This is a genomic window from Mesorhizobium sp. M0938, assembly GCF_040319125.1.
Classification (GTDB): domain Bacteria; phylum Pseudomonadota; class Alphaproteobacteria; order Rhizobiales; family Rhizobiaceae; genus Mesorhizobium; species Mesorhizobium robiniae.
This window is the reverse complement of the sequence record NZ_JAMYNS010000015.1, coordinates 1-57,267: the sequence shown is the minus strand read 5'-3', so window position 1 is coordinate 57,267 and position 57,267 is coordinate 1. Positions and strand designations below refer to the sequence as shown.

Genomic DNA, 57,267 nt, shown 5'->3' with positions numbered 1-57,267 from the left:
TTGCTGCCGGCGTAATGACTTTTGCCATCGGTGCGGCCAATGGCGCGCCACTGAGCCAGCGGGCCGACCAGGGTTTCATTACCCCATCCGGCAAAACCACGCCGAAAGCCGGCCAAGATGCAAAGGAAAAAAAGGTAAAAAGGACAGCCTCGGCAAAGGCGGAAAAAACGGCTGCGGTAAAGGTGAAAAAGCCAGCATCCGCAAAGGCGGAAAAAGCTGGGGTAAAAGTGAAAAAGGCAGCCTCTGCAAAAAATGCAGTCTCCAAGCGACGTGTGAAGCGCAACAGGACCCGCATCGACCAGGCGACGACGGCGTCGATCAGCCGGAAAAGCCGGGCGGCGGCGCCGAAGGCGGCGGCCGCTGGCGGCAGTGGCCAGTATTCGACGATCATCGAGCGCCATGCCGCCAGCAATGGTGTGCCGGTCTCGCTCGCCAAGGCCGTCATCATGATCGAAAGCAGCTTCCGGCCGAACCAGGTTGGCAGCGCCGGCGAGATCGGCTTGATGCAGATCAAGCCGTCGACGGCGCGGATGATGGGTTACAGCGGCTCGATCAAGGGTCTCTACGATCCCGAGACCAACATCAAATACGGCATGAAATACCTCGCCATGGCGCGGAACCTCGGCGGCGGCACCACCTGCGGCACGATCCTCAAATACAATGCCGGCCATGGCGCCAAGCGGATGAACCCGATATCCGCGGCCTATTGCGGCAAGGTCAAGGTTCAGTTGGCCGCGCTTGGAGCGCCGGCGTAATAAGCCGGAACCTGCTTTTTTGTTTGCGTTTTCGGGCGTGAACCCCTTTATACGCCTTGCCAGCTGGCCGGGCGGCCGCACCCGCGAAGCCGAAAGGCTGCGGGTGAGGAAAGTCCGGGCTCCATGGAGACACGGTGCCGGTTAATGGCCGGCGGGGGCGACCCTAGGGAAAGTGCCACAGAAAGCAAACCGCCACGATCCGTCGTGGTAAGGGTGAAAGGGTGGGGTAAGAGCCCACCGCGCGACTGGCAACAGGAGCGGCACGGTAAACCCCACCGGGAGCAAGACCGAATAGGGGCGGTGCGAGGGGAAACCCTCGAGGGCTGTTTCCGGCTCACCGTCCGGGTAGGTTGCGTGAGGCGCATGGCAACATGCGCCCAAGATGAATGGCCGCCACGTTCTCGCGCTGCAAGGGGCGAGGGCCATACAGAACCCGGCTTACAGGCCAGCTGGTAATTCCTTCCAGATTCTACTGGGAATTCCCTGATATCAGCAGGTTGCGTCTTCGGGCGCGCCCGCTGGTTCAGGCCCTTCATTGACAGAATCAGCATTGCTGAGCCTCCGAGGAGCAAGCGTTTCTTGAAGTTGGTGCGATTAAATCGTACCATATACGGGCAATATCAGGAGCGCGTCATGGGTCAGGTCGACAAACGCAGCATCACGCTTTCGCCGGAATTGGCGGCGGCGGTCGACGATGTGGTCGCCGCCGGCGAGTACGCTTCGGCGAGCGAGGTGATCCGCGACGCGCTCAGGCAATGGAAGGACCGGCGCGACCTGCACGGTTATACGGTCGAGGAGTTGCGCAAGCTGGTGCAGGAGGGGATCGACAGCGGACCGGGACGATTTGCGTCGATCGACGAAATCAAAGCCGAAGCGCGCAGACGATTGAAATCCGATAACGCGGCATGAATTTGCTGCCCAGCATCCGAACTGCAAATGCAGAAGAGGATTTGATCGCGATCTGGCTTCATATCGCGCGAGACGACGAGGCTGCAGCAGACCGACTGCTCGACCGGATCGAAGCCCGCTGGCAGCAACTGGCGACTTATCCTTTCTCAGGCGCGCCGCGCGAAGACATTGCACCTGGCATTCGCCATCTGGTCGTCGGCGAATATCTTACCTTGTACCGTGTCGGCGAAGATTCGATCGAAATCTTGCGGGTGCTGCATGGCGACGCAATATCGAAGCCGACGATCTGGCTTCGTGATCGATCCGTTCAGCCGCTGACGCCGTCCAGTGACGCCTCGATCGCTTGCCAAAGCTCTTCCACCGGCTCGCACCCGACCGACAGGCGAACGAAACCAGGCGGAACAGCGTCTCCTCTTTTTGCTCGCCGTTCCGCCGAAGTGTGCACGCCTCCGAACGACGTTGCTGCCTGCATCAAGGCGCAGTTGTTGATGAAATCCTCGGCCTTGTCCTCCGAGGCGAGCACGAACGAGATGAGAAAGCCGAAGCGCTCCATCTGGGCGCGGGCAAGATTGTGCGATGGATCGCTTTCCAGCCCCGGAAAGCGCAAGCCGCTGATCGCACGATGGTTCTCCAGCCGCCGCGCTATCACTTCGGCGGAGGCGCACATCCGGTCGAAACGAACCTCCAGCGTTTCGAGGCCGCGATGCACCAGCCATGCTTCGAACGGGCCGGGAATAGAGCCCGAGGTTTCACGCCAGCCGGACACGGCGGTGATGATGTCGGCATTGCGGCTGGCGACATGGCCGAATAGCACGTCGGAATGGCCATTGGGTGCCTTGGTATCGGCGGCAACCACGATGTCGGCGCCGAGATCGAGCGGGCGCTGGCCGAACGGCGTCATCGTTGTGTTGTCGACCACCAGGATCGCCCCCGCTTTGTGCACCGCTTCGGCGACAGCCGTGATGTCGCAGATATCCAGTCCCGGATTGGCGGGCGTTTCGACGAAGGCCAGCCGGTATCCATCGAAGCCGCCGTCGAGGAAGCTCGATGTTGGCCTGACATCATAGGCGACGCCGAAAGATTTCAGGAAGCGGTCTGCCAGCGCCGGCGTGGTGTGATAGCCGTCCGACGGAAGCAGGATACGGTCGCCGGATTTGAGCAACCCAAAAAACACCGCCGAGATTGCAGCCATTCCCGAGGGGAAGGCGACGCATGGTGCGTCTTCCAGATGCGCCAGCATGTGTTCGACCGCGTCCCAGGTCGGATTGCTGAAGCGGCCATATTGATCGAAGCCGGTGGCGTCGCCGGGTGCGTGGAAAATGGCGGCCATGGTTAGGGGCAGGGGAATTGGGTCGCCCTTGGCAAGCCTGCCGCGACGCAGATGGGAAAGTGCCGCCGCGCGGGACTTGGCTGTTTCGGACATAGTTTCAACCTTGTTTCTGACCGGAAAGGACAGGCCGACGCTATGCGTGGTGGCGATCCGCGGCAAGCCGCCTCCGGTTAGGCCAAGCAGCTCTAAACGCTTCGTTAGGCTTAATGGAGCATAAAGACGGGAGTGCCGTCAAAGCTGCTCTCATCGGTTGTGATCCGCGCGTTTGTGAAGCCTATTCCCGTTGACGCCCATAACGCCCCATGATATCCCATTTCAATATTCAAGCTTTCGTTCCGCGTCAGGGTGAAGCGTACGCCAATCGGGCAGCCGCGGCGGCTGTGCGTTTGCCTGTTTTCGCCCGGAACGAGGTGAGTTTTGGACGGGGACCGCGCCGCGGCGGTGCGGGCGGGAAGATGCAGAGGGGTGCGGCGGCGCAAGCGGCCGTAACGCGTAATGGACCGGTTTCTGTCAAGCGCGGTGAACAGGATCGATGCGAAGGGGCGAGTGTCCGTTCCGGCGCATTTCCGCGCGGTTGTGCAGAAACGCGGCTATTCGGAACTCTATGCGTTGCGCTGCCTGGACCGTCCGGCGATGGATGTCGGCGGGCTCGACCTGCTCGACCGCTACGAGCAGCGCATCGCGCAGGAAGACCCCTTTTTGCAGACGGCGGACGACATGTCGTTCTTCTGCCATGGCGATGGAACATTTCTCAAGCTCGATCAGGACGGTCGCATCTCGATGACCGACTTCATCCGCGAGCACACCGGCATTTCCGCGGAAGCGGCATTTGTCGGTCGCGGCAATTTCTTTCAGATCTGGGAACCTGGACGGCTCACCGCCTATGGGGCGGAAGCACGCGCCCGGCTTTTGCAGCTTCGGCAGGGGACGAAGCCTGGGGAGCGGCCGGAATGATGGCGGGCTACGGCGATGACCCTCACGCCGCTGGCGGACCGGCTCGTCACATTCCGGTCCTCCTTGCCGAAGTGCTGGAGGCGCTTTCGCCTGGAGCGGGCGAGGTGATCGTCGACGGCACCTTCGGCGCCGGCGGCTACACCAAAGCCATTCTGGCAAGCGGCGCCTCGGTTGTCGCCATCGACCGCGATCCGGATGCGATCGCTGCGGGTCGTGTCCTCGAGCAACAATCGGGCGGCAAGCTCAGGCTCGTTCAGGCGCCGTTCTCGACATTGGACGAGCATGTCGAAAGCGCCGATGGCGTCGTGCTCGACATCGGCATCTCCTCAATGCAGATCGACCAGGCTGAGCGCGGTTTTTCGTTCCGCGCCGATGGGCCACTCGACATGCGCATGGCGCAAGCGGGCCTGAGCGCCGCCGACGTCGTCAACAGCTTCAAGGTGGGCGATCTTGCCCGCATCTTCGGCTTCCTTGGCGAAGAGCGCCATGCCGGCCGCATCGCCCGGATGATCGAAAGCCGTCGCGAAAAACATCCGTTCGAGCGCACGCTCGACCTTGCCGATGCGATCGAGACGCATATCGGCCGCGCGCCGAAGGACAAGATCCATCCGGCGACCCGCGCTTTCCAGGCGTTACGGATTTTCGTCAATGACGAACTCGGCGAACTGGCCAAAGCGCTGTTTGCGGCTGAACGCGTGCTGAAACCGGGCGGACGGCTGGCCGTGGTGACGTTCCACTCGCTGGAAGACCGCATCGTTAAACGCTTCATCGCCGATCGGGCCGATGCGGCGACCGGATCGCGGCACCTGCCCGAGGCACAAGCGCGCAGCGCCACCTTCAAAAAGGTGGGTAGCGGCGTGACGCCCGACAAGGCCGAGATATCAGCCAATCCGCGCGCGCGGTCGGCAAGGTTGCGCGCTGCGGCGCGCACCGACGCACCGGCGCGCGCCGGCGATTTTTCGATTTTCGGGCTTCCAAAACTTCCTGACCCAAAACTTCCCGGCGTCGACCGGCCGGGAGAGAGGTGAGCACGTGTTTCGTACCAGCGACATAGTCCTGATCGCCGTCATGGTTTCGGCTGCGGCCCTGACCTACAAGACCAAGCGCGAGGCCGAGGAACAATTGGCGGCGGTGCACAAGATCCAGGCGCAGATCCGCTACGAGGAGGATACGATCGATCTCCTTAAGGCGGACTGGAGCCTGCTTACCCAGCCGTCGCGCCTGCAAAAGCTGGCCGAGATCTATAAATCGCAACTCGAGCTCGAGCCGGTCAGTGCCCGCCAGATCATCGGGCTGGACGAGCTGCCGGCAAAACCCGTCACCATCGAGGACCTGTCGTCGCAGCGGCTGGGGGGAATGGCCGACAGCGGCGACAAGGATCCTGTGGTGACCGGAGGCATCGTCCAATGATCGTCAGGCTTCCATCGATCGCCAAGGTTCCCTTGGTTGCCAGACTGCTGAACGGCCGCGCCAAGTCGGAAGACGGATCGATCGTGGTCGAAGGCGCCCGCAAGGCGACCGGCGGCAAGGGCAGGACGCGCATCGTGATGACGATGGCGGTGTTCTTCGGCATCTATTCGACCATCACCGGGCGGTTGGTCTATCTGGGTTTCCAGAATCCCGACCTGTCCGGCGGCCCGCAGAGCCGGGTGACGGCGTCTCGGCCCGACATCGTCGACCGCAACGGGGAAGTGCTGGCGACGGACATCAAGACCGCATCGCTGTTTGCCGAACCGCGCCGCATCGTCGACGCCGACGAGGCGATCGAAAGGCTGGCGACGGTGCTTCCCGAAATCGACTACGAGCAGACCTATCACAAGCTGAAGAGCGGCGCCGGCTTCGTCTGGCTGCAGCGGCAACTGACGCCCAAGCAACAATCTGACATCATGCAGCTCGGCATTCCCGGCTTCGGCTTCCGCACCGAAAAGCGCCGCTTCTATCCGGCTGGCGAAACCTCGTCCTACATTGTCGGCCTTACCAACATCGACAATCAGGGCATCTCCGGCATGGAGAAATACATCGACGAACAGGGGCTGAGCGACCTTCAGGCGTCGGGCCTTGCCGTGGCCAAGGATCTGAAGCCGGTGCGGCTCTCGATCGACCTGCGCGTCCAGCATATCGTGCGTGACGAGGTCGCCGCCGGCATGGAGAAATACCGCGCCATTGCGGCCGGCGCCGTCGTTCTCAACGTCAAGACCGGCGAAGTGATGGCGATGGCCTCGGTTCCGGATTTCGATCCCAACAATCCCTATAACGCGCAGGACAAGGACCGTTTGAACCGCATGTCGGCCGGCCTTTACGAAATGGGCTCTACCCTGAAGAGCTTTACCACCGCGATGGCACTCGATTCCGGCAAAGTGACGCTGGAAAGCCGTTTCGACGCTTCGCGCCCGATCAGGATCGGCCGCCAGACCATTCATGATTTTCACGGCAAGGCTCGGGTGCTGTCGGTGCCGGAAGTGTTCATCTACTCGTCCAACATCGGTTCGGCCAAGGAAGCCGAAGCGGTTGGCATCGAGGGCCACCGCGAGTTCCTGCATCGCCTGGGGATCCTCGAGAAGATGCAGACCGAACTGCCTGAGGTCGCCCGCCCGACCGAGCCCAAAATCTGGAAACAGGTCCATTCGATCACCATCGCCTTCGGTCACGGCGTGTCGACGACGCCGCTGCAGACGGCGGTTGGCTGTGCTGCGCTGGTGAACGGCGGCTATCTGATCCAGCCGACATTCCTGAGGCGCGCGCAGGAACAGGCGATGTCGGTGGCCAAGAAAGTGGTCAGCGACAAGACCTCCGAGAGCATGCGCTATCTCTACGCGCTCAATGCCGAGAAAGGCTCAGGCAGGAACGCCAGGGTTCCCGGTTTTCGTGTCGGCGGCAAGACAGGAACGGCCGAGAAGGTTGTCAACGGCCGCTACTCAAAGGACAAGAACTTCAACGCCTTCGTCGCGGCTTTTCCGATGGACGATCCGCAATACATCGTGCTTACGATCGCCGACGAACCGAAGCCGGAAAAGCCCGGCATGGGTGCGACCGCCGCCTCGAATGCCGGCGCCATGGCTGCAAACATCATCCGACGTTCGGCTTCCATGCTTGGCGTGAAGCCAGATTTCAGCCATGAAAATGGCGCAACGCTGGTTTCCTATCAGTGATTCTTAGGGCGCGCCGGCAACTGCGCGCTATTTTGTTGCGATGAACGGGGTTCGATGAAGCTGAAAGATCTAGCCGGTATCCTGCCTGTCGAGGGGACAGCTTCCTTCGATACGGAGGTTACCGGGATTTCGTCGGATTCCCGCCAGGTGAGCCCCGGCGTGGTTTTCTTCGCGCTCGCCGGTACCAAGGCGGATGGCGCGGCCTACGCCGCCGATGCCGCCAAACGCGGCGCAGCGGCAATCGTGACCGGCAAGGGCAGCGCCGTCGCCGCACTGCCGGTGGCGGTTCTGGCCGTCGACGATCCGCGCCTTGCGTTGGCGCTGAGTGCCGCCCGCTACTTCGGCAGGCAGCCGCAAACCATGGTCGCAGTGACCGGCACCAGCGGCAAGACATCGGTTGCGGCTTTCACCAGGCAGATCTGGGAGCAGTCGGGCTTCGCCGCCGCTTCGATCGGCACAACCGGCGTGGTGGCGCCGGGCCGCAACGAATATGGCTCGCTGACCACCCCCGACCCGGTAGATCTGCACAGGCTGCTGAGGGAACTGGCGGATGCCGGCGTTACCCACGCGTCGATGGAAGCCTCCAGTCACGGGCTCGACCAGCGCCGGCTCGACGGCGTGAAGCTTGCCGCCGGCGGGTTCACCAATCTCGGCCGCGACCATATGGACTATCATCCAACGGTCGAGGACTATCATCGCGCCAAGCTGCGCCTGTTCGACGCACTGCTGCCGAAGGGCGCGCCAGCCGTGATCTTTGCCGACGATCCATGGTCGCAGCCGACGATCCAGGCGGCGAGGGCGGCGGGGCTGAATGTGCTGACGGTCGGCCGTCATGGCGAGTTCCTGAGACTGAAGCGGGTCGAGCACGAGCGCCACCGTCAGCGTGCCGAGGTGGAAGTCCATGGCGTTCTTCACGAGGTCGACCTGCCGCTGGCCGGCGATTTCCAGATAGCCAATGCCCTGGTTTCGGCGGGGCTTGCCATCTCCACTGGCACGCCCGCCGCCAAAGCCCTGATCGCGTTGGAGAAATTGAAGGGCGCGCCGGGCCGGCTCGACCTCGTCGGGACAACATCCAACGGCGCGCCGGTCTATGTCGATTACGCGCACAAGCCCGACGCGCTGGAAAACGTGTTGGCCTCGGTGCGGCCGTTCACCACCGGTCGCGTCATCGTCGTGTTCGGCTGTGGCGGCGACCGCGACCGGGGCAAGCGTCCGATCATGGGCGAGATCGCCACGCGGCTCGCCGACGTCGTCATCGTTACTGACGACAATCCGCGCTCGGAAGTGCCCGAAACGATCCGCTCCGCGATCCTTGCCGCCGCACCCGGCGCCGTTGAGATCGGCGACCGGCGCAAGGCGATCCACGAGGCAGTCGCCATGCTCCATGCCGGCGACACGCTGATCGTGGCCGGAAAGGGACATGAGGAAGGCCAGACCATTGGCGCCGAGACGTTGCATTTTTCCGACCATGAGGAAGTCCGCGCCGCGCTCCAGGAGCGCGCCGCATGAGCCTGCTGTGGACCTCCGAAGATCTCGTCGCCGCCATGGGCGGACGACCGCTCGGGCCGATGCCGGAAGGCATTAGCGGCATCTCGATCGACAGCCGCAGCCTTGAGCCGGGCGATGCTTTCTTCGCCATCAAGGGCGAGGCGATGGACGGCCATGACTTCGCGACCGCCGCCATCAAGGCCGGCGCCGGCGTGCTGGTCGTCGCCGAGGGCAAGCTGCCGTCGCTCGGGCGGCTGACGGCACCGATGATCGTCGTCCAGGACGTGCTAGCCGCGTTGGAAAAGCTGGGTTTGGCCGCACGCGCGCGCTCGAACGCCAAGATCATCGCGGTGACCGGTTCGGCGGGCAAGACCACCACCAAGGAAGCGCTGCGCCATGTGCTGTCCGCAGTCGGCAAGGTGCACGCATCGCCCCAGTCTTTCAACAACCACTGGGGCGTGCCGCTGACGCTGGCGCGGATGCCGGCGGATTGCGACTACGCCGTGTTCGAGATCGGCATGAATCATCCGGACGAGATCCGGCCGCTGGTCAAGATGGTCCGGCCGCATGTCGCCATCATCACGCTGATCGCCGCGGCGCATCTCGGCTTCTTCCGTACTCTGGACGAGATCGCCAGGGCCAAGGCCGAGATTTTCGAGGGCCTGGAACCGGACGGCGCCGTCCTTCTCAACCGCGACGATCCGCGCTGGAAGCTTCTGGACAAGATGGCGAGAGCCGCCGGCGTCGAGCACATTTACGGGTTTGGCGAAAATGCCCGTGCGACCTTCAAGCTGCTCAAATGCGCGCTGCATGCCGACCATTCGGTTATCACCGCCAAGATCGGCGGACAGGAAATCACCGCCAGGGTCGGCGCGCCGGGCCGCCACATGGTGCAAAATGTGCTGGCCGTGCTAGGCGCCGCGCATCTGGTCGGCGCCGACATCGCCAGGGTGGCGCTGGCGCTGGCCGATCTTTCGGCCGAACGCGGACGCGGCAAGCGCCACGTGCTGCGCCACCCCAGGGGTTCGATCACGCTGATCGACGAGAGCTATAACGCCAATCCGGCGTCGATGAGCGCTGCAATGGCGCTGCTCAACGCGACGCCGGTGTCGGGCGAAGGCAGGCGCATCGCTGTGCTCGGCGATATGCTCGAACTCGGCGACCATTCGGCGAAGCTGCATGCTGCACTTGCCGACCTGATAGTCGGCACCGAGACGCGCACGGTTTTTCTCGCCGGTCCGGAGATGCGGGCGCTGGCCGATATCCTGCCTGATGAGATCAAGACGGAGTATCGGGCCGGCGCCGAGGATCTGAAGCTGGTGCTTCTGTCGGCGCTGAAGCCTGGCGATGTGGTGATGATCAAATCGTCGAAAGGCATCGGCTTTTCCAAGCTGGTCGACGCATTGCTCGGCAAATTTCCGGCTGTAGCCGCAACCACCAAACAGACCTAGAGCCAGGTCCGGGGGCCGAATCGCATGTTCACACTGCTCGTCGAATTCGCGGACAAGATCTCGGTCTTCAACGTCTTCCGCTATATAACCTTCCGCACCGGCGGTGCGTTGATCACCGCGGCGCTGATCGTCTTCATCTTCGGACCGGCCATCATCAATTCGCTGAGGTTGCGGCAGGGCAAGGGCCAGCCGATCCGCGCCGACGGACCGCAGACGCATTTCAAGAAAGCCGGCACGCCGACCATGGGCGGGCTGATGATCCTGTGCGGCATCGTCGGCTCGTCGCTTTTGTGGGCGAACCTGTCCAGCATCTATGTCTGGGTGGTGCTGCTGGTGACGCTCGGTTTCGGCTCGATCGGCTTCTACGACGATTACCTCAAGGTGACGAAACAATCGCATCTCGGCTTTTCCGGCAAGGCGCGGCTGGCGCTTGAATTCGTCATCGCCGGCATTGCCGCCTGGGTGATCATGCATAACGGCCAGGCGCCGTTCTCGTCGTCGCTGACTTTCCCTTTCGCCAAGGAGTTTCTCGTCAATCTCGGCTGGTTCTTCATCCCGTTCTCGTGCTTCGTCATCGTCGGCGCCGGCAATGCCGTGAACCTGACGGATGGCCTCGACGGGCTGGCAATCGTGCCGATCATGATCGCGGCCGCGTCCTTCGGCGTCATCGCCTATCTCTCCGGCAATGCGGTGTTCGCCGAATATCTGCAGATCCATTTCGTGCCTGGCACCGGGGAACTCGCGGTTGTCCTCGGCGCGGTGATTGGCGCTGGCCTCGGCTTCCTGTGGTTCAACGCACCACCGGCGGCGATCTTCATGGGCGATACCGGCTCGCTGGCCTTGGGCGGCCTGATCGGCACGGTCGCGGTCGCCACCAAGCACGAAATCGTGCTGGTCATCGTCGGCGGCCTGTTCGTCGTCGAGATCCTGTCGGTCATCATCCAGGTCGGCTACTTCAAGATGACCGGCAAGCGTGTGTTCCTGATGGCGCCGATCCACCATCATTTCGAAAAGCTCGGCTGGACAGAAAGCCAGGTGGTGATCCGCTTCTGGATCATCGCCGTCATTCTGGCATTGGTCGGCCTGTCGACCCTGAAGCTGAGATAGGAGGCCGCGTGATCCCCGCCGCATCCTTCGTAGGCAAACGCGTTTCGCTCTTCGGGCTCGGCGGCTCGGGGATCGCCACGGCGCGCGCGCTGATCGAGGGCGGAGCGGATGTGCTCGCCTGGGACGACAATCCCGGCAGCGTCGCCAATGCCGCGGCCGTCGGCATCGCGACCGGCGATCTGCGCGGCGCCGATTGGACGAAGTTCGCGGCCTTCGTGCTGTCGCCCGGCGTGCCGCTGACGCATCCGAAGCCGCACTGGACAGTGGAGCTGGCGCGCGCTTCAGGCGTCGAGATCATCGGCGATATCGAGCTGTTCTGCCGCGAGCGGACCTTGCTGGCGCCGGCAGCACCGTTCATCGCCATCACCGGTACCAACGGCAAATCGACGACCACGGCGCTGACAGCGCATATCCTGAAATCTGCTGGACGCGACACGCAGATGGGCGGCAATATCGGCCGCGCGGTGATGACGCTCGATCCGCCGGAGCCCGGGCGGCACTATGTCGTGGAATGCTCGTCGTATCAGATCGACCTGGCGCCCTCGATCAATCCGACCGCCGGCATCCTGCTCAATCTGACGCCGGATCATCTCGACCGTCACGGCACCATGCAGCACTACGCCGCGATCAAGGAACGGCTGGTGGCGGGCAGCGAGGTGGCGATCGTCGGCATCGACGATTCCTGGTGCGCCCAGATCGCCGACCGGCTGGAGCGGGCGGGCCGGCACGTCATCCGCATTTCCAAGCGTCTGCCGCTGACCGACGGCTATTTCGCCAATGGCACCGATCTGATGGAGGCGGTGCACGGGCGCTTCAGCCGCGTCGCCTTTCTCGAAGGCATCGGCTCACTGCGCGGCCAGCACAATGCGCAGAACGCGCTGGCCGCCGTCGCCGCCTGCCTCAAGGTCGGGCTCTCGCTCGGCGAGATCCAGTCGGGCCTGGAAAGTTTCCCCGGACTGGCGCACCGCATGGAGCAGGTCGGCCGCAAGGGCCATGTGCTGTTCATCAACGATTCCAAGGCAACCAATGCCGATGCGGCAGCGCCAGCATTGTCGAGTTTCCCGCGCATCTACTGGATCGCCGGCGGGTTGCCGAAAGAGGGTGGCATCGAGCCGTTGCGCGGCCTCTTTCCGCGCATCGCCAAGGCCTATCTGATCGGCGAGGCGGCACCGGCGTTCTCGGCGACGCTCGGCGAGGCGGTGCCTTACGAGATCTCCGGCACGCTGGCCGCAGCGGTCGAACATGCCGCAAGCGACGCGGCCAAGGATGATCACAACGGCGAGGTGGTGGTGCTGCTTTCACCGGCCTGCGCCAGTTTCGACCAGTTCAAGAATTTCGAAGTGCGCGGCGACGCCTTCAGGCAAGCTGCGAGCACTATCGATGGCGTGAAGCCGATCGGAGGGACACGATAATGCAAAGCCGTCTCGACAAAAGCCCGGTTGCCACCTGGTGGTGGACGATCGATCGCTGGTTCCTGGCCGCGTTCCTGTCGCTGATGGGGCTTGGCATCGTGCTGTCTTTCGCAGCAAGCCCGGCGGTGGCCCAGCGCATCGGCCTCGACAGTTTCCACTTCGCCACACGGCAGATCATCTTCACCATTCCGGCACTTGGCGTGATGCTGGCCGTCTCCTTCCTGGAATCGCGGCAGATCAGGCGCATGGCCCTGGCCATGCTGTGCATCATGCTGGTGCTGATGGTGGCGGTGCTCTACATCGGCGTCGAGGTGAAAGGCGCACGGCGCTGGGTGTCGCTCGCCGGCGTGTCGATCCAGCCCTCGGAATTCCTCAAGCCAGCCTTTGTCGTCATCTGCGCTTGGCTGTTTGCCGAACACAAGCGTCAGCCCGACATTCCCGGCAATCTGTTCGCCATGCTGCTGCTGGCCCTCGTCATTTCGCTGCTGGTGGCGCAGCCCGATTTCGGTCAGACCATGCTGGTGCTCGGCACCTGGGGGGTGATGTTCTTCATGGCCGGATTGCCATGGCTGTGGATTATCGCGCTGGGCGCTGCGGGTATAGGCGGCGTGTTCGCCGCTTATACGGTGTTCCCGCATGTCGCCGGCCGTATCGACCGCTTCCTGACCGGCGAGGGTGACACGTTCCAGGTCGACATGGGCCGCGATGCGCTGATCAATGGCGGCTGGTTTGGCGTCGGGCCGGGCGAGGGCACCGTCAAGCGGGTCATACCCGACAGCCATGCCGATTTCGTCTTCTCGGTGGCCGGCGAGGAGTTCGGACTGATCATGTGCTTCTTCATCATGACCATCTTCGCCTTCATCGTGCTGCGTGGGCTCAGCACCGCGCTCAAGGAGCAGGACGATTTCTCACGCTATGCGGTTGGCGGCCTGGTTACGGTTTTCGGCCTGCAGTCGGTCATCAACATGGCCGTCAATCTGCAGCTTATGCCCGCCAAGGGCATGACCTTGCCGTTCATCTCCTATGGCGGCTCTTCGCAGATCGCCATCGCCATCTCGATGGGCATGGTGCTGGCGCTGACGCGCAAGCGGCCGGAAAAGCGCAAGCAGTTGGGCTTCGCACCGTCGCCACGCGCCATGCCGGCGGAGTGAAATGTCGAGCGGCTCGATCCTTCTGGCGGCCGGCGGTACGGGCGGGCATCTCTTCCCGGCCGAGGCGCTGGCGCATGAGCTGATCAGGCGCGGCTGGACGGTGCATCTCGCCACCGATGACCGCGCCGAGCGTTTTGCCGGCCAGTTTCCGGCCGCTGGCATCCATCCGATCCAGTCGGCGACCATTGGCTCGAAAAACCCTTTTGCCGTGCTCGCCGCCTTCTGGAAGATCTGGGGTGGCGTGCGCCAGGCATCTGCCGTGATCGGCCGGATCAAGCCCGCCGTCGTGGTCGGTTTCGGCGGCTATCCGACGCTGCCGCCGCTCTATGCAGCGACGCGGCGCAAGGTGCCGACGCTGATCCATGAGCAGAACGCGGTGATGGGGCGTGCCAACCGGGCGCTAGCCGGGCGCGTCGATGCTATCGCCGGCGGGTTTTTGCCGGAAGATTCAAGCGCTGCAGGCGCCAAGACGGTGACCACAGGCAACCCGGTCAGGCCGCAAGTGCTGGAGGCGGCAAAGACGCCTTACACGGCCTCGACCGGAAACCAGCGCTTCCGGTTTCTGGTGTTCGGCGGCAGCCAGGGCGCGCAGTTCTTTTCCGATGTAATGCCGGCGGCGGTCGGACTGCTTTCCGACGTACAACGCAGGCGGCTTGATATCACGCAGCAAGCGCGTGCCGACGATGTCGAGCGGGTGAAAGCGGCCTATGCGGCTCTCGGCGTCGAGGCTGAGGTGTCGCCCTTCTTCACCGACATGGCGGCGCGCATGGCTGCGGCGCATCTGGTGATGTCGCGGTCCGGCGCCTCGACCGTATCGGAAATTGCAGTGATCGGCCGGCCGGCGCTGCTGGTGCCCTATCCGCATGCGCTCGACCACGACCAGGCGGCCAATGCCGCGGCATTGGCCGCGGCAGGTGGCGCCGAAGTGCATCCGCAATTCACGCTTTCGCCCGAGCGTATCGCGGCACTGATTGGTGCCCTGATCGACAGTCCGGAGCGGCTGACCACAATGGCAGGGGCGGCGAAATCGGCCGGAAAACCGGACGCGGCACGGTTGCTCGCCGATCTGACAGAGGCTATTGCGTCGAAGAAAAGCATATCGGACTTCAGGAAGGAGACGCACGCATGAAGATGCCGCAGACGATCGGCCTTGTGCATTTCATCGGCATCGGCGGTATCGGTATGAGCGGCATCGCCGAGGTGCTGCACAATCTCGGCTACAAGGTGCAAGGGTCCGACCAGGCCGACAGCGCCAATGTGCAACGGCTGCGCGACAAGGGCATCGAGTGCTTTGTCGGTCATCACGCCGATAATATCGGCGAGGCCGAAGTGGTTGTCGTCTCGACGGCGATCAAGAAATCCAATCCGGAGCTGAAGGCCGCGCGCGAGAAACTGCTTCCCATCGTCCGTCGCGCCGAGATGTTGGCGGAACTGATGCGCTTCCGGCAGGCGGTGGCCATCGGCGGCACGCACGGCAAGACGACGACGACCTCAATGGTGGCGACGCTGCTCGAAGCCGGGGGGCTAGATCCGACCGTGATCAATGGCGGCATCATCAATGCCTATGGCACCAACGCCCGCATGGGCGACGGCGAATGGATGGTGGTCGAGGCCGACGAAAGCGACGGCACGTTCCTGAAGCTGCCGGCCGAGATTGCCGTCGTCACCAACATCGATCCCGAGCATCTCGACCATTACGGCTCCTTCGACAAGGTGCGCGAGGCCTTTCGCCAGTTCGTCGAGAACGTGCCGTTCTACGGCTTCGGCGTCATGTGCACCGACCATCCGGAGGTGCAGGCGCTGGTCAGCCGCATCGAGGACCGGCGCGTCATCACCTATGGCGAGAACGCGCAGGCCGACGTGCGTTTCACCAATCACCGGATGGATGGGCCGACCTCGGAATTCGACGTGGTGATCCGCGACCGCAAGACCCGCGGTCAGTCGACGATCGCGGGCCTGCGCCTCCCGATGCCCGGCCGTCACAACGTCTCCAACGCGACCGCGGCGATCGCCGTCGCGCATGAGCTCGGGCTTTCGGCCGAGGCGATCAAGAAGGGCCTATCGTCGTTTGCCGGCGTCAAGCGGCGCTTCACCCGTACCGGTTCGTGGAACGGCGTCGAAATATTCGACGATTACGGTCATCACCCGGTCGAGATCACGGCGGTTCTGAAGGCGGCGCGCGATGCCACCAAGGGCCGCGTCATCGCCATTGCCCAGCCGCACCGCTTCACCCGGCTGCATGATCTGTTCAATGAGTTTTCCGTCTGCTTTAACGATGCCGACACCGTGATGGTGGCGCCGGTCTATGCGGCAGGCGAAGAGCCGATCGACGGGGTGACGTCGGACGCGCTGGTGTCGCGCATCCGCTCCGGCGGCCATCGCGACGCGCGCTACATAGAAGGGCCGGCCGCGATTGCGCCTGTTATCCGCGACCTGGCAAAGCCAGGCGATTTCGTCGTCTTCCTCGGCGCCGGCAACATCACCCAATGGGCCTATACGCTGCCCAGGGAACTCGGCGGGACGGCCCCGTGATGCGCGGCCAGGCGTTGATCGACAAGCTTGGCGGCCGGCTTGCCGGCCTGCGCGGCCGCATCACGCCCAATGCCGAGATGGACAAGATCACCTGGTTCCGCGCCGGCGGACTTGCCGACGCGCTGTTTCAGCCGGCCGACGAGGACGATCTCGCCGCGTTCCTGAGGGCGGTGCCCGAAGAAATACCGCTGACCATCGTCGGCGTCGGTTCGAACCTGCTTGTCCGCGACGGCGGCATTGGGGGCTTCGTCGTCCGGCTTTCGGCCAAGGGCTTTGGCGAGGCCGAGGCGATCGGCCCGACGACGATCAAGGCGGGCGCCGCCACGCCCGACAAGCGCGTTGCCGCCGTCGCCTACGAGGCCGGCATTGGCGGCTTCCACTTCTACCACGGCATTCCGGGCGCCATCGGCGGCGCGCTGAGAATGAACGCCGGCGCCAACGGCGTCGAGACGCGTGAGCGCGTCGTCGCGGTGCGGGCGCTCGACCGCAAAGGCAATGTGCACACGCTTGATAACGCCGATATGGGTTATGCCTATCGCCATTCGGCAGCACCTGCCGGGTTGATCTTCACGTCGGCACTGTTCGAAGGGGTTTTGGAGGATAAGGCCGCGATCAAGGCGGCGATGGATGCCGTCCAGCACCATCGGGAGACCGTGCAGCCGATCCGTGAAAAGACCGGCGGCTCGACCTTCAAGAATCCGGAGGGCACATCGGCCTGGAAGGAGATCGACAGAGCGGGCTGTCGCGGGCTGATGATCGGTGGCGCGCAGATGTCGCCGATGCATTGCAACTTCATGATCAACACCGGAACCGCAACCGGCTACGACCTCGAGTATCTCGGCGAAACGGTGCGCACGCGCGTGCTCGAAAAGTCGGGCATCCGGCTGCATTGGGAAATCAAGCGCATCGGCAATTTCCGGCCGGGGCACGAGGTCCAGGAGTTCCTCGGACAGTTGCTTTAGCGCGATCTGATGTTCATGTAATGCTTGAACTTCAAACGATGTGAATCATCGCGCGACCGTTGCGCCAAAGACTCACAGCACAGTTTTTATGGCCGTTTTTACGGAAAGTGAATCTCTCGGAATCGTAAGCACTTGCCAGCGAATCAACTCTCTGATTCTCTGCCTGAAAGCGTTTCCTGATTTGAGTCGTTCGACGCGTTTCCCGCGTTTTCCGTCTGGGGGGGCAACCTGCCGGGAGACTCGGACTCAAAGTCGCGGAAATCGTGACAGCAAGGACTGCTCTGATCGAGAGATGCAGACCCGCCGTGAGAGGGCCCGCCGTGAGAGGGGATGACGGGAAATGAAAAGCAAGCACGTGGCCGTCCTTCTGGGTGGGTTCTCGTCCGAGCGGCCCGTGTCTCTGTCTTCGGGGAATGCCTGTGCCGATGCGCTTGAGAAGGAAGGCTATCAGGTCACTCGCGTCGACGTCTCGCGCGATATTGGATCGGTGCTGGCTGACCTCAAGCCCGATGTCGTCTTCAATGCGCTGCACGGCCCTTTCGGCGAGGATGGCACCGTCCAGGGTGTCCTCGAATATCTGGCGATTCCCTACACCCATTCCGGCGTGCTCGCCTCGGCTCTTGCCATGAACAAGGAGCAGGCCAAGAAGATCGCCAAGTCCGTCGGCATCCCGGTTGCCGAATCGAAGGTGGTCAATCGCTTCGCCATCCAAAACAAGCATCCGATGAAGGCGCCCTATGTCGTCAAGCCGGTCAACGAAGGATCGAGCTTCGGCGTCGTCATCGTGCATGAAGGCCAGTCGCATCCGCCGCAGGTCATCGGTTCGTCCGACTGGAAGTATGGCGATACCGTCATGGTGGAGCGCTACGTGCATGGACGCGAGTTGACCTGCGCCGTGATGGGCGACGTGGCTCTCGGCGTCTGCGAGATCGTCCCGACCGGCCATTCCTTCTACGACTATGATTCAAAATACGTCCCGGGCGGATCAAAACACGAATGCCCTGCAAAAATTTCACCGAATATTTACCAAAAAATACAGACACTGACGCTCAAGGCTCACCAAGCTATCGGCTGCCGGGGCGTTTCCCGGTCGGACTTCCGTTATGATGATCGACACTCCGAGAACGGCGAAATTGTCTGGCTCGAGATCAACACGCAGCCGGGCATGACGCCGACATCCTTGGTGCCTGAAATCGCCGCGCAGGCGGGGCACTCGTTCGGCGATTTGTTGAGTTGGATGGTGGAGGACGCTTCGTGTCTGCGTTGAAGTGGGGACAGGGCAAGGGAGAAGGCGCGGCCGGGCCGACGCTGTTCGGTGTGTCGTTGTCGTTCGACCATTTCGTGCTGCCGCGTCTGCTTCGCCGGCCGGTGCGCGTGCTGGCGCGTCTGGGCGAGGGCGACTTCGAGGTGCCGCCTTTTTCTGCGGCCATGCTGTCGGCGGCGCTGCTCGTATCGAGCAGTGCCTATGGAGCCTATATCGGCGGACATGTCGAAGTCATCGTTCAGGGCGTCACCGCCCGCACCGGCTTTGCCGTCGACCAGATCAAGGTCGTCGGCAACCGCGCAACCTCCGAGATCGATATTCTCGACAGGATGCAACTCGATGGCTGGACGTCGCTGATCGGCTTCGATGCCGAAGCCGCGCGTGAGCGCATCGCCACACTGCCATGGGTCGAGGTTGCGGCGGTGCGCAAGGTCTATCCGCACACGCTGGAGGTGCGCATCGAGGAGCGTGAGCCTTTTGCGCTCTGGCAGCAGGGCAGCGAGCTTTCCGTCATCGAGCGGTCCGGCGCCGTGATCGCGCCATTCTCCGGTGGCAAGCAGGCACTGCTGCCGCTGATCGTCGGCACCGGCGCCCCGGCCAAGGCGCCGGATTTCCTGGCCAGGATCAAGAAATATCCAGAGCTTGTCGCGCGGGTTAAAGGCTATATCCGCATCGGCGAACGGCGTTGGGACCTGAAGCTGGAGAACGGCATCACGGTCAAGCTCCCCGAGGACGGCGAGGATCAGGCGATCGCCGATCTGGTTAGGATGGACCGCGAGAACGGGCTGCTGACGCGCGACATCGCCGCTGTCGACATGCGCCTGTCCGATCGCCTCGTCGTCCAGTTGACGCCGGAAGCGGCGACGCAGCGCCAGGCCGCGCTCAACGAAAAGCCGAAAATGCCGAAGCGCAAGGCGGAGACGAAAATATGAGCTGGCTTGGCGGCAACAGCGACGCCTCGTCGCGCCGGTCCGGCATCATGACGGTGCTGGATGTCGGTTCGAGCAAGGTCTGCTGCGTGGTGGCCAAGCTCAAGCCGCGCGAGGACGGCATGCTGCTGCGCGGGCGCTCGCATCGCATCCAGGTGATCGGCATCGGCCACCAGAAATCGCAAGGCGTGAAATCGGGCGTCGTCATCGATCTCGACAGGGCCGAGCACGCCATCCGCCTTGCCGTCGATGCCGCCGAGCGCATGGCCGGCCTGACGGTCGATTCGTTGATCGTCAACATGACAGCCGGCCGGCTGAAGAGCGAAAGCTTCTCGGCAACCATCAACCTCGGCGGCCATGAGGCCGACGAGGCCGACATCAAGCGCGTGCTTGCCGCCGGCGCCAAGCAGGCGCTGCGGGCCGAGCGCGAGGTGATCCATTCGCTTCCCGTCGGTTTTTCGCTGGACGCCGAGCGCGGCGTGCGTGATCCGCGCGGCATGGTTGGCGACCAGCTCGGCGTCGACATGCATGTGCTGACGGGTGACGCGGCACCTTTGCGCAATCTGGAGCTTTGCATCAACCGTTCGCATCTGTCGGTCGAGCGCATGGTGGCGACGCCCTATGCCAGCGGGCTTGCCGCGCTGGTCGACGACGAACTCGAAATGGGCGCAGCCTGCATCGACATGGGTGGCGGCACCACGACGATCTCGGTCTTTTCGGAAGGCAAGTTCGTCCATGGCGACGCGATCGCCATCGGCGGCAACCATGTGACGCTGGACATGGCCAAGGGCCTGTCGACCTCGCTAGACGCCGCCGAGAGGCTGAAAGTGATGCATGGCTCGGCGCTGCCCGGAAGTGCCGACGACCGCGACCTGGTCTCGATACAGCCGATCGGCGAAGATGGCGAGGTGCCGTTGCAGATACCGCGTTCGGTAATGACGCGTATCATCCGGGCGCGCATCGACGAGACGCTCGAACTGTTGCGCGACCGGCTGAATAGGTCCGGCTACGGCAATGCCGTCGGCAAGCGTGTCGTGCTGACCGGCGGCGCCAGCCAGCTTTCCGGCCTGCCGGAGGCGGCGCGCCGCATTCTCGGACGCAATGTGCGCATCGGCCGTCCGCTCGGCGTGGCGGGGCTGCCCGAAGCGGCCAAGGGGCCGGCTTTCTCGACGCCGGTCGGGCTTTTGATCTATCCGCAGATGGCGAATTTCGAGAGCCATCCGGCGAAAGGAATTTCTGGTCTCAGGATGACCGGAACGGGCGGAAAACTGCATCGAATGAGTCAGTGGTTGAGAGACAGTTTTTAAATTGACGGGGACAGCCCCATAGGCGGCCGCAGCGGCGAAGCGGCGGGAAAGGCAAAGGACGGAGACAATGACCATCAATCTGCAGAAGCCGGACATCACCGAGCTCAAGCCGCGTATCACCGTGTTCGGTGTCGGCGGCGGCGGCGGCAATGCCGTCAACAACATGATCACAGCCGGCTTGCGCGGCGTCGAGTTCGTGGTGGCCAATACCGACGCGCAGGCATTGACCATGTCCAAGGCGGACCGCCTGATCCAGCTCGGCGCGCATGTCACCGAGGGCCTGGGTGCGGGATCGCAACCGGAAGTCGGGCGCGCGGCGGCGGAGGAATGCATCGACGAGATCATCGATCACCTCTCCAACACCCATATGTGCTTCGTCACTGCCGGCATGGGCGGCGGCACCGGGACGGGGGCCGCGCCGGTCGTTGCACGTGCTGCTCGAGAGAAGGGGATTCTCACCGTCGGCGTCGTCACCAAGCCGTTCCATTTCGAAGGCCAGCGCCGCATGAAGACGGCGGATCTTGGCATTGAGGAATTGCAGAAATGCGTCGACACCCTCATCGTCATCCCCAACCAGAACCTGTTCCGGCTGGCCAATGACAAGACGACCTTCGCCGACGCTTTCGCCATGGCCGACCAGGTGCTCTACTCCGGGGTGGCCTGCATCACCGACCTGATGGTCAAGGAAGGACTGATCAACCTCGACTTCGCCGACGTCCGCTCGGTCATGCGCGAGATGGGCAAGGCGATGATGGGGACGGGCGAAGCTTCCGGCGAGGGGCGCGCAATGGCCGCCGCCGAAGCCGCGATCGCCAACCCGCTGCTCGACGAGACCTCGATGAAGGGCGCCAAGGGCCTGTTGATCTCGATCACCGGCGGCCGCGACCTGACCCTGTTCGAAGTCGACGAGGCGGCGACCCGCATTCGCGAGGAGGTCGACCAGGAAGCCAACATCATTCTGGGTGCGACGTTCGACGAGGATCTCGAAGGCGTCATCCGCGTCTCCGTGGTTGCTACCGGCATCGACAAATCGGCGGCTGACATCGCCGCCGCGCCGATCGCCATCCGCACCGCTCCGCCAAAGCCCGTCAGCCGCCCGGCCGTTCCGGTCACGGAAAGCCGTCCTGCGCCTGTCCAGCAGGGAGGCTACGAACCACGCGCCGCCGATCCTGTAGCCGAGGCGATCCAGCTTGCCGAGGCGAATGCCGCGGCGATGACGCGTCCCGCGCCGGTTGCCCAGGCGGAAGACTTCCGCCCACAGAGCAAGATCTTCCAGGCGCCACCGGCCCAGCCGCAGCCGATGGTGCAGCCAGTGGTTCAGCAGGTGATGCAGCCTGCGCCACAGCGCGAAATGCTTCACCCGGTAGCCGCAGCACCCCAGCGCATGCCGCGCGTCGAGGACTTCCCACCGGTGGTGAAGGCCGAAGTGGAAGCCAAGGCCCGCCCGGCCGACCATGAGAACAGCGGACCGATGGGACTGCTCAAGCGCCTGACGAACGGCCTTACCCGCCGCGAAGAGGAGCCTGCACGGCTGCAGCCGGCGCAGCCGCGCGAGCCAAAACTGCGCCAGGCAGCGCCCGAAGTGCGCCGCCTTGCCAGCCAGGACCCGCAGCTTTACGCGCCGCGCCGCGGCCAGTTGGACGACCAGGGCCGGCTGACGCCGCAGAGCAGGGCCGTCCAGGAAGACGATCAGCTGGAGATTCCGGCATTCCTGCGCCGTCAGGCCAATTGACCCGTTAACGGTCTGTAACAATTGTTAACAGGCAGACAAGAAATTGTTTGCCTGTTAATGTTGAAAGCGATTAAAAAACAACCCGTTACGGGACCATGTCCACTCCAGATCGCGGTTACAGTGAGTAAGAAACCGTGATTTGGAGACTTTCTGCCGGAACACTATCTTCGCCCCGAGCAATGTCGGTTTGCTGGGATTCGGGGAAGTGCCCTGCCTGCCGATCGAAGAGCCGCGCCCCCCTTGGGCTCATGAAGCGGACTTAGGCAGTATGGGCTATGGGGTTTGTTTTGCACGACTATCAGACGACACTTAAATCGCGTGCGACGCTGACAGGCACCGGTGTTCACAGCGGCAATTCGGTGACCGTTCATTTCCTGCCGGCAGACGCTGATACGGGTGTCGTGTTCCAGCTTTCGAATGGAAGCGAGGGGCGTGAATTTCGTGCGCTCGTTTCCGAAGTCGGCGCTACCGACCTTTGCACAATGCTCGGCGATCCGGCAGGCGAGCATATCGCCACCGTCGAACATCTGATGGCCACGCTTTTCGGGCTCGGCATCGATAATGTCGTCATCGAGATCGACGGCCACGAGGTGCCGATCCTTGACGGCAGCGCCTTGGCGTTCGTGGAGGCCATCGACCAGGCGGGCATCGACACGCTGCCGGTCAAGCGCCGCTACATCAGGGTAGTCAAGCCGGTTCGCATCGAGAACGGTGCCTCCTGGGCGGAGTTCAGGCCCTATGACGGCACGCGCTTCGAGATCGAGATCGATTTCGAAAGCCCGGCGATCGGCCGTCAGCTCTTCGCATCCGACATGAACGCCGACATTTTCCGCCGCGATATCGCGCGGGCCCGTACCTTCGGTTTCATGAAGGATGTCGAGCGGCTGTGGGCGGCCGGCTATGCGCTTGGCTCATCGCTGGAAAACTCCCTGGTGATCGGCGACGACAACCGCGTGATCAATATGGGAGGCTTGCGTTATCCCAACGAGTTCGTGCGCCACAAGACGATGGACGCCATGGGCGATCTGGCTCTGGCCGGCTCCCGGTTCATCGGCTGCTTCCGTTCCTATCGCGGCGGCCACAGGCTGAACGCGGCGGCGCTGCGCCGCCTTTTGTCGGACCGTTCGGCGTTCGAGATCGTCGAGACGACACGCCGCGAGCGCGGTCGTACCGCCGAGATGAACGCCGTCTACGCGCCCGTTTACGCGCCCTGGATGGTCTGATTCTTAACGTTTTTCGGCTTTTATAACCGTCGGCCTGTGTTGCAGGAATGCATCATTGGCCGGCGAAATCATGTAAGTGCGCAGGCCGCGTCTAGCCGCCACAAAAATGTGCGATTGGCCGGGGATAGCGTTGCCGGGCACGGCGATTATGTTTATGGCTGCTGCCCCAGAGCGAATGACGACTGCAATGACGCCGAAAGGGCGGAATCCAATCATGTTCTTCAAGCGAATTGGTCAATCGAAAGCGCCGCAGCGGGCTGTTTTCCTGGCGCTTTCGGTGGTTGTTCCATCGCTGATCCTGTCGGCCTGCATGTCGTCCGAGAAGGATGTCGACCTATCGACCTATGTCGAGCAAACCGAACCGGCCGACGTTCTCTACAATCAGGGCCTCGCCAACCTGAATGCCGGCCGCCTGAAAGAGGCGAGCCGCAAGTTCAGTGCGGTCGACCGTCAGCATCCCTATTCGGAATACGCTCGCAAATCGATGGTGATGGGCGCCTTTGCCGACTATCGCCAGGGAAACTATACCGAGGCGATCGGTTCGGCCAAGCGCTATCTTACGCTCTATCCGTCGACCGATGACGCGGCTTACGCCCAGTACATCATCGGGCTGAGCTATTACCGGCAAATCAAGGACGTCACCCAGGACCAGAAGGAAGCGCGCCAGACCGTGCAGACGATGCAGGATCTGGTGACGCGCTGGCCTGATTCTGAATATGTCGACGACGCCAAGGAAAAGATCCGCTTCGCCAACGACCAGCTCGCCGGCAAGGAGATGCAGATCGGCCGTTATTATCTTGAGCGCCGTGAATATATCGCCGCCGTCAAGCGGTTCCGCAATGTGGTGGAGACCTATTCCAATACGCGCCATGTCGAGGAGGCGCTCGCGCGCCTTACCGAAAGCTACTATGCGATGGGGCTGACATCGGAGGCGCAGACCGCCGCGGCTGTGCTCGGCACCAACTATCCCGACAGCGTGTGGTACAAGGATTCCTACAAGCTCCTGCAGACTGGTGGGCTCGAGCCGCGCGAGAACGCCGGGTCGTGGATCGCCAAGGCCGGGAAGCTGATCACCGGCGCCTGAGCGGCGCATCACCATGCTTTCCAGACTGTCGATCCGCGATATCGTTCTGATCGAAAAGCTGGACATCGACTTTTCGTCAGGCCTTTCGGTGCTGACCGGCGAAACCGGCGCTGGAAAATCCATCCTGCTCGACGCGCTGTCGCTGGCGCTCGGCGCCCGCGGCGACGCCTCGCTGGTGCGGCATGGCGCGGCACAGGGCCAGGTCATCGCCGTGTTCGACGTGCCGCGCAACCATCCTGCACGCATGCTGCTTGCCGACAACGCCATCGAGGACGATGGCGACATCATCCTGCGCCGCGTGCAGACGGCGGACGGCCGTACCCGCGTTTTCGTCAACGACCAGCCTTCCAGCGTGACGCTGATGCGCGACGTCGGTCACGCGCTGGTCGAGATCCACGGCCAGCATGACGAGCGCGCCCTGGTCGATCCCGGCGCCCATCGCGAATTGCTGGACAGTTTTGGCGGTCATCTCGGCACTGTCCGTGCGACAGGTGAGGCGTGGCGCTATTGGCGAGGCTGTGAGCAGGACCTTGCCAAGCACCGCGCCAAGGTTGAAGCGGCGGCGCGCGAGGCCGACTATCTCAGGGCCGCGGTCGCCGAATTGACCAAGCTCGATCCCCAGCCCGGCGAAGAGACCGAGCTGGCGGAATTGCGCGCCACGATGATGCGGGCGGAAAAGATCGCCTCGGAAATCCATGACGCGCAGGATGTACTTTCCGGACCGTCCTCGCCCTTGCCGCAGCTTGCCAGCCTGCTCAGGCGCCTGCAGCGCAAGGTGACGGAAGCGCCGGGCCTGCTCGACGACGTGGTCAAGTCGCTCGACGAGGCGATGCTGTCGCTCGACGCGGCGCAGTCGGGTGTCGAAGCAGCCCTTCGCGCCACCGAATACGATCCGCAGCGGTTGGAGAAGGCGGAAGAGCGGCTGTTTTCGCTGCGCGCCGCCTCGCGCAAGCACAGCGTGGCGGTCGACGATCTGGCGCAGTTGCGTGACACGATGGTCGCCGATCTAGCCGATCTCGATGCCGGCGAAGAGCGCCTGCACGGGCTGGAAAAGCAGGCCGCGGCGGCGCGCGAGGCCTACGACATTTCGGCGGCGCAGCTGTTGTCGCTTCGCCACGCGGCGGCCGTCGGGCTGACCAAGGCCGTCATGGCCGAACTGCCGGCGCTGAAGCTCGAACGGGCCGAATTCATCGTCGAAATGACGAGCGTTGCCGAAAGCCGGATGGAAGAGGGCATCGACCAGGTCGAGTTCTGGGTGCGCACCAATCCCGGCACCAGGCCCGGCCCAATGATGAAGGTCGCTTCCGGCGGTGAGCTGTCGCGCTTTCTGCTGGCGCTGAAAGTGGCGCTGGCCGACCGCGGTTCGGCGCCGACCTTGGTCTTCGATGAAATCGACACCGGCGTTGGCGGCGCGGTGGCGGACGCCATCGGCCAAAGGTTGGCGCGGTTGTCGAAGCGCGTGCAGGTGCTTTCGGTTACGCACGCGCCGCAGGTGGCAGCGCGCGCGGCGACGCATTTCCTGATCTCCAAATCCGGCAGCGCCGATCGTGTCGCCACCGGCATCGCCGAGATGGACCGGGCAGCGCGCCAGGAAGAGATCGCGCGCATGCTGGCCGGAGCGACCATCACCGACGAAGCCCGCGCCGCGGCCGAGCGGCTGCTGCGCGAGAATACGGCCGCAGCATAGAAACACACCGTCCGATGCGGCAAGTCCGGCTTTCCGGCAGAGTCAGGAGATGGCTGCATCCCGCTGTTCAGGAATGATTTTCTCGCGAGCTGGCTCCCTTGCGGCAAATCCTGATCTATAGTGGCGCGCCATTCTTGGGGAAGCAGTTCATGTCCGAAAAATCCGTCGATTCGCTCAACGAGAGCGAGGCAGCCAGCGAGCTGAAGCGGCTGGCCGACGAGATCGCCGAGCACGACCGGCGATACCATGGCGAGGACGCGCCTGTTATCACGGACGCCGAGTATGACGCGCTGACGCGGCGCAACCTCGCCATCGAACAACGCTTTCCCGATCTGGTGCGCGAAGATTCGCCGTCGCGCCGGGTCGGCTCGCCGCCGGCGGAAGGCTTTGCCAAGGTGCGTCATGCGGTGCCGATGCTCAGCTTGGCCAAGGCCTATACCGACCAGGACGTCGCCGATTTCATCGAACGCGGCCGGCGATTCTTCGATCGCGACAAGGATCTCGACATCGCTTTCACGGCCGAGCCGAAGATCGACGGCCTGTCGGCTTCGCTGCGCTATGAAGGCGGCGTGTTCGTGCAGGGCGCAACGCGCGGCGACGGCGCCGTCGGCGAGGACATCACCGCCAATCTCAGAACGATCGCCGACATTCCCAAGCGCCTGAAAGGTTCGGGCTGGCCCGATGTCATCGAAATTCGCGGCGAGGTCTATATGACCTATGCGGAATTCGAGGCACTGAAGCAACGGTCGGCGGCGGCCGGCGGCCAGGACTACGTCAATCCTCGCAATACGGCGGCCGGGTCGCTTCGGCAGAAAGATCCATCCGTCACCGCCAGCCGCAATCTTAGATTTTTCGCCTATGCCTGGGGCTATACGACGGCGGATTCCGCTCCGACCCAGTACGAGTCCGTGCAGAAGTTCAAGGATTGGGGGTTCCAGATCAGCCCGCTAATGGTGCGGGCCAAGTCGGTCGAGGAACTGGTCGCGCATTACCACCTGATCGAGGAGCAGCGCTCGTCGCTTGGCTACGACATAGACGGCGTCGTCTACAAGGTCGACCAGTTGGAGCTGCAGCGCCGATGGGGTTTTGTCACCGGCGAACCGCGCTGGGCTGTCGCTCATAAATTTCCGGCCGAACAGGCAATGACGACCGTGCAGAGGATCGACATCCAGGTCGGCCGTACCGGCACGCTTGCGCCGGTTGCGCGACTGGCGCCAGTCACGGTCGGCGGCGTGGTGGTCGAGAACGTCACGCTGCACAATGAGGACTATATCAAGGGCCTGGACAGCACCGGCCAGCCGATCCGTGACGGCATCGATGTGCGCATCGGCGACACGGTGGTGATCCAGCGGGCAGGGGACGTCATTCCGCAGATCGTCAGCGTCGTTATTGATAAGCGGCCGGCCGATGCCGCGCCCTACGAATTTCCGCACGTCTGCCCGATCTGCGGCTCGCCGGCGACGCGCGAGATCAACGAGAAGACCGGCAAGGAAGATTCCCGCCGCCGCTGCACCGGCGAACTGATCTGCCCGGCGCAGGCCGTGGAAGGGTTGCGCCACTTCGTGTCGCGCGGCGCCCTGGATATCGAAGGCCTCGGCGCCGAAAACATCGACCTGTTCTTCAATGCGGGATTGATCAAGACAGCCGCCGACATCTTCACGCTCAGGGATCGGCGTCTAGCCGTCACCAGGGCTTTGGCCGAGCGGCGCGAGGAGCAGGCGAGGCAACGCGAGGCGGCATCAGGCAAGACTCGCAAGAATGTGCGCGGTGTCGAGGATCGCAACTATGAAAGCCTGGACAAGCTCTTCGCTGCCATCGACGCTCGCCGCGAACCGGAGCTCGATCGCTTCATCTTCGCGCTTGGCATTCGTCACATTGGCGAGACGACGGCGGCCGTGCTTGCCCGAGAGTTCTCGACCATCGAGGAGCTGATCCGCATCGGCAAGGAGACTGCAAAAGCCGAGAATCCGCATGACGTTTTTCCGTCGATCAACGGCATTGGCGACACGGTGATCAACGCGCTGCGCGATTTCTTCGGCAACGAGCGCAACGACGACGTGCTCGACGCGCTGCTCGCGCAGGTCCGGCCGAAGCCCTACATCGTCAACGTCTCGGCCGACAGCGCTGTCGCCGGCAAGACGATCGTCTTCACCGGCACGCTGGAAAAGATGACGCGACCGGAAGCCAAGGCGATGGCCGAACGGCTCGGCGCGAAAGTCGCGGGCTCGGTCTCCGCCAAGACCGATCTGGTGGTTGCCGGACCAGGCGCCGGCTCCAAGCTCAAGCTCGCCACCGAACTCGGCATCGAGGTGATCGACGAGGACGCCTGGCTAGCGCGGATCGGCAAGGCGTGATGACGGGCACGTTCGACGGTTTCGGCCGGAAGGCGATTCCATTTCTCAAGGCGCTGGATTTCCATCAGAGCCGGGAGTGGTTCCAGGAGAATCGCGACCTTTACGTGCGGGAGCTTTATGAGCCGTTCGGAGATCTCGTCGAAACGCTCTCCGAACGCTTCGCGGTGGCGGGACTGGGCTTGCGCGGCGATCGCAAGAAGTCGCTGTTTCGCATCAATCGCGACGTGCGCTTTGCCAAGGACAAGCGGCCCTATAACAGCCATTTGTCGGCCATCCTGTCGCCGAACGGCACCAAGATGGAGCAGGGCGTGTTCTTCGTTTACATCGGGCTTGACCGTTGCTTTGCCGGGGTTGCCTGGTGGCAGCCGGGCCCGGAGCTGCTCCAGGCCATGCGAAGGGCGATCGCAACGAAACCGGCGGAATTCCGCGGCCTGATCGGGAAATTGAAGAAAGCCGGCCTCGACCTCGACACGGAAGGATGCTTGAAGCGCGCGCCACGCGGCTTCGACCAGGTCACGGACGCCGATCTCGCCCAGGCTGTCCGCAACCGGCATTTCGCTGTCCGTCACACGATCGACCCGGCTGGAATCCACACGTCGGCCCTGGTCGACGAACTTGTCGATTTCACCGTGTGCGCCAGGCCGCTGCTCGACTGGGGCCGGGCGATCCAGGGCAAGGTTTCGGCGAGTTAGGGTTTCCGGTGCGGTCCGGTCGCGGATGCGGCGCTACATTCGCATCAAGAGACCACCGTCAACAGGGAGCTCAATTCCGGTGATGTAACTTGCCTGGTCGGAGAGCAGGAAAAGCGCGGCATTGGCCATGTCCTGAGGTGTGCCGATCCGGCCGAGCGGCGCGTAACTGGCGACTGCCGAGCGCTTTTCCTCGGTGTCCCAGCGCGCCTGCAGCGGCGTCAGCGCCATGCCCGGACAGATGGCGTTCGACCGGATGCGGTCGCCGGCAAGCTGCATGGCCAGCGATTTGGAAAGCGCGCAGACACCCGCCTTCGATGCCTGGTAGGCATCTTGGGGGTTGGCGTCGCCACGATACCACTGGATGGTCGAGAAGTGGACCATGGCCCCGCCGCGCCCGCCGGAGCGCATATGGGGAACGACCGATCGCGCCGTGTGCACGAAGGATTTCAGGTTGATGTTGAAGACCTGGTCCCAGACGTCGAGATCCATGTCGAGGGCCGACCTGTCGCGGCCGAACCACAGCACGCCGGCGACATTAGCGAGATAGTCGATGCCACCTCGCTCGCGGCCCGCCGAGCCGATGGTCTGTTCGACGAAGGCGGCGTCGGTGAGATCGCCTTGCGCGAAAGTGAGCCTGTCGTCATAGGAGGCAAGGGAGGCTGGGCGGGCCTTGACGTCGATGGCGGTAACGGATGCTCCCGCTTCGAGCAGTGCAAGCGCGATCGCTTCGCCCATGCCGCCACCGGCGCCGGCGACTACCGCGTGCCTGCCGGTGAAATCATAAACGATCATCTGCTTGCCCTCATGTGCTCCGCCCAACGCGATCGCCGGACAATAGGGGCGGATAAAAATTCCATCAAGCGGTATTAGAAAAAATTTGCCAAAATGGAAAATAGCGATATCGTGGCCGGATGACTTCCCAGTTCGAACGGATTTCAAGCTCATGAACCTGCATTCCGGCGCGCGGACCTTCTCCGTGACCTCTCCTGTCGACGGCTCGACCTTTGTGACGCGCGGCTATGCCGACGGCACGGCAATCGAAGCCGCGCTGGCGCGGGCCCGGGCGGCACTGCCCTCCTGGCGGCGGACGCCGCTGGCCGAGCGGCTGGCGATCCTGCTGCGCTTCGGCGAGGAAATGAAAGCCCGGGCCGCTCCGCTTGCCGAGATGGTCGCATGGCAGATAGGACGACCGCTGTGGCAGGCGGACGAGACGCCGCGTCTTGCGCTGATCGGACAGCTGCTTTTCGACATCGCGCCGGAAACGCTGGCCGACGTGCCCTATCCCTCCGACGAGACCATCCGCCGCTATGCGCGGCCGGTGGCGGGTGGCCTGCATCTGTCGATCTGTGCCTGGAACTATCCGACAGCCATGCTGGGCTATCTGGTGACGTCGCCGCTTGCGGCTGGCAATGTCGTGATCTTCAAGCATTCGCCGCAGACGCCGCTGATCGCGGAGGTGGCAGAGGAGGCTTTTCGTGCCGCCGGCGGCCCCGAAGGCGTGTTCCAAAGCTTGCATCTCGACCATGCCGATGCCGAGCACCTTATCGCGTCCGGTGCCTTCAATGCGGTGAACTTCATCGGTTCAGTCAATGGCGGCCGGCGCGTTCATGCCGCCGCCGCCGGCACGTTCACCCAGGTGCATCTCGAACTCGGCGGCAAGGACCCGACCTATGTCCGCGCCGATGCCGATCTCGAGGCGGCGATACCGCTGATCGCAGAGGGCACATACTCCAATGCAGGCCAGTCCTGCTGTTCGGTCGAGCGCATCTATGTCGACCAGGCGATCCATGACCGCTTCGTCGACGCCCTTGTCGCCGAGACGGCGAAATGGACCATCGGGCATCCGATCGGCGAGAAGCCGATGGTCGGCCCGGTGGTGCGGGCGAGCGCCGCCGACACGATCCGCGGTCTCACCGAAGGCGCGGTGCGGGCAGGGGCGCGGCGGCTGATGCCGCAGGATGGTGCGCTCAAGGCCACAAGGCTTGGCGCCGCCTATTTCGCTCCGGAAGTCCTGGTCGGGGTCGATCACGGCATGCAGATCATGCGCGACGAGCTGTTCGGACCGGTGGCTTGCATCCAGTCGGTCGACGGCGACGACCGGGCAATCGGCCTGATGAACGACAGTGATTTCGGCCTGAGCGCCTCGATCTGGACGCAGGACATCGATCGCGGCGTGGCGCTGCTCGACGAAGTCGAGGCCGGCACCGTCTATCTCAACCGCTGCGACCACGCCGACCTGCACCTGCCATGGGGCGGCATCAAGAATTCGGGCCTCGGCCGCACCAATGGCCGCGCCGGCCTGACAGAAGCGACGGCGGCGAAGGCCTATCACGTCCGCTCCGTCATCGGTTGAATTGGAGGTCGTCCGGTGAACGCTGCAAGCCTTGCAGGGCTTGACGATGCGACTGTCGAGAGGCTGGCCGCAGCCAGCGTCGAGCGGCTGTTGCCCGACGCGGCGAGCCCCTACCTGCTGATCGCCGAGCACGCCGGCAATCTTGTGCCGGCGCCATGGCATGATCTTGGCCTGGCAGCGCCCTATCTCGGCACGCATTTCGCCGTCGACATCGGCATCGACGCTTTGACGCGCCGGCTGTCGCGAACGTTGCGGGCGCCAGCCGTGGTCGCGCATTATTCGAGGCTGTTCCTCGATTATAACCGTCCGGCGGGCGAGTGGGACTTCATGCGACCGGATCTCGGCGGTATTCCGGTGCCTGGCAATCTCGCGGTCGATGCGGCTGACGCCAGGCTGCGCAAGCGCATCGCCTGGGCGCCGGTCGAACAGGCGATCACCGGGACCGCGGCAGGCAGGCAGGCGCTCGTCTCGATACATTCCTTCACCCCGGTGATGGGTGGCATCAGGCGCGATGTCGATATCGGTGTGCTGTGGCGCGAGCCGTCGCCTTTCGTCACCTCGGTTCTCAAAACCCTCGGCGCGCGTGGCGCCGAAGCAGGCTTGAGGATCGGCGACAACGCGCCATACGACTGGCGTCAAGCGGTCGGCTACACGCTGAACCGGCACGGGCTAGAGCAGGGCAGACCCTGCCTCTATCTCGAAGTCCGCAACGACCTGCTTTCCGATCCGGAAAAATTCGAACTCATCAGCCAGACTCTGGAGACAAGCTTTGCCGCTGTCGCGATGTCACTATGGCCGAAATCAGCCGTAGCCGTCTAAAGGCTGGACGCCCTCGGGCCACGCCGCTAGAGCTTGTCGAATTGGAAACACGACAGCCAAGGGCATGGGCGATGCAGGGCAATGTGGGCAGCAAGATCAGGGATGCGCGCAAAGAGCAGAACATCACGCTGCGCGACCTCAGCGAGCGCTCCGGCCTTTCGGTCTCGCAGCTGTCGAAGCTCGAGAACGGCAAGGCGCGCCTGACGGTCGACGTGGCGCTGATGATCGCCGGCGTGCTGCATGTGCCGGTGGCGTCCTTCCTGTTCAGCCCGAAGCCGGGCATGCAGGCGCGCCGCTCGATCACGCGCGCCGGCAGCGGCATCCTGCATCAGGGCAATGCCATGGAATTCGAGGTCCTGTGCAGCGATTTTCGCGACAAGACCAACATTTTCTGGCGCGTCACGCTGCGGGCAAGGAGTTTTGAGGAGAATGGCGGCTGGCGTAGCCATTCGGGCGAGGAGTTCATCCATGTGCTCAGCGGCAGTCTGGAACTGCATACGATCCATTATGACCCGACGGTGCTGCAACCGGGCGACAGCATCCTGTTCGACGGCGAAATGCGGCACGCTTATATCGCGCTCGGCGACGCGCCCGTCATCATGCTGATGTCGAACACGGTACCGCGCGACGGGCTGCCGGCCGGCGCCGGGGCCTGATCCCCACCCGTCGGATTTCGGGCCGGAAGTTCGGCTCGCCAAGAATATTTTCTAAAATGGAAAAAAATACTTGTTATGGAAAAGTCGGGGGTCTAGCATCCTTGATGACCGGCTGACAGGAGAAAAAGCCATCGGCCGGGATGGGAGATGTGACCGATGCTGTCGGTTGAGGCAGTCAGCAAGACTTTTGGCGGCGTGCAGGCCTTGCACAGTGCTTCGCTGTCTTGCGCGGCCGGCGAAATCCTCGGCTTGATCGGTCCCAACGGTGCTGGAAAATCCACACTGGTCAACGCCATCTCCGGTGTGCTCAAGCCGGACACCGGCAGCGTGAAGCTGGCAGGCAAGGAAATCGCTGGCCACGGTCCCGAGCATTGCGCGCGGGCAGGCGTCGGCCGCACCTTCCAGACCATCCGCCTGTTCAAGGATTTGACCGTCCGGCAGAATGTCGAGGTCGCCCATATCACCTGTCGCTCGGTCCGCCCCGATGTCGCGGCACGTATCGGCGTCGATAAGCTGCTTGCCCAATATCAACTGGATGGCTTCGCCGATGTTCCGGCCGGGACATTGTCCTACGGCAGCCAGCGCCGGCTCGAAATCGCCCGCGCGCTGGCGCTCGGTCCTTCGCTGCTTCTGCTCGACGAGCCGGCGGCCGGGCTCAATGAAGATGAATCCGAGACACTGGCGGTGGCGATCGAGGGCATTCGCCGCGATGTCGGCTGCGCGACCATCGTCATCGATCACGATCTGCGTTTCATCAACCGGCTTTGCGACCGGCTCTGCGTCATGGACCAGGGCCAGGTGATCGCATCCGGGCAGACCGAAGCGGTGTGGCGCGATCCGCGCGTCATCGAGGTTTATGTCGGGCAGTCCGAGACATCGTGACGGCACCTGGGAACTGCAACAACAAGGGAGAAGGAGGGGTTCAATGGACAGGATGATCTTGGGGGCCGCGATTGCCGCGGCAGGGCTCTTGCAGGTGGCGCACGCCGGCGCCGCCGATCTGAAGATCGGGCTCGCGGTGGCGATGACCGGCACCTATGCGCCTTACAGCGAGGCCGAAGGCGCCCGCTGCATGGCCGACAAATTGAACAAGGCGGCTGGCGCCGGTGATCCCAAGATCGAACTGATGATCGAGGACAATCGTTCCGATCCGCAGCTTTCGGTTTCGCTCGGCCAGAAGTTCCTCGACGCCGGGGCCCAGGTCATCACCGGCGTGCCGTTCCCGGATGCGCTGATCCCGACCGCCCAGATCGCTGAACCCTATGGCGCGACGGTGTTTTCGGCGCCAAACACCCAGATCGAGATGCAGCAGGCAGGCCTCGACAATTTCATTGCCGGCGCCGTGCCCGATCCGATCAATGCGGCGGCCACGGCCGATGCACTCTATGGCAAGGGTGCGCGCACCGTGGCGCTGCTGGTCTCGCCCGATGCCGGCTCCTATTCGGAGAAACTGCCGGAATGGTTCGGCGAGGTGTTTGAACATCTCGGCGGCAAAGTCGTCTCCAAGCTCAACTATTCCTGGGGCACCACGGACTGGTCGCCGCAGATCGCCAGCATCAAGGCATTGCCTGAAAAGCCGGACGCCATCCATGTCTGCGGCGTGCTGCCCGATGTCGGCATCCTCATTCGCCAGCTGCGCGCCAATGGCTATGACGGCTGGGTTGCCGGTTGCGACGCCTTCGACGACAAGTCGCTGGAAGGGACCGTCGGCGATCCGGCTTCGCTTGAGAAGGTGATGTTCGCCACCCATGGCGCGACCGGCGTCGACAGCCCGATCGACCACTTCCTGGGGCAGTGCAAGGCCGATGGCTACAAGATCAACGGCATCTTTGACGCGCTCGGCGCCGACATGGTGCAGATCAGCTATGAGGCGGCGAAGAAGTCCGGCACCGTCGAGCCCGCGGCCTTACGCGAAGCGATCCGCGCGTCGGGCGGCTATCCCGGCACAACGGCGCCGGTCATCTCCTTCGCCGAAAAGAAGGGCTATCCGGTCAAGGCCGTGCCGGTGATGGGCTTCTCGAACGGCAAGCGCGTGCTCATCACCGACGCGCAGCCGACCTTCGTTCCGGCGTTGAACTGATTGGCAAAGCTGTTTTGATCATGCCGCGAGCGACAATCCGGGCCGGTTCGTGCTGAAGGTCGAGAATCTGAGCGTGCGCTACGGCGCGGTCGCCGCCGTGCGCGATCTGTCGCTGTCGGTGGGGCAGGGCGAGCTTGTCGCCCTGCTTGGCCCGAACGGCGCCGGCAAGAGCTCGACCATCAATGCCCTGACGGGCCTTGTCGCACCGTCGGCCGGCCGTATCGTGCTTGACGGCCGGGATATATCGCGTGTTCGAACCGAGGATCGCATTCGTGCCGGCCTGACATCGACGCCGGAAGGCCGGCACATCTTCGCCAATTTGACGGTTGGCGAGAACCTGCGGCTGGGTGCGGCGACGCGGCGCGACGCCCGCGGCGTGCGCCAGGACATGGAGCGCTTCCTCGCTCTGTTCCCGGTCCTCTCTGAACGCTACGCGCAGGCAGCCGGCACGCTTTCGGGTGGCGAGCAGCAGATGCTGGCCATTGCGCGGTCGCTGATGTCGCGGCCAAAACTTCTGCTTCTCGACGAACCCTCGCTGGGGCTGGCGCCGAAGATCGTCGTGCGGATCTTCGATTTCATCGGCCAGCTCAAGGCCGAGGGGCTGACGCTGCTGGTGGTCGAGCAGAACGCCAGGCAGGCGCTGCGCTTTGCCGACCGCGTCTATGTCATGAGTTCCGGCGCGCTTCGCTTTGACGGGCCGCCGTCCGGGCTTGCCGACAAACATGGCCTCCTCAATCTCTATATCGGCGGGTAGGCGCGGCATGGACTACGCTCTGCAGCAACTTTTGAACGCACTGGCCTTCGGTGCGGAATATTCGCTGGTGGCGCTTGGCCTGGCGGTGGTGTTTTCGATCATGGGGCTGGTGAATTTCGCCCATGGCGAGATCATCGGCGTTTCGGCCTACAGCGTGTTCCTGGCCGCGGCACTGGGGCTGACATCGCCAATCGTCGCGGTCCTGCTTGCCATCGCGGCGGCGGCGCTGGCGGCCATCGCCTTCGAGCGGGTGGCGTTCCGCCCGGTTCGCTATGCGCCAACGACGACGGGATTGCTGACGGCCTTCGGCGTCAGCATCGTCGTGCAGAACCTGTTCATGCTGCTGATCTCGCCGAAACCGCAATCGGTCTCTATCCTCAATGGCCTGAACCAGATGTGGTTCTTCGGCCCGTTTGCGGTGTCGTCGCTTCAGGTCATGGAATTGATCGTCTCCGGCCTGACCATCCTGGCCCTGGTGCTCTTCCTCAACCGGTCGACGCTTGGTCTGGCGATCCGCGCGGCCTCACGCGACTTCGCCACCGTTCGCCTGATGGGCATCAGGGCAAACCGGGTGATTGCCACCGCCTTCGCCATTTCCGGTGCGTTGGCCGGTATCGCGGCCGTCTTCATCATGGCGCGGCGCGGCAGCGTCTCGCCCGACCTCGGCTTCAGCCTGGTGCTGAAGGCTTTCGTTGCCTGCGTCATCGGTGGTTTCGGCTCGCTTCCCGGGGCGGCGGTCGGCGGCATGCTGCTCGGCTTCATCGAAGTCGGCCTGCTCGTCGCCTTGCCGCAGGAATATGGGGGCTTCAAGGACGCGCTTACCTACGCGATCATCGTCGCGCTTCTCGTCTACCGACCGGAAGGCCTGCTTGGCCAACGGATCGAACTCGGCGACAAAGAGATCTGAGGTGGGGAGATCTGAAGTGGCGAGATCCGAGGTGGCGAGATCAGAGATGTCGCAGGCGATCGAAGATACCGCACTTGCCCCTGTCGCAAGGCCCGGCGGCGCGCTGGTGCGCTCGCTCGTCGGCGGGCTGGTGACGTCGTTGCCGGTGCTGGTGATCGGGCTGCTGATCCTGAACTTCGCGCCGACCTACTATACCTTTCTGGCGCTCGGCGCCTTCGTCAACCTGATCGTCGTCGTCGGCCTGCAAGTCTTCATGGGCAACAGCAATATCGCCAATCTCGGCCACAGCGCCTTTGTCGGGCTTGGCGCCTATGGCGTGGCCATCCTGTCGACGCCGCTGGCGATGAAGAAGCTGTCCATTCCAAACGCACCTTTTGGTTTCGCGACGCTCGAGCTCGATCCCGTCACATCGGCGCTGCTCGCGCTGCTTGCGGTCGGCGTTCTGGCCCTGGTCAGCGGCAAGGTTATCAGCCGCCTTTCGGGCGTTGCCGCAACGATTGTCAGCCTGGCACTGCTGATCATCGTCCATTCTGTCTTTCTCAATTGGACCGATCTGTTCAAGGGCAACCAGGCCTTCTTCGGCGTTCCGAAGGTCGTCGGCCTGCCTTGGATGATGGTGATGTCGGTCTTCGCGATCGTGTTGGCTCGGCTGTTCAAGGACAGCCGCTGGGGCCTGCAGCTGAGGGCCAGCGCCCAGAGCCCGCAAGCCGCCGCCGCACTCGGCATCGACGCCCGGCGCCTGCGGCTGATTTCATGGGTGCTGTCGGCGCTGATCTGCGGCCTGGCTGGTATTCTCTACGCCTATTTCGCCGGCACGATCAGCCCGAAGCTGTTCTACTTCCAGATGATCTTCATGACGCTGGCGATGCTGATCCTTGGCGGCATGGCGACAGTTACCGGCGCGATGACCGGCGTGATCGTGCTTTCGGTCGGGCTCGAATTCATCCGCAGCATCGAATCCGGCGTGACGATTGCCGGCATCCAGCTGCCGCAACTGCTTGGTCTGTCCGGTGTCGCGCTTGGCGTCGTCATCGTGCTTTGCATGGCCTTCCGGCCAAGCGGCATCAGCGGCCGCTACGAACTGGACGAATTGCTCTCGCGATTTTTCAGGCACGCGAAATAGCGATGCCTGGTGTTTTCTGGTGGAGGTTTGAAAGTGGAATTTGAGGACAGGGTCGCGGCGTACACGCCCGAGCTTAAGGCGTTGCAGAGCAAGCTGGCAGCCGATGGCGTCGAGTTCATCGAGATCCATACGGTCGACACGTCAGGCGCCTTTCGCTCGAAGATCGCGCCGCTCAAATTGTCGAGTTACGGCGAGGCGATCAACGCCATCCTTTATTGCGTCACCCATGGCGACGGTCAGCCGATGGGCGACGTGGCCTTCGCTTCGGCAAGCGCCAACGAAGAGAACGGCTTTCCCAACATCAAGGGCATCATCGACCCGGCGACCGTCGTCCAGCACGGCTGGAAGCCGAAATTCGCCTCCGCCATTACCCGCGCCTACATGCTCGACGGCACGGTCTGCCCGTTCGATCCACGCGGCGTCCTGGCCAAGGTCGAGGAGCGGATGAATAGGCTTGGCTACGAAACGCGTTTCGCACTCGAATATGAGTTCGGCATTTTTCACGCCGACCATGATTTGATGCGTGCCGGCCGCTATCGCGAGTTGAAGCCCTGGGGCCATTCTCTGGTCAATTACGACCTGGTGCGCAGCGGCGAGTACCAGGATTTCGCAGCCGAGTTCATCACCCGCATGAAAAGCATCGGCATTGGCGTCGCCTCTCTGGTGACCGAATACGGCTTTGGCATGTATGAATACGCGCTGACGCCGAAGACGGCGCTGCAGGCGGCCGACGACGCCATGCGCGCCAAGCTGCATCTGCGCGAATTGTGCGCCGAGCGCGGGCTGGTTGCCACTTTCATGACTCGCTTCCAGCCGCCGGGCAAGGAAAGTGCTTGCGGTGCGCATCACCATGTCAGCCTGTGGCGCGACGGCAAGCCGGCCTTCGCCGCCGGACCAAACCGGCTGACGCCGGTCGCCGAGAAATTCCTCGCCGGCGTGTTGAACCGAATGCAGGAAACGCATCTCTTGTTTCGGCCGACGGTAAATTCCTATCGCCGCTTCGATCGTGGCGCATGGTCGCCGGAAGACGTCGCCTGGGGTTTTGAGAACCGTACCGCGCCGATCCGCGTCATCACCACGCCGAATGATGGCGCCTGCCGGTTGGAGCATCGTGCGCCTGGAGCCGACATCAATCCATATCTGTCAATAGCGGCGGTCCTGGCGGCGGGCTGCGAGGGGATCGAAAAGGAATTGCCACTCGAAGCGCCGGTGACATCGAACCTGGCCAATCTCGACAAGCCGAAATTGTCGCGCACGCTCAACGCTTCGATCGAAGCCTTCGCAACATCCGATTTCTGCGCCGAGGCCTTCGGCGAGACCTTTCGCGACAATTACGCCGAGAGCCGGCGGGCCGAGCAGGCGGCCTTCGACGCCTGGCAGGCATCGCATATCACCGACTTCGAATGGCAGCGCTATTTCGTCAGCTGAGGCGAGCGAATTTGCCGGCACTTTGTGCCTGGCGCTGCCCTGGCGATCATTTCGCCTGATCGTTTGGCTCAAGCGAATTGGTGTGACAAGACAGGCGGCGCTACCTACATACGACCATTCCCGAGGGAGTGGTCAATGTCAGCGGAAGCAATCTCCGAAAACAGCGCGAAGAGCGATTTCTGGCAAGGCGTGCGGCTCTCGACGCCGGTCGTGGTGGCGGCGGCGCCGTTCGGGCTGCTGTTCGGGGCACTTGCCGTCGACAATGGTTTTTCGGTGCTTGAAGCCGTCCTGATGAGCGCCATGATCTACGGCGGCGCCAGCCAGATGGTCGGCATCGAATTGTTCGGGCAGCATGTCGCGCCATGGCTGATCGTGCTGTCGATCTTCGCCGTGAATTTCCGCCATGTGCTTTATTCCGCCGGTATCGGCCGGCGCATCGCGCACTGGCCGCTGGTTCAGCAAGCGGTAGGCTATTTCCTGCTCACTGATCCGCAGTTCGCGGTGGCTGAGCGTAAGGCGGAGGCCGGCGAGACGGTCGGCTTCGCCTGGTATATGGGGCTTGGTCTGCCGGTTTATGTATTCTGGGTAACGGAAGGCGCGCTCGGCGCGATGTTCGGCAAGCTCATTCCCGATACGCATGCTCTGGGCATCGATTTCCTGCTGCCGATCTATTTTCTCGGCCTGGTCATGGGCTTTCGCAAACGGCCGCTGTGGCTGCCGGTGGTGGTCGCCAGTGCCGCTGCCTCCATCATCGCCTATAAAACGGTGGGCTCGCCCTGGCACGTCTCCATTGGCGCTGTGGCCGGCGTGCTGCTCGCGGTCATCTTGCCGCCGCATCACAGTGGTGTCGAGGCGCGGCCATGAGCACAACCTTGTGGATCATCATCGCCGGTGCGATCGCCACCTACCTTACCCGCATCGGCGGACATCTGGTGATCTCGCGCTTCGAAAATATCCATCCGCGCGTCGAGGCCGGGCTGAATGCCGTGCCGGCGGCGGTGCTGACCACGCTCGTCGCGCCGGCGGCACTCGGTGCCGGGCCGGCGGAATGGGTGGCATTGATCGTCGCCGGCCTGGTCTCGCTGCGCGGCGGGCTGATGGCGATGTTTTTGGCGGGCGCGGTGGTGCTGGTCCTGGCTAGGCAGTTCGTCGGGTAGCGTATGTTCATATTCAGGTGATGCCGCCCTGCAAACCCGGGAATTCTGCATGGCCCTAACGAAACTGCCAGCTTCGGCAAGAGGGCGTTATCTCTCTCGGAGAGTTTAAGCGTGTTCCCGCGCCATTGCGGCTAACCAATGGTCCAGTCTTCGGCATCAAACAGCTGCATAAGGTTGCACCAGGAAATCCCCATTGCGTTGCAAACGCCGGGGATCTTCCGAAGGCTGTCGGGGCCAGTTTCCTCTGTGATGAGGGTGTAGCCATGGATCTCAGCCGTAGCGATGACGAAACTGTCGGCTGCGAACTTCTCCTTGCCGGCGGCGACAAGGCCCGAGTAGGTGTTCAACACATGCTGGACACGCCGCTGGATGGCTTGATCGGGCGCGATGAACATGTGCTCGCGCTCCTTCAGCCACTCGTGCAGCTCGGGCGAGCGTTTCGCACACTCTGTCTGCACCAGCAATGACGATACCAGCCGACCCGCACCGATCAGTTTGTCGAACTCATCCCATAGTTTCGGGAAGCGTTTTGGCTTGTAGCGTTCGTACCAGGCGCCAATCAGGGCCGATGTGTCGATGCAATAGACCGTGGCCACAGAGCGCTACCCTGTCATTCCAAAGACAGCGCGCTCAATATTAGGAACGGCGGTGACCTGCATATTGAGGTGGTTGGCAACATCGCGCAGCGTTAGCTGACGGTCGTAGTAGCCCTGGAACACCAGACGGGTGAAGTTGCGGCCGAGCTGGCTGAGCACGACCAGGTGACGCTCGGGGCCGCCGCTGCTCTTTTTCTCCGCTAGTGCGTCATATTCCGCCTGGAAGCTGGCCCGGCGGCTATCATAGAACGCTTTGTTGGTTCGGCCGAGCGCCAGCAGCCGGCGCAAAATCACCTCACGGCTGACGCCGAACCGGGTGGCCAGGGCCACGAGCTCGTCGTCGGCCCAGGTCATGACCTGGCCTTTGGCCCGCACCAGTGGCTCGCCAAGCAGCCAGCCACTCGGAACCAGGGCAGCGCCGGCGACGGCGTTGCAGAACTGCTCGACAACGGCGCTGGCGGGCTCGGGCGCGACGAAGTCGAGGCCGCTAATGCCGCTTGCCCTGACAACCAGATGGCAGAATTCATGCAGCAACGTGAAGGTCCGTCCGTTGGTGCGGTCCTTGGAGTTGATGAGGATGACGGGCAGCTTGGTTTCGGCGATGGCAACGCCGCGCATCTCGGTCAGTGCCAAGCGAGGCACCATGAACACCAGCACATCCTTGGCCTCGATGGCGGTGCGCCAGTTGTCAAAGGCCTTGGCTCGCCAGCCTTGCTGGTCGGTCTGCTTGACGCCCAGATAGGCCCGGATGGCCGTGGCAAGCTTCTCCACGTCTTCTTTGATGGTCGCCTGAAGCTTGAACTCCTGCACGGGCTCGCCCACGTCGTTGCGCAGCTCGAGCGCCAACTCGCGGCGCTCGCGTGCCTGACGAATGGCCCACTCCAAGCCGGACTTAAAGGCATCTTCGGGCGTCTCCCGCAGGCGCCGGAAGTCCTGAATCGGCTGAAAACCGTGGGGCGGCTCGTTGAGGTAGAAAATCGCCGGGGCACGTTTGTAGAAATTCGCAGCCGCCAAAAATTGGGGGAAGGTCAACTGCTTTTCGCCGGCTTCGCAAGCCAGGAGCTTGTCCAAACTCACACCCATACCTTCGGCCGCCACCTCGGGGCTGAGGCGGGCCTGCTCCCGAGCCCATCGCAGAATGGCCGGGTTGATATAGGCGAGCGTACCCTTGGTCATGGTCGGTTAACTCTAACACGGCTGTGAATATGGCCGCTGCAACTCTTCATCGGGTTAATGCGCTTGCGGTTAGGGCGTTGCATCGGGGTTGTCTACTTGTATCGACCCCTGAACAAATCGCCGATGGAGCGGTGCTTCTTGTCGATAAGGTCGCGCTGCCGCAAATGCCCTAGCTTGAAACGACCAATGCAATTGCCTGAACTCCGGAAGATAAAAATCAGATCTTGGCGTCGTGCGGCAGCGGCGCTGTTGCCTTTTCCAGCCAGGCCAGCGTCTCGCCGTCGAGCATTGGTCCGATCTCGGCCAGCACGCGCGCGTGGTACTCGTCGAGCCAATGCAGCTCATCGCGCGTCAACAGGTCGGACCGCACCAGCCTGGTGTCGATCGGCGCCAGCGTCAGCGTCTCGAAGCCGTGCATGGCGATGTCGCCGCCCTCTATCTCTTCGGCCGGTGTCACCAGGACCAGGTTCTCGATGCGAATGCCGTAGGAGCCTTCCTTGTAGTAGCCCGGCTCGTTGGAGAGGATCATGCCCGCCAGCAGCTTTTCAGTGCCGGTCTTGGCGATACGCTGCGGGCCTTCGTGCACGGCCAGATAGGAGCCGACGCCGTGACCGGTGCCATGGGCGAAATCGCAGCCATGTTTCCATAGTGCCAGCCGCGCCACAGCGTCGATTTCGGAGCCGCGTGTGCCCGGGGGAAAGCGCAGCATGGAAATGCCGATCATGCCTTTCAGCACCAGCGTGAAGCGTTCGCGCATTTCCTCGGTCGGCTTGCCGATCGGCACGGTGCGGGTGATGTCGGTGGTGCCGTCCTGATACTGCCCGCCCGAATCGAGCAGGAACAATTCGCCGGACTGAAGCTTTCGGCTGGTGGTGCGGGAAACCCGGTAATGCATGATGGCACCGTTCGGACCGGCGCCCGAAATGGTGTCGAAGGACACGTCGCGCAGCGGCATCTGCGTTTCCTCGCCGGTGCTGCTGCGGCATTCCTCGAGCCTGGTGACGACGGCAATCTCGTCGAGCTTGCCGGGCTTCTGCCGGTCGAGCCAGCAAAGCAGCTTGGCCACGGCGGCGCCGTCGCGTCGATGCGCGGCGCGGGCGCCGTTGATCTCGGCCTGGTTCTTCGTCGCACGAGGGATGCGGGCAGGGTCGGGCGCCGAAATGACGGTAGCGCCATTGTCCTCGACCAGCATCCTGAGTTTTTCGGCCGCCAGCACCGGGTCCAGCGCGATTTTTGCACCGCCTTCGGCCAGCGCTGCGATAACAGCTTCGAATTCACCGGGCTGGTGCAATTCGGCGAGCTGCGTCAGGTAGGCCGCGACGGTGCGCGAAAACTTGCGCTGGTCCATGAAAAGCTGGTGCGACCCATCGGCGGCGAGCACGGCGAAGCCGAGCGCCAGCGGCGTGTGCGGCACGTCGCCGCCGCGGATGTCGAAGGCCCAGGCAATGGAAGACGGGTCGGTCAGCACGGCATGGGTGGCGCCATCCTTGCCGATGGCCGAGGCCAGCCGCGCCAGCTTATCCTTGGCCAGTTCGCCGGCAAAGGCGATCGGATGGAGCTCGACCGGTGCCAGCGGTGGGCCGGGCTGGTCCTTCCAGATGGCGTCGATTGGATTCTTCTCGAGCGGCACCAATGTTGCCCCCGATTTTTCGGCCGAAGCTTTCAGCGCTTTCACATCGCCGATCGTCTGCAGCCACGGATCGAAGCCAAGCCGCACGCCCTTGCCGAGATTGTCCTTGATCCAGGTGGCGGGTGGATTGTCGACCAGACTTTCGATCGAAAAGATGTCGAGATCGACCTCCTGGCGCACCTGTAGCGTGTAGCGCCCGTCGACGAACATAAAGGCACGGTCACCGAGCACGATGGCGACGCCGGCCGAGCCGCTGAAGCCGGTCAGCCATTTTAGCCGCGCCGAGCGGTCAGCGACATATTCGCCCTGATGCTCGTCGGCACGGGGCACGATGAAGCCATCCAGGCCGTTGGCAGCCAGCCATTGGCGCAGCAACGCCACACGCGGCTTGCCGACGGCGGGGTCGCCGGCGGAATCAAAGGTCTGGAACATGATGGCCTCTCCTCGGATGCTGGCGCGACCGTAGCGCATGGCCCCGAAAACCGGAATCTACTTTTGCTGCACGGACCTTCGGTTCGGAGAAAATCAGCGCAAGATCAAAGTGCTACAGCATCAGCCGCCTGACAATCGGCGGAATTTGGTCCAGCAGCATCGCTTTTGCGCATAGGCGCCATGCAGAATCGGCGATTTTCAAATAGGTCAGCAGAGCTTACCTTTTTGGAGTGGAGGAACGAGTCTTATTGCCCTGCAAAGGAGACCATCATGTCCACGATTTCAGCCAGACGCGGATTTTTCCGAAGCGCCATGAACGCTCTCATCGAAGCGCGCCAGCGCGAAGCGAGCCGCTATGTGAGCGGGGTTCTGCTTGGCTTTGACGACGAAACGCTGAAAGCGCACGGCTACGATCGCGAAGAGCTGAGGAAGGCGGCAAGGTCGCCCTACGTCTGAGCGAATTGTCGGCCTTGCGTTTGAAAGTGCTGGGCCTCACCGTTTGAGGTGGATCGTCACCCAGCCCTCGCGATGCAACGTCCTGACATGGCGGAACTGCTGGCCGACATAGGCCGAGATCACCGCGTCGCGTTGCCGGTCGAGGATGCCTGATAGCACGATCGAGCCGCCCAAGACGACATGCCCGGCCATTTCGGGTGCCAGCCGCATCAGCGGCCGCGCCAATATGTTGGCGACGATGAGCTCGAAGGGACCGCGCGCGGCAAAGATCGGGTGGTGGAAGCCTGGCGCGGTCACCGTTTCCACAAGCGCCTTGACGTGGTTGAGCCGTGCGTTGGCGGCGGCGACGTTTACGGCGACGGGGTCGATGTCGGTCGCCAGCACCGGGATGCGGGCGAGCTTGGCCACCGCGATGGCCAGTACGGCACTACCGGTGCCGAGGTCGAGCGCGTTGCGCGGGTGCTCGCGCCGCACAACCTTTTCCAGCATTTCAAGGCAGCCGGCGGTGGTGCCGTGATGACCGGTGCCGAAGGCGAGGCCGGCCTCGATCTCGATGGCAAGCTCGCCGCTGCGGCGCTTGCTGCGGTCATGCGCGCCGTGAACGAAGAAACGGCCGGCGCGCACCGGCTTCAATCCCTCCAGCGAACGCGTCACCCAGTCGATATCGGGCAGACGCTCCCGCGCAATCGGTCTCGACAGGGCTAGCCCGGCAAGAATCTCGTTCACGCGTGCCTCGACGGCATCGACATCGCCGTCGGCGTAGAGCGACACTTCGTGGATGTCGCGATCCTCATCGACTTCGAGCACGCCAATCGGCAGGCCTTCGTCCTCGAAGGCTGCTTCGAACGCCGCGAAGATACGGTCGGCCTCGATTTTTCCAGTGGTGAAATAAAGCCGCGTTTGGGTCAAACGATGTTCTTGCTTGAGCATGATCTTTTCCGAAAACCGGTCCCACTTTTCGGGGTCATGCTCTAACCTTCCGCCAGCCGCTTGAGCTTGGCGATGGCAGTGTCCGAGCTTTCGCCGTAGGCGATGGTGCCGGCGAAATCGCCCCTGGCATTGAGCAGCAGCACCGACGCGGTGTGGTCCATAGTGTAGTCGCCGTTGCCGGTATCGACCTTCTTCGAATAGATGCCGAAGGATTTGGCCATGGCGTGGACCTTGTCCGGTTCGCCTGTAATGCCGAGGATGCGGTCGGAGAAGTTGCTGATATAGGCGTTCATGATTTCGGGCGTGTCGCGCTCCGGGTCGACCGAGACGAAATAGGCGCGCAGGTTCTTGCCGTCATCTCCCATCGTCTTCAGCCAGCCGGCGAGTTCGAACAGCGTGGTCGGGCAGACCTCCGGGCAATGGGTGAAGCCGAAGAAGACGACGCTGGGGTGGCCGCGCAAGGCAGCCTCGGTGACCGGAGCGCCCTTCTGGTCGACCAGCGTGAACGGCGCGCCAAACGGCTCGCCGCCATAGTGCCCGCGGTACCAGTCGAAGGTGAGCCAGCCGATGCCTGCTGCCATCAGGACGAGAATGCCGACCAGTATTGAACGCATCATCGTTGGTGTCCGTCGTGATTTCATTGGCGCCGTACCGGCGCAGGGTCTGTTCGGCGAACACTCTTAACGGTTTGATCTCGTGCGCGCAAAGATGTCGCGTTGCCGCAACCGGCTTTCTGTCAAAAGGTGATCCGCTTGCAAAGCGCTGCCGCCCGTCCCACCTGAGGTCGGCAAAACTCGAACCGCAGGAGGCTTCCTTGCAAGGACTGATTGGGCGAAAACTGATCGGCGGCGCTTTGGCCGCATGCCTTATCATCGGTGCCGGTGCGGCCGTCGCCCAGGAGGTGGGCAAGGTCGGCGTCGATTGGCTAGGCAACGACATCATCGTCGAGGCGGTCAAGGACCCGAAGGTCGAGGGCGTGACCTGCCACGTCTCCTATTTCGACCGTGGCGTGATCGATCGCCTGCAGAAGGGCAATTGGTTCGAGGATCCGTCCGATTCCTCGATCTCCTGCCGCCAGACCGGGCCGATCACTATCGGCGACATCGACATGAGCGAGGCCGGCGAGGAGGTATTCAAGCAAGGTATCAGCCTGATCTGGAAGAAGCAGGTGGTGAACCGCATCTATGATAAAGCCAATGAGACCCTGATCTATCTGTCGCACTCGCGCCAGGTGCAGGACGGTTCAGCGAAAATGTCGGTCACCACCGTGCCGCTCTATGGCCAAAACGTGGTGTGGACCAACGGCAAGCCGAAATAGGCTCTGGCAACAGGTGACGGACGATTGGTCCCGCTTGCGGCACCAATCGGCGACGCGACAATTGCTCCCGCCTTGCAGGAGCAATTGCGCTGACGTAAAGCCGCTGGAATGGACCGTCCTGAAAATCTTGTCCCCAAGGATTCCGAGCCGCGCATCCACCCGACCGCGGAGTTGAAGGCATGCAAACTTGGACGCTATGCCTCGATCGGCGAGCGGGTCATCTTGCGTGAAGTCACAGTGGGTGATTTCTCCTATTTCGAGCGCCACGCCGAGGCGATCTACACGACCATCGGCAAGTTCTGTTCGATCGCCGCCAACAGCCGCATCAACGCGCTGGAGCATCCGATTGAGCGGCTGACCCAGCACAAGGTCAGCTACCGCCCGAACGAGTATTTTCGCTGGCTGGGCGTCGACGCGGGCTTTCGGGAACGGCGGCGGGCGAAGTCCGTCAGCATCGGTCATGATGTCTGGATCGGCCATGGCGCGGTGATCATGCCTGATGTGACCATCGGCAATGGCGCGATCATCGGCGCCAATGCGGTGGTGACGCGCGACGTTCCTGCCTATGCGATTGTCGCCGGCGTTCCGGCCAGGCAACTGCGCCAACGCTTCGCGGCGGACATCGCCGCGCGGATCGAACGTCTTGCCTGGTGGGACTGGCCGGTCGAAAAATTAGCCAAGGCCATCCCCGACATGCAAGCGCTGTCGATCGAGGTTTTCCTCGACCGCTGGGAAAACGAAACTCCCTGATCTTGCGGGTGCGTGCCCGGTTACATCAGTGAAATCCCTCCTTGCAAGGGAACCCGGAGTGGTTGTCGGTTGTTACTGTTGCCATGATCGAGAAGCGTTTCACGAAGATCGCCAACTACGTTGCCCATCTTGCCGGTCTGCCGTCGACATTCGCCGTCTGTTTTCTGATCATTGTTGCCTGGGCGATAAGCGGGCCGTTCTTCGGCTTTTCGGATACCTGGCAGCTCGTCATCAACACCGGCACGACGATCGTCACCTTCCTGATGGTGTTCCTCATCCAGAACACCCAGAACCGCGACGGTACTGCGATCCAGACGAAACTCGATGAGCTGATCCGGGTCGGCGAAGCTCACAATACTTTTATCGGCATCGAGCACCTGACCGAATCCGAAGTCGAGGAAATCCGCAAAACATGTGAACAGGCGGCGAAACGGCATGACCAGAAGATCGCCGATGCGGCGGTCAAGAAAGTCGTTGCGCGAAAGCGCGGCTCGAAGACACGTGCGGCGTAAGCGTCAGCTTTCCATGAACTTCGCGAAAGCGTCCTTGTGGTCCGGATGCCAGCGCGACAGGGCAGGGCGGTTCTCGACGATGTCGCCGATCGCCCAGGTCATGCGCTTTTCGTCCATCGGCCGCGTCGTCTCGTTATCAGGACACAGGATGTAGAAGTCGCCCCGCATCAGCGAGGCCAGCATGAAGTCGATGACTTGCTCGCCTGTCCAGGCGCCGGCCGGCTTTTTGGTCGCACCTTCGGTGAGACCCGTATAGGTGAAGCCCGGGATGAGCAGATGCGCCGACAGATGGGCGCCCGGCTCGTTGCGCAGCGCGTGCGCCAGGCCTTCGGTGAAGGTCTTCACGGCCGATTTGGAGACATTGTAGGCAAGGTTCCCGGGCGGCGTGGTGATGCCTTGCTTGGAGCCGGTGTTGATGATCAGACCCGGCGTGTCAGCCGCGAGCATGCGCGGTGCGAAAACCTGGACACCATGCACGACGCCCCAGAAATTGGCATCCATCAGCTCTCTCCAGGCGACGCGGTTTTCCCACGGTTTGCCGGGATTGTTGCCGACGCCGGCATTGTTCATCAGCACTGAAACCGCGCCAAAGGCAGCGTAGGCAGCATCCGCCAGCCGGTCGACATCGTCGATATAGGAAACGTCTGCGTCAACGGCACGAACGGCATCGTCGCCGCCGATCGCGGCAAGCGCTTGCCGGGCCTGATCGAGGCGCGCGCCGCCGATGTCGGCAATGACGGTTTTCATGCCCATGGCGGCGAATCGTTTGGCCGCGGCAAGGCCGATGCCGCTGGCGCCGCCGGTGATGACGGCAACGTTGCCGGAGGCAAGGGCAGGCAAAGCGCTCTGGATTTCGGCGTCGGTGGTCATGGCAATGGTGTCCTCTTCGAGTTGTACAGAACTTAACGCGGCGAGGGCGCCGCGCAAGCCCGCTTTGGCGTCCTCGGGTTGACCGCATCGGCAGGCGCTGCGCATGCTGTCCTGACAAAAAGGAGATTTGCTAATTGACCGATTGGATCGAGATCCTGAAAGAACAGACCGCTACCGGCGACCAGATGAGCCGCGAAGTGCCGCAAATGCTTGCCAATCCCGACATCAGCGAAGCGCAAGTGAAGACGCTGTTTTCAGCGCTCGAAAAACAGGCGGAGTTCGTTGAAAAGCTGCGCATGGCGCTGGAAAAATTCGGCCATGATTTTTCGGTGATCAAGGCGGCCGAGCGGCTGGAGGAGCGCTATGCCGATCTTGCAGCCTCGGTGGCGGAGAAGCTGAAAGCAATGCGGGGATAGGAACGCCGGCGCTTTTGATCTGCTGTCCGGCACGGCAACCAGCATAAAGCATGACGCCTAGCGACTGGCGCGGAAGTCTGGCAGGGCGACATAGAGAACCATGGTCAGGGCGCCGAACCTGTCAGGAGCAGGTCCGGGCAGAGGGAACCCATGGCGTGAAAAGGCGTTGGCGTCGCGATCCCGGACAGTAGGAGGTCGAAATGACGGTCAATGCCCAGCCATGACGCGCGATCACGAACTCGCCGGCGCCGCCGCAATATGTGCCGTTGCTGCCATGATTGCGGTTCTTTTCGCCGGCAGCACGGTGCTGACGCCGCTTTACGTCATTTATAAACAGGCGTTCGGTTTTTCGCAGATCACGCTTACCCTGGTCTATGCCGTCTATGTGGTGGGCAACCTGGCGGCGCTGTTGATGTTCGGGCGCTTATCCGATGTCATCGGCCGCCGGCCGGCCGCCTTGGCGGCGATGATTGTGGCGGGCGTCAGTGCGCTGTTTTTCCTGTTCGCCGAAAATGTCGCGTGGCTCGACATCGCGCGGATTCTGAGCGGCCTAGGAATAGGCGTCGGTGCGGGAACCGGCACCGCCTGGCTTGCCGAGCTGGTCGCAGCCGAAGACAAGTCACGCGCCGCCATCATTGCCACCAGCACCAATTTTCTGGGTCTAGGCCTTGGCGCGGTGACGGCGGGACTGCTCGCCGAATATGCGCCGTGGCCGCTCAGGCTGACATTCGCCGTCTATCTGGCGGTGCTCGCCGTTGTAACGGTGCTGGTCTGGCGGACGCGGGAAACCATTTCACAACCGGGAAAACTGGCCGATGTCTCCATGCAACCACGGCTCTCGGTGCCTGGTGAAATCCGCACCGGTTTCGTGGCGCCCGCGGTAACCGGCTTCGGCGCCATGGCGCTGGTCGGTTTCTACGCGGCGCTTGCACCGAGCATCCTGGCGCAGCAGCTCCATATTACCAACCATGCCGAAGCCGGCGCCTTGTTCTTCGAACTGGCGATCGTGGCTGCCGTCACCATACTGGCGACAACGCGGCTTTCGAGCCGCAGCACCATGCTTGCAGCACTTGTCCTGATGATCCCGACCGTCGCATTGATCGTAGCGGCGCAGGTCTTCGCTTCGATGGCGATCATGACTGCCGCGACTGCGTTCTGCGGCGTCGCGGCAGCGCTCGGCTACCGTGGTGGCCTGCAGGTGGTCAACCAGATCGCGCCGGCCGACCGCCGCGCCGAAGTGGTCTCAGCCTTCTTTATCTGCTGCTTTTGCGGCAATGCGCTGCCGGTCATCGGTATTGGGATCCTGTCGACAGTGACAAGCCCGGCCACGGCAAGCCTGGCCTTTGCCGGCATGATTACCCTCTTTTCCCTGGTGGCGCTCGCATTCGGAGCCAGATATGCGCGGTGAGCCGATGGTTCAGCCGTTCGGCGTCTCGGGCGAGAGATGCGCGCGCTGGCGCGGCACGCCGAGACCAGTGTCCGGCGGCTCGCCGGCTGCGGGCCTGTCCTCTATCATGTGCATGGTGCGCCAGCGGCCAAAGCGGTAATAGGCTGCTGCCAACGCGAGCGAGGTGATCGAGCCGACCGGAAAGCTCCACCACAGCGCTTCCTCGCCGATCACGCTTCGGAAGAAATAGGCGAAGCTGGTGCGCACCAGAAGCACCGAGACCACCAGGATGATTAGCGGCGGCATCACCGCGCCGGTGGCGCGCACCGTGGCGAAGAGCACGATGGTGACGCCGAACAGGATGAAGGACCAAGACGCGACATTGTTGATGTGAGCGGCGATGTCGATCGCGGCACTGTCGCTGCTGAGGAAGAGGCCGAGCACCGGGCGGTCGAAAACGAAAAGCAGCGCGACCAGCGCGCCGGTCAGGACGAGGTTGAAGGCAACGCCTGACATGGCGATGCGGCCGATGCGGTCCCAGCGCCCGGCGCCGACATTCTGCGCGGCCATCGAGGAGACAGCGGCGCCGATCGCCAACGCCGGCATCTGGACGTACGTCCAGAGCTGCGCGGCGATACCGTAAGCGGCCGCGACCTGCGAGCCGTAGGAATTGACCATGCCCATCACCGTCAGCGCCGCGGCCGAGATCACGATCATCTGCAGGCCCATTGGCACACCCTTGAGGACGACGATGCGCAGCAATTTCGGGTCCGGCCGCAGCAGCGCGAGATTGGCGCCGGCCAGCCGCAGCGGATGCTTGCGCGCATAGAGCACGACCAGGATGGCGATGACGCTGACCGTCTGGCCGATCAGCGTCGAGGTGGCCGATCCCGATACGCCGAGTTCGGGGAACGGGCCGAAGCCGCGGATGAGCAGCGGGTTCAAGATGATGTCGAGCACGACCGCCAGCGCCATGAAGATAAAAGGCGTGCGCGAATCGCCGGCGCCGCGCAGCACCGTCATGACGAAGGAGAGCAGGTTCATCATCGGCACGGCGACAAAGATGATGCGCAGATAGGAGCGGGCCAGAGGCAAAGCATCTGATGGCGTGCCCAGCGCATTGAGGATGGCGTCGACCCAGATCCAACCGCAGACCGCAAGCACCACCGAGACGGCGAAGAAGAAGGTGGCGCTGGTGCCGACGATGCGCTGCGCTTCGGGCAGGTCTCGCGCGCCGACCGCTTGCGCAATCAGGATGGTCGCTGCCATGCCGATGCCGAACACGGTACCGAGGATGAGAAACAGCACGAGATTGGCGTTGGACGTGGCCGTCAGCGCCGATTCGCCGAGGAAGCGGCCGACCCAGACGGCGTTGATCGACCCATTGAGCGACTGCAGCACGTTGGAACCGAGCACCGGCAGCGCGAACAGCAAAAGCGTGCGCGGTATCGGGCCGCTGGTGAGATCGCCGGTCCGCCGGGGCGCGGGCATCTTGTCGTCCATGGCAGGCAGCTCGGCAAAAGATCATATGAATCAGGCCGCGATGATATCGCAGGGCTGTTCCCTGTGCATCTCTTTCCAGGCTACAGTTACCCCGCAGCGAAGGCATTACCCGCAAGGCCGGCCGCACCATCAATCACTATCGCGCGCGATCAGCTCCAGCGGCCAGACTTCGCGGATGGTGCGCGGGCCTTCCTCGCCGGCATAGGCCGGGATCGAGGCCAGCAGCATTTCGGCGAGCCGTCGTCCCATCGGCTCCAGGGGAGGGCGGAAGCCGGTCAGTGCCGGCGAAAAGTAGCGGCAGAGCGGGGTGTCGACGATGACGATCACGGCGATGTCGTGCCCCGGCTTGATGCCCATCTCGACCAGCGCCTTGCAGCCGCCGAGCGCCATAGCGTCATTGTTGAAGATGATGGCGGTCGGCGGGTCCTTGGAATTCATCACCCCGGGTGTCACCTCGTAGCCACCGGCCTCGTTGATGAAACCGGACGCAATCAGTTCGGGATCGACCTCGATGCCGTGCCGCCGCAACGCTTTGCGGTAGCCGGCCAAGAACAGGTAGCCGAAGTTGAGGTCGAGCGACGGGCGGATGGCGGCAATGCGGCGGTGGCCGCGCGCAACGAGGCGATCGACAGCGTCGGCCCCGGCCTTTTCGAAATCGAGGTCGAGCGAGGGATAGGACTTGCCGCCGGAACGGCTGCGGCCGAGCGTTGCGAAGGGGAAGCCGACGCTGGTCAGATAATCGATGCGCTCGTCCTCGCGCCGCGTCCAGGCCAGCACCACGGCGTCGGCCCGGCGCGTCTCGACGACACGGCGCAGGCGCTCCTGCTGATAGTCGCCCGGCGCGCCCATGACGACGATCAGGTCGAGCCCGCTTTCGGCAAGTTTCGCCTGCAGCCCGGTCAGGAACGGAATGAAGAAGGGCTCGCCATATTGCTGATCGCCGGGATGCGGCTGCAGCATGAAGGCGATCGAATGGGTCGAGCCGCGCCGCAGGCTGCGGCCGGACTGGTTGGGCGAATAGTTCAGCTTTGCCGCCGCATCGAGCACGCGCTGGCGTGTATCGGCGTTGACGTCGGCGCGACCGTTGAGCGCGCGCGACACGGTGCCGATCGAAATGTTCAGGTGACGTGCAAGGTCGTGAATGCTGGACGCCAAAGGACAGGTCTCCCCCTTTCCTGGCTAGCACCGGCAGCCGCACAGGCCAAGGATAAAGACGGTTTTTCGCGAACCGCCAATTGACATTCTACGTCATCGGGTATGTTGTCGTAAACGTTTACGGAAAAACGTTTACGGCCATGCCGTGAATGCCGTGACTTCGGTCTGGAGGGACCGAACGGGAGGAGTCGGATGATGGATGTCGTCCTGGTCGGCTGCGGCGCGATGAGCAAGCAATGGCTCGATGCCGCAAGGCAGGTTGAAGGGCTCAGGATTGTCGGCCTTGTCGATCTCGATGCCGAGAGGGCGAAGGCGCGGGCGCACGAATACGAGCTCTCAGGCGCCATCATCGGAACCAGCCTTGACGCCGTTCTCGACCAAACCAAGCCGCAGGCGGTGTTCGATGTCGTGGTTCCCGCAGCCCGGCGCGATGTCGCGCTTTCGGCCTTTGCGCATCACTGTCATCTGCTCACCGAAAAGCCGCTGGCCGACAGTCCTGACAACGCGCGCGCCATCGTCGAGGCGGCGCGCAAAGCCGGGCGCGTCCACGCTGTCGTCCAGAACCGCCGCTATGTCGCCAATATCAGGCGTATCAGGCGCTTTCTCTCCTCCGGAGCCATCGGCGCGCCAACCAGCATCCATGCCGACTTCTTCGTCGCCCCGCATTTCGGCGGCTTTCGCGAGGAGATGGCCCATGTCCTGCTGCTCGACATGGCGATCCACACGTTCGATGCGGCTCGTTACATGGTCGGCGGCGAGCCGGTGAGCGTCTATTGCCAGGAATGGGAGCCGGCCACTTCCTGGTACCTGCAGGGGTCGTCGGCCAGCGCTGTCTTCGATCTCGGCGGCGGCAGACTGTTCACCTATGCCGGCTCGTGGTGCGCTGCCGGCTTCCGCACCAGCTGGGAAGGTAGCTGGCGCATCGTCGCCGAGCGCGGCAGCCTGATCTGGGATGGCCATGACGATCTGAAGGCAGAGGTCGCGCTGCCGGTTCGCGATGGGCTTTTCGACAAGACCGAGCCGGTCGTCGTGCCGCCCCTCGATCCCGCTGATCGCGTCGACGGCCATCTCGGCATCATCAGGGATTTCATGCACGCCGTCGAAACCGGCAGCGAGCCGGAAACGCGCGGCTCAGACAACATCAAAAGCCTGGCCATGGTTTTTGGCGCGATAGAGAGCGCTGAGACCGGGCGCCGCGTGGCGATCGCACAGGACTTACAATGACGCCAAACCCGCTTCTCGACATCAGGATCGGCACCATGGTGCGGGCCAATCTCGACGACCCTGCAGCCTACATCAAGGCGATCCTGCCGCTCGGTTTCGAGAGCATCCAGCCCTTCTTCTGGCAGACACTGGGCGGCAAGGATCTGCCAAGGCTCGCTGGTCAAATCCGCGATGCCATCGGCGATGCCGACGTCATCGTCTCGTCGCTCGGCGTGTTCGGCAATCCGCTGGAGAGCGGCGATGTCGATCACGGCGTGCTCGAGGCCTGGGAGACCATCATCGACAATGCGCATCTGTTCGGCACCTCGATGGTCAGCGGCTTCACTGGCCGCATCCGTGGCAAGCCGCTTACGGACAGCTTGCCGCGCTTCCGCGAGGTCTGGGGGAAGCTGGCCAAGCGCGCCGCCGACAAGGGCGTTCGCATCGCCTTCGAGAATTGCGCGATGGACGGCAACTGGGCGAGCGGCGACTGGAACATCGCCCACAATCCCGACGCCTGGGAGCTGATGTTCAACGAACTGCCCGATGAGAATCTGGGCCTCGAATGGGAGCCCTGCCACCAGCTCGTCTATCTCATCGATCCCATGCCGCAGATCCGCAAATGGGCGCCGCGCATCTTCCATGTCCACGGCAAGGACGCGACGGTGCGCTGGGATGTGATCCGCGAGCATGGCGTGTTCGGCCGGCTGCCATTCGTGCAGATGCGCACGCCGGGCTTCGGCGACAGCGACTGGACGCGGGTGATCAGCGAATTGCGGCTGGCCGGTTACAAGGGCGCCATCGACATCGAGGGCTGGCACGATCCGGTCTATCGCGGCGATCTCGAGATCACCGGACAGGCGCGGGCGCTCGACTATCTCAAGCAATGCCGGGGAGGTGCGACGTATCTGCCGAACCCGGTTTGAGGATGAGCCGGCGGGAGGAGCCGGTCAGCGAAGTATTGCGGCGAAAAAGGCCGAAGCATTCGTCGAAACCCCTCGGCTTGCGAGGGAACAATGGGAGGATAAGTGCATGAGCATCGCGATGAGAACGACAGTTCTGCGCTCGATCGTCGTGGCGGCCGCCACGGCGCTCGCTGCCGCAATCTCCACCTTGCCGGCGCAGGCACTCGACGCCCAATGGTGCAAGGATGTCCATATCCGCTTCTTCGTCGGTGGCGCCGAGGGCGACGCCTTCGGCACCATCGTCTACAATGGCGCCAAGCAGGCGGCGGCCGATCTCGGCCCGAAGGTCGACTACATCTTTTCCCAGTGGGATGTCGAGAAGATGGTGCAGCAATTGCGCGAGGCGGTCGCGGTCAAGCCCGGCGGTATCGCCATGATGGGCCATCCCGGCGACGCCTCGATCATGCCGCTGGCCGAACAGGCGCATAAGGACGGCATCAAGATGATGTACCAGAACGTGCCCGTGCCGAAAGTGGTCGCGGCGTTCGGCGGCGGCTATGTCGGCGCCCAGCAGGAGCAGCAAGGCCGCGCGCTCGGCGCTGAAGCGTTCAAACTGGCGGGGCTCAAGGCCGGCGATAAGGCGATCATGATCGGCCCGTTCGAGAACGAGAGCCGCGGCGCGCGCGAGCGCGGCACTGTCGCTGCTCTCAAGGAAGCGGGCGTCGAGGTTATACAGCTCTCTTCGCCGCCAAGCGGCGAATGGGCTTCCGACCCCAATCTGGCCATTCCGGTCATCACGGCGGCACTGCTCAACAATCCTGATGTCAAGGCGGTCGGCTATCCCGGCGGACAGATGCTCGGCAATGTCCCGACCTACATGCAGGCGGCGGGCAGGAAGGCGGGCGATATCTTCAATTTCGGCTTCGACACCAGCCCGCAGATCGTCGAAGGCTTCAAGGGCGGCTGGGTGCAACTGACGGCCGACCAGCAGCCTTTCCTGCAGGGTTATCTGCCGATCCTCAGCCTCTGCCAGCAGGTGGTACTGGGCCTGGCGCCGATGAATGTCGACACCGGCGCCGGTTTCGTCACGCCGGAGAATTACGAGATCGTCGCCGAGCTCGCCAAGCAGGCGTTGCGCTGACCTCCCAAGCCGCCGGGCCGGGGTTTGAACCGCCGCGGGGGGGCCAGGCGGGCACAGCCGGGCGGAAAAAAAAAGAGGGTTGGCCAGGGCGCACCCCAACAAGAACAGCGGCGGATAACGAAATACAACAGGAGGGGG

General features: G+C 63.2%; 53 protein-coding genes, 1 other RNA gene and 1 pseudogene (1 of these 55 only partly in view). 45 read left to right on the top strand and 10 right to left on the bottom strand.

Annotated elements, in window-relative coordinates; all coding sequences use genetic code 11:
* The 4 genes and pseudogenes from NKH73_RS23875 to NKH73_RS23860 all read left to right on the top strand — a co-directional run.
* Positions 1–755, top strand: the 3' portion of a protein-coding gene (locus NKH73_RS23875; protein WP_352936833.1) for a lytic transglycosylase domain-containing protein. Its footprint begins 31 nt before the window's first position; only the last 755 of its 786 coding nucleotides appear in the window; its start codon lies off the left edge, out of view; the stop codon is at positions 753–755.
* A 59-nt stretch (positions 756–814) separates the two neighbouring features.
* An RNA gene (gene rnpB, locus NKH73_RS23870) (RNase P RNA component class A) lies at positions 815–1,212 on the top strand.
* Between the two features lie 176 nt (positions 1,213–1,388).
* The gene (locus tag NKH73_RS23865; protein WP_123151966.1) at positions 1,389–1,664 is read left to right on the top strand and encodes a type II toxin-antitoxin system ParD family antitoxin; all 276 of its coding nucleotides are present in this window, start codon (positions 1,389–1,391) and stop codon (positions 1,662–1,664) included.
* A pseudogene (locus NKH73_RS23860) lies at positions 1,661–1,870 on the top strand (type II toxin-antitoxin system RelE/ParE family toxin); the annotation flags it as partial. The gene NKH73_RS23865 and the pseudogene NKH73_RS23860, both read left to right, overlap by 4 nt.
* A 101-nt stretch (positions 1,871–1,971) precedes the next feature.
* On the opposite strand, the gene NKH73_RS23855 reads toward NKH73_RS23860, so the two are convergent.
* Positions 1,972–3,087, bottom strand: a complete 1,116-nt coding sequence (locus NKH73_RS23855; RefSeq protein ID WP_352936832.1) for a cystathionine gamma-lyase — start codon at positions 3,085–3,087, stop codon at positions 1,972–1,974.
* 402 nt (positions 3,088–3,489) lie between these two features.
* On the opposite strand from NKH73_RS23855, the gene mraZ reads away from it, so the two are divergent.
* The 21 genes from mraZ to NKH73_RS23750 all read left to right on the top strand — a co-directional run bounded on the left by mraZ (position 3,490) and on the right by NKH73_RS23750 (position 29,472).
* A complete protein-coding gene (mraZ, locus tag NKH73_RS23850; protein WP_123151963.1) occupies positions 3,490–3,948 on the top strand; it encodes a division/cell wall cluster transcriptional repressor MraZ in 459 nt (152 codons plus the stop codon).
* The gene (rsmH, locus tag NKH73_RS23845) at positions 3,945–4,976 is read left to right on the top strand and encodes a 16S rRNA (cytosine(1402)-N(4))-methyltransferase RsmH (RefSeq protein ID WP_352936831.1); all 1,032 of its coding nucleotides are present in this window, start codon (positions 3,945–3,947) and stop codon (positions 4,974–4,976) included. The genes mraZ and rsmH overlap by 4 nt, the downstream gene beginning before the upstream one ends.
* Before the next feature lie 4 nt (positions 4,977–4,980).
* Positions 4,981–5,358 (top strand): cell division protein FtsL, encoded by a 378-nt coding sequence (gene ftsL, locus NKH73_RS23840; protein ID WP_352936830.1) that lies wholly within the window; start codon positions 4,981–4,983, stop codon positions 5,356–5,358.
* Positions 5,355–7,097: a peptidoglycan D,D-transpeptidase FtsI family protein gene (locus NKH73_RS23835; protein ID WP_352936829.1), complete on the top strand. Its 1,743-nt coding sequence runs from the start codon at positions 5,355–5,357 to the stop codon at positions 7,095–7,097. Before ftsL ends, NKH73_RS23835 begins: the two co-directional genes overlap by 4 nt.
* A 54-nt stretch (positions 7,098–7,151) precedes the next feature.
* Positions 7,152–8,606 (top strand): UDP-N-acetylmuramoyl-L-alanyl-D-glutamate--2,6-diaminopimelate ligase, encoded by a 1,455-nt coding sequence (locus tag NKH73_RS23830; protein ID WP_352936828.1) that lies wholly within the window; start codon positions 7,152–7,154, stop codon positions 8,604–8,606.
* A complete protein-coding gene (locus NKH73_RS23825) occupies positions 8,603–10,036 on the top strand; it encodes a UDP-N-acetylmuramoylalanyl-D-glutamyl-2,6-diaminopimelate--D-alanyl-D-alanine ligase (RefSeq protein WP_352936827.1) in 1,434 nt (477 codons plus the stop codon). Before NKH73_RS23830 ends, NKH73_RS23825 begins: the two co-directional genes overlap by 4 nt.
* Before the next feature lie 24 nt (positions 10,037–10,060).
* Complete coding sequence (gene mraY / locus NKH73_RS23820) at positions 10,061–11,143, top strand: phospho-N-acetylmuramoyl-pentapeptide-transferase (protein ID WP_352936826.1); 1,083 nt, start codon at positions 10,061–10,063, stop codon at positions 11,141–11,143.
* Between the two features lie 8 nt (positions 11,144–11,151).
* Entirely contained in the window at positions 11,152–12,555 is a 1,404-nt protein-coding gene (gene murD, locus NKH73_RS23815) for a UDP-N-acetylmuramoyl-L-alanine--D-glutamate ligase (protein WP_352936825.1), read from the top strand.
* Positions 12,555–13,706, top strand: coding sequence for a putative lipid II flippase FtsW (gene ftsW, locus NKH73_RS23810; RefSeq protein WP_352936824.1), 1,152 nt, complete (start codon positions 12,555–12,557; stop codon positions 13,704–13,706). Before murD ends, ftsW begins: the two co-directional genes overlap by 1 nt.
* Before the next feature lies 1 nt (position 13,707).
* Positions 13,708–14,835 (top strand): undecaprenyldiphospho-muramoylpentapeptide beta-N-acetylglucosaminyltransferase, encoded by a 1,128-nt coding sequence (gene murG, locus NKH73_RS23805; protein WP_352936823.1) that lies wholly within the window; start codon positions 13,708–13,710, stop codon positions 14,833–14,835.
* Positions 14,832–16,238: a UDP-N-acetylmuramate--L-alanine ligase gene (gene murC / locus NKH73_RS23800; RefSeq protein WP_352936822.1), complete on the top strand. Its 1,407-nt coding sequence runs from the start codon at positions 14,832–14,834 to the stop codon at positions 16,236–16,238. Before murG ends, murC begins: the two co-directional genes overlap by 4 nt.
* The gene (gene murB, locus NKH73_RS23795; protein ID WP_352936821.1) at positions 16,235–17,200 is read left to right on the top strand and encodes a UDP-N-acetylmuramate dehydrogenase; all 966 of its coding nucleotides are present in this window, start codon (positions 16,235–16,237) and stop codon (positions 17,198–17,200) included. Before murC ends, murB begins: the two co-directional genes overlap by 4 nt.
* Positions 17,201–17,540: 340 nt before the next feature.
* Positions 17,541–18,467 carry a D-alanine--D-alanine ligase gene (locus NKH73_RS23790; protein ID WP_352936820.1) on the top strand — a complete coding sequence of 309 codons (927 nt, stop codon included), beginning with the start codon at positions 17,541–17,543 and terminating at the stop codon, positions 18,465–18,467.
* On the top strand, positions 18,455–19,396 hold the full coding sequence (locus tag NKH73_RS23785) for a cell division protein FtsQ/DivIB (protein ID WP_352936819.1): 942 nt from the start codon (positions 18,455–18,457) through the stop codon (positions 19,394–19,396). Before NKH73_RS23790 ends, NKH73_RS23785 begins: the two co-directional genes overlap by 13 nt.
* Positions 19,393–20,700, top strand: coding sequence for a cell division protein FtsA (gene ftsA, locus NKH73_RS23780; protein WP_065010306.1), 1,308 nt, complete (start codon positions 19,393–19,395; stop codon positions 20,698–20,700). Before NKH73_RS23785 ends, ftsA begins: the two co-directional genes overlap by 4 nt.
* Positions 20,701–20,767: 67 nt before the next feature.
* Positions 20,768–22,432 (top strand): cell division protein FtsZ, encoded by a 1,665-nt coding sequence (ftsZ, locus tag NKH73_RS23775; protein ID WP_352936818.1) that lies wholly within the window; start codon positions 20,768–20,770, stop codon positions 22,430–22,432.
* 275 nt (positions 22,433–22,707) lie between these two features.
* Complete coding sequence (gene lpxC, locus NKH73_RS23770) at positions 22,708–23,655, top strand: UDP-3-O-acyl-N-acetylglucosamine deacetylase (RefSeq protein ID WP_352936817.1); 948 nt, start codon at positions 22,708–22,710, stop codon at positions 23,653–23,655.
* A 214-nt stretch (positions 23,656–23,869) separates the two neighbouring features.
* Complete coding sequence (locus NKH73_RS23765; RefSeq protein WP_352936816.1) at positions 23,870–24,739, top strand: outer membrane protein assembly factor BamD; 870 nt, start codon at positions 23,870–23,872, stop codon at positions 24,737–24,739.
* Positions 24,740–24,752: 13 nt separating this feature from the next.
* On the top strand, positions 24,753–26,426 hold the full coding sequence (gene recN / locus NKH73_RS23760; protein WP_352936815.1) for a DNA repair protein RecN: 1,674 nt from the start codon (positions 24,753–24,755) through the stop codon (positions 26,424–26,426).
* A gap of 149 nt (positions 26,427–26,575) precedes the next feature.
* A complete protein-coding gene (ligA, locus tag NKH73_RS23755) occupies positions 26,576–28,780 on the top strand; it encodes an NAD-dependent DNA ligase LigA (RefSeq protein WP_352936814.1) in 2,205 nt (734 codons plus the stop codon).
* Positions 28,780–29,472, top strand: coding sequence for a DUF2461 domain-containing protein (locus NKH73_RS23750; RefSeq protein ID WP_352936813.1), 693 nt, complete (start codon positions 28,780–28,782; stop codon positions 29,470–29,472). The genes ligA and NKH73_RS23750 overlap by 1 nt, the downstream gene beginning before the upstream one ends.
* Positions 29,473–29,505: 33 nt before the next feature.
* Here the strand turns inward: NKH73_RS23750 and NKH73_RS23745 are convergent, their stop codons facing one another.
* Complete coding sequence (locus tag NKH73_RS23745; RefSeq protein WP_352936812.1) at positions 29,506–30,264, bottom strand: SDR family NAD(P)-dependent oxidoreductase; 759 nt, start codon at positions 30,262–30,264, stop codon at positions 29,506–29,508.
* 151 nt (positions 30,265–30,415) lie between these two features.
* Between NKH73_RS23745 and NKH73_RS23740 the strand changes: the two genes are divergently transcribed.
* The 11 genes from NKH73_RS23740 to NKH73_RS23690 all read left to right on the top strand — a co-directional run bounded on the left by NKH73_RS23740 (position 30,416) and on the right by NKH73_RS23690 (position 40,749).
* The gene (locus NKH73_RS23740; RefSeq protein WP_352936811.1) at positions 30,416–31,825 is read left to right on the top strand and encodes an aldehyde dehydrogenase family protein; all 1,410 of its coding nucleotides are present in this window, start codon (positions 30,416–30,418) and stop codon (positions 31,823–31,825) included.
* A gap of 15 nt (positions 31,826–31,840) precedes the next feature.
* A complete protein-coding gene (locus NKH73_RS23735; protein WP_352936810.1) occupies positions 31,841–32,644 on the top strand; it encodes an N-formylglutamate amidohydrolase in 804 nt (267 codons plus the stop codon).
* Between the two features lie 71 nt (positions 32,645–32,715).
* A complete protein-coding gene (locus NKH73_RS23730) occupies positions 32,716–33,300 on the top strand; it encodes a helix-turn-helix domain-containing protein (protein WP_352936809.1) in 585 nt (194 codons plus the stop codon).
* 156 nt (positions 33,301–33,456) lie between these two features.
* Complete coding sequence (locus tag NKH73_RS23725; RefSeq protein ID WP_352936808.1) at positions 33,457–34,182, top strand: ABC transporter ATP-binding protein; 726 nt, start codon at positions 33,457–33,459, stop codon at positions 34,180–34,182.
* Positions 34,183–34,225: 43 nt separating this feature from the next.
* A complete protein-coding gene (locus NKH73_RS23720; RefSeq protein ID WP_352936807.1) occupies positions 34,226–35,380 on the top strand; it encodes an ABC transporter substrate-binding protein in 1,155 nt (384 codons plus the stop codon).
* 49 nt (positions 35,381–35,429) lie between these two features.
* Positions 35,430–36,134 carry an ABC transporter ATP-binding protein gene (locus NKH73_RS23715; RefSeq protein WP_352936806.1) on the top strand — a complete coding sequence of 235 codons (705 nt, stop codon included), beginning with the start codon at positions 35,430–35,432 and terminating at the stop codon, positions 36,132–36,134.
* Positions 36,135–36,141: 7 nt separating this feature from the next.
* Positions 36,142–37,041: a branched-chain amino acid ABC transporter permease gene (locus NKH73_RS23710; protein ID WP_352936805.1), complete on the top strand. Its 900-nt coding sequence runs from the start codon at positions 36,142–36,144 to the stop codon at positions 37,039–37,041.
* Positions 37,042–37,057: 16 nt separating this feature from the next.
* A complete protein-coding gene (locus tag NKH73_RS23705) occupies positions 37,058–38,164 on the top strand; it encodes a branched-chain amino acid ABC transporter permease (protein WP_352936804.1) in 1,107 nt (368 codons plus the stop codon).
* 33 nt (positions 38,165–38,197) lie between these two features.
* Positions 38,198–39,592 carry a glutamine synthetase family protein gene (locus tag NKH73_RS23700; RefSeq protein ID WP_352936803.1) on the top strand — a complete coding sequence of 465 codons (1,395 nt, stop codon included), beginning with the start codon at positions 38,198–38,200 and terminating at the stop codon, positions 39,590–39,592.
* 135 nt (positions 39,593–39,727) lie between these two features.
* Positions 39,728–40,456: an AzlC family ABC transporter permease gene (locus NKH73_RS23695; RefSeq protein ID WP_352936802.1), complete on the top strand. Its 729-nt coding sequence runs from the start codon at positions 39,728–39,730 to the stop codon at positions 40,454–40,456.
* Positions 40,453–40,749 carry an AzlD family protein gene (locus NKH73_RS23690; protein ID WP_352936801.1) on the top strand — a complete coding sequence of 99 codons (297 nt, stop codon included), beginning with the start codon at positions 40,453–40,455 and terminating at the stop codon, positions 40,747–40,749. The genes NKH73_RS23695 and NKH73_RS23690 overlap by 4 nt, the downstream gene beginning before the upstream one ends.
* 131 nt (positions 40,750–40,880) lie before the next feature.
* Here the strand turns inward: NKH73_RS23690 and NKH73_RS23685 are convergent, their stop codons facing one another.
* From NKH73_RS23685 to NKH73_RS23675, 3 genes are all read right to left on the bottom strand, one after another.
* On the bottom strand, positions 40,881–41,345 hold the full coding sequence (locus NKH73_RS23685) for a DUF4411 family protein (protein WP_352936800.1): 465 nt from the start codon (positions 41,343–41,345) through the stop codon (positions 40,881–40,883).
* 6 nt (positions 41,346–41,351) lie between these two features.
* Positions 41,352–42,521 carry an ImmA/IrrE family metallo-endopeptidase gene (locus NKH73_RS23680; RefSeq protein WP_352936799.1) on the bottom strand — a complete coding sequence of 390 codons (1,170 nt, stop codon included), beginning with the start codon at positions 42,519–42,521 and terminating at the stop codon, positions 41,352–41,354.
* A 217-nt stretch (positions 42,522–42,738) separates the two neighbouring features.
* Complete coding sequence (locus tag NKH73_RS23675) at positions 42,739–44,583, bottom strand: aminopeptidase P family protein (RefSeq protein WP_352936797.1); 1,845 nt, start codon at positions 44,581–44,583, stop codon at positions 42,739–42,741.
* Positions 44,584–44,853: 270 nt separating this feature from the next.
* Here NKH73_RS23675 and NKH73_RS23670 point away from each other — a divergent pair, with 270 nt between their 5' ends.
* A complete protein-coding gene (locus tag NKH73_RS23670) occupies positions 44,854–45,039 on the top strand; it encodes a hypothetical protein (protein ID WP_095483353.1) in 186 nt (61 codons plus the stop codon).
* A 36-nt stretch (positions 45,040–45,075) separates the two neighbouring features.
* On the opposite strand, the gene NKH73_RS23665 is transcribed toward NKH73_RS23670, so the two are convergent.
* Positions 45,076–45,948 (bottom strand): 50S ribosomal protein L11 methyltransferase, encoded by an 873-nt coding sequence (locus tag NKH73_RS23665; RefSeq protein ID WP_352936935.1) that lies wholly within the window; start codon positions 45,946–45,948, stop codon positions 45,076–45,078.
* Between the two features lie 62 nt (positions 45,949–46,010).
* On the bottom strand, positions 46,011–46,586 hold the full coding sequence (locus tag NKH73_RS23660; RefSeq protein WP_352936794.1) for an SCO family protein: 576 nt from the start codon (positions 46,584–46,586) through the stop codon (positions 46,011–46,013).
* Between the two features lie 206 nt (positions 46,587–46,792).
* Here NKH73_RS23660 and NKH73_RS23655 point away from each other — a divergent pair, with 206 nt between their 5' ends.
* The 3 genes from NKH73_RS23655 (at position 46,793) to NKH73_RS23645 (ending at position 48,549) form a co-directional block, all read left to right on the top strand.
* A complete protein-coding gene (locus tag NKH73_RS23655; RefSeq protein WP_502893920.1) occupies positions 46,793–47,287 on the top strand; it encodes a CreA family protein in 495 nt (164 codons plus the stop codon).
* Between the two features lie 108 nt (positions 47,288–47,395).
* Positions 47,396–48,037 carry a DapH/DapD/GlmU-related protein gene (locus NKH73_RS23650; RefSeq protein WP_352936790.1) on the top strand — a complete coding sequence of 214 codons (642 nt, stop codon included), beginning with the start codon at positions 47,396–47,398 and terminating at the stop codon, positions 48,035–48,037.
* A gap of 83 nt (positions 48,038–48,120) precedes the next feature.
* Positions 48,121–48,549, top strand: coding sequence for a low affinity iron permease family protein (locus NKH73_RS23645; RefSeq protein ID WP_352936934.1), 429 nt, complete (start codon positions 48,121–48,123; stop codon positions 48,547–48,549).
* Between the two features lie 3 nt (positions 48,550–48,552).
* On the opposite strand, the gene NKH73_RS23640 is transcribed toward NKH73_RS23645, so the two are convergent.
* The gene (locus NKH73_RS23640) at positions 48,553–49,419 is read right to left on the bottom strand and encodes an SDR family NAD(P)-dependent oxidoreductase (RefSeq protein WP_352936788.1); all 867 of its coding nucleotides are present in this window, start codon (positions 49,417–49,419) and stop codon (positions 48,553–48,555) included.
* A 134-nt stretch (positions 49,420–49,553) separates the two neighbouring features.
* Between NKH73_RS23640 and NKH73_RS23635 the strand changes: the two genes are divergently transcribed.
* On the top strand, positions 49,554–49,835 hold the full coding sequence (locus NKH73_RS23635; protein WP_029351415.1) for a hypothetical protein: 282 nt from the start codon (positions 49,554–49,556) through the stop codon (positions 49,833–49,835).
* 220 nt (positions 49,836–50,055) lie between these two features.
* Positions 50,056–51,243 (top strand): MFS transporter, encoded by a 1,188-nt coding sequence (locus NKH73_RS23630; protein ID WP_352936786.1) that lies wholly within the window; start codon positions 50,056–50,058, stop codon positions 51,241–51,243.
* A gap of 9 nt (positions 51,244–51,252) precedes the next feature.
* On the opposite strand, the gene NKH73_RS23625 is transcribed toward NKH73_RS23630, so the two are convergent.
* Both NKH73_RS23625 and NKH73_RS23620 read right to left on the bottom strand, forming a co-directional pair.
* Positions 51,253–52,725: an MATE family efflux transporter gene (locus NKH73_RS23625; RefSeq protein WP_352936784.1), complete on the bottom strand. Its 1,473-nt coding sequence runs from the start codon at positions 52,723–52,725 to the stop codon at positions 51,253–51,255.
* Between the two features lie 129 nt (positions 52,726–52,854).
* A complete protein-coding gene (locus NKH73_RS23620) occupies positions 52,855–53,880 on the bottom strand; it encodes a LacI family DNA-binding transcriptional regulator (protein ID WP_352936782.1) in 1,026 nt (341 codons plus the stop codon).
* Positions 53,881–54,072: 192 nt separating this feature from the next.
* Here NKH73_RS23620 and NKH73_RS23615 point away from each other — a divergent pair, with 192 nt between their 5' ends.
* From NKH73_RS23615 to NKH73_RS23605, 3 genes are all read left to right on the top strand, one after another.
* On the top strand, positions 54,073–55,104 hold the full coding sequence (locus tag NKH73_RS23615) for a Gfo/Idh/MocA family protein (RefSeq protein ID WP_352936780.1): 1,032 nt from the start codon (positions 54,073–54,075) through the stop codon (positions 55,102–55,104).
* Positions 55,101–56,009 (top strand): sugar phosphate isomerase/epimerase family protein, encoded by a 909-nt coding sequence (locus NKH73_RS23610; RefSeq protein WP_352936778.1) that lies wholly within the window; start codon positions 55,101–55,103, stop codon positions 56,007–56,009. The genes NKH73_RS23615 and NKH73_RS23610 overlap by 4 nt, the downstream gene beginning before the upstream one ends.
* 106 nt (positions 56,010–56,115) lie before the next feature.
* A complete protein-coding gene (locus NKH73_RS23605; protein WP_352936776.1) occupies positions 56,116–57,129 on the top strand; it encodes a substrate-binding domain-containing protein in 1,014 nt (337 codons plus the stop codon).
* The last annotated feature ends 138 nt before the right edge of the window (positions 57,130–57,267 follow it).

Bases quoted from the DNA above. Each gene is read 5' to 3' on its own strand.
- NKH73_RS23865 (WP_123151966.1), top strand. From the start codon at position 1,389: ATGGGTCAGGTCGACAAACGCAGCATCACGCTTTCGCCGGAATTGGCG.
- NKH73_RS23855 (WP_352936832.1), bottom strand. From the start codon at position 3,087: ATGTCCGAAACAGCCAAGTCCCGCGCGGCGGCACTTTCCCATCTGCGT.
- mraZ (WP_123151963.1), top strand. From the start codon at position 3,490: ATGGACCGGTTTCTGTCAAGCGCGGTGAACAGGATCGATGCGAAGGGG.
- rsmH (WP_352936831.1), top strand. From the start codon at position 3,945: ATGATGGCGGGCTACGGCGATGACCCTCACGCCGCTGGCGGACCGGCT.
- NKH73_RS23835 (WP_352936829.1), top strand. From the start codon at position 5,355: ATGATCGTCAGGCTTCCATCGATCGCCAAGGTTCCCTTGGTTGCCAGA.
- NKH73_RS23830 (WP_352936828.1), top strand. From the start codon at position 7,152: ATGAAGCTGAAAGATCTAGCCGGTATCCTGCCTGTCGAGGGGACAGCT.
- NKH73_RS23825 (WP_352936827.1), top strand. From the start codon at position 8,603: ATGAGCCTGCTGTGGACCTCCGAAGATCTCGTCGCCGCCATGGGCGGA.
- mraY (WP_352936826.1), top strand. From the start codon at position 10,061: ATGTTCACACTGCTCGTCGAATTCGCGGACAAGATCTCGGTCTTCAAC.
- ftsW (WP_352936824.1), top strand. From the start codon at position 12,555: ATGCAAAGCCGTCTCGACAAAAGCCCGGTTGCCACCTGGTGGTGGACG.
- murG (WP_352936823.1), top strand. From the start codon at position 13,708: ATGTCGAGCGGCTCGATCCTTCTGGCGGCCGGCGGTACGGGCGGGCAT.
- murC (WP_352936822.1), top strand. From the start codon at position 14,832: ATGAAGATGCCGCAGACGATCGGCCTTGTGCATTTCATCGGCATCGGC.
- NKH73_RS23790 (WP_352936820.1), top strand. From the start codon at position 17,541: ATGAAAAGCAAGCACGTGGCCGTCCTTCTGGGTGGGTTCTCGTCCGAG.
- ftsA (WP_065010306.1), top strand. From the start codon at position 19,393: ATGAGCTGGCTTGGCGGCAACAGCGACGCCTCGTCGCGCCGGTCCGGC.
- ftsZ (WP_352936818.1), top strand. From the start codon at position 20,768: ATGACCATCAATCTGCAGAAGCCGGACATCACCGAGCTCAAGCCGCGT.
- lpxC (WP_352936817.1), top strand. From the start codon at position 22,708: ATGGGGTTTGTTTTGCACGACTATCAGACGACACTTAAATCGCGTGCG.
- NKH73_RS23765 (WP_352936816.1), top strand. From the start codon at position 23,870: ATGTTCTTCAAGCGAATTGGTCAATCGAAAGCGCCGCAGCGGGCTGTT.
- recN (WP_352936815.1), top strand. From the start codon at position 24,753: ATGCTTTCCAGACTGTCGATCCGCGATATCGTTCTGATCGAAAAGCTG.
- ligA (WP_352936814.1), top strand. From the start codon at position 26,576: ATGTCCGAAAAATCCGTCGATTCGCTCAACGAGAGCGAGGCAGCCAGC.
- NKH73_RS23750 (WP_352936813.1), top strand. From the start codon at position 28,780: ATGACGGGCACGTTCGACGGTTTCGGCCGGAAGGCGATTCCATTTCTC.
- NKH73_RS23745 (WP_352936812.1), bottom strand. From the start codon at position 30,264: ATGATCGTTTATGATTTCACCGGCAGGCACGCGGTAGTCGCCGGCGCC.
- NKH73_RS23740 (WP_352936811.1), top strand. From the start codon at position 30,416: ATGAACCTGCATTCCGGCGCGCGGACCTTCTCCGTGACCTCTCCTGTC.
- NKH73_RS23730 (WP_352936809.1), top strand. From the start codon at position 32,716: ATGCAGGGCAATGTGGGCAGCAAGATCAGGGATGCGCGCAAAGAGCAG.
- NKH73_RS23725 (WP_352936808.1), top strand. From the start codon at position 33,457: ATGCTGTCGGTTGAGGCAGTCAGCAAGACTTTTGGCGGCGTGCAGGCC.
- NKH73_RS23720 (WP_352936807.1), top strand. From the start codon at position 34,226: ATGGACAGGATGATCTTGGGGGCCGCGATTGCCGCGGCAGGGCTCTTG.
- NKH73_RS23710 (WP_352936805.1), top strand. From the start codon at position 36,142: ATGGACTACGCTCTGCAGCAACTTTTGAACGCACTGGCCTTCGGTGCG.
- NKH73_RS23695 (WP_352936802.1), top strand. From the start codon at position 39,728: ATGTCAGCGGAAGCAATCTCCGAAAACAGCGCGAAGAGCGATTTCTGG.
- NKH73_RS23690 (WP_352936801.1), top strand. From the start codon at position 40,453: ATGAGCACAACCTTGTGGATCATCATCGCCGGTGCGATCGCCACCTAC.
- NKH73_RS23680 (WP_352936799.1), bottom strand. From the start codon at position 42,521: ATGACCAAGGGTACGCTCGCCTATATCAACCCGGCCATTCTGCGATGG.
- NKH73_RS23675 (WP_352936797.1), bottom strand. From the start codon at position 44,583: ATGTTCCAGACCTTTGATTCCGCCGGCGACCCCGCCGTCGGCAAGCCG.
- NKH73_RS23670 (WP_095483353.1), top strand. From the start codon at position 44,854: ATGTCCACGATTTCAGCCAGACGCGGATTTTTCCGAAGCGCCATGAAC.
- NKH73_RS23660 (WP_352936794.1), bottom strand. From the start codon at position 46,586: ATGATGCGTTCAATACTGGTCGGCATTCTCGTCCTGATGGCAGCAGGC.
- NKH73_RS23650 (WP_352936790.1), top strand. From the start codon at position 47,396: ATGGACCGTCCTGAAAATCTTGTCCCCAAGGATTCCGAGCCGCGCATC.
- NKH73_RS23645 (WP_352936934.1), top strand. From the start codon at position 48,121: ATGATCGAGAAGCGTTTCACGAAGATCGCCAACTACGTTGCCCATCTT.
- NKH73_RS23640 (WP_352936788.1), bottom strand. From the start codon at position 49,419: ATGACCACCGACGCCGAAATCCAGAGCGCTTTGCCTGCCCTTGCCTCC.
- NKH73_RS23630 (WP_352936786.1), top strand. From the start codon at position 50,056: ATGACGCGCGATCACGAACTCGCCGGCGCCGCCGCAATATGTGCCGTT.
- NKH73_RS23625 (WP_352936784.1), bottom strand. From the start codon at position 52,725: ATGGACGACAAGATGCCCGCGCCCCGGCGGACCGGCGATCTCACCAGC.
- NKH73_RS23615 (WP_352936780.1), top strand. From the start codon at position 54,073: ATGATGGATGTCGTCCTGGTCGGCTGCGGCGCGATGAGCAAGCAATGG.
- NKH73_RS23610 (WP_352936778.1), top strand. From the start codon at position 55,101: ATGACGCCAAACCCGCTTCTCGACATCAGGATCGGCACCATGGTGCGG.
- NKH73_RS23605 (WP_352936776.1), top strand. From the start codon at position 56,116: ATGAGCATCGCGATGAGAACGACAGTTCTGCGCTCGATCGTCGTGGCG.